This is a genomic window from Streptomyces sp. NPDC005070, assembly GCF_053600395.1.
The window spans coordinates 1-56323 of sequence record NZ_JBSFZS010000005.1 but is presented as its reverse complement, the minus strand read 5'-3'; the positions used below and the strand labels follow the sequence as shown (position 1 = coordinate 56323).

General features: G+C 69.9%; 51 protein-coding genes (1 of these 51 cut by a window edge). 29 read left to right on the top strand and 22 right to left on the bottom strand.

From position 1 onward, the window contains the following. Window positions 1-1230, top strand: partial view of a transposase gene (locus tag ACWEBX_RS03280; RefSeq protein ID WP_451883263.1) — the 3' portion only. It extends 165 nt beyond the left edge of the window; the window shows 1230 of its 1395 coding nt (coding positions 166-1395); its start codon lies beyond the left edge, outside the window; its stop codon occupies window positions 1228-1230. Then, window positions 1227-1391 (top strand): hypothetical protein, encoded by a 165-nt coding sequence (locus ACWEBX_RS03275; protein ID WP_451883191.1) that lies wholly within the window; start codon window positions 1227-1229, stop codon window positions 1389-1391. Before ACWEBX_RS03280 ends, ACWEBX_RS03275 begins: the two co-directional genes overlap by 4 nt. A gap of 33 nt (window positions 1392-1424) precedes the next feature. Here the strand turns inward: ACWEBX_RS03275 and ACWEBX_RS03270 are convergent, their stop codons facing one another. Continuing rightward, a complete protein-coding gene (locus ACWEBX_RS03270) occupies window positions 1425-1730 on the bottom strand; it encodes a hypothetical protein (RefSeq protein ID WP_451883190.1) in 306 nt (101 codons plus the stop codon). A 543-nt stretch (window positions 1731-2273) separates the two neighbouring features. Between ACWEBX_RS03270 and ACWEBX_RS03265 the strand changes: the two genes are divergently transcribed. Together ACWEBX_RS03265 and ACWEBX_RS03260 are read left to right on the top strand one after the other, a co-directional pair. After that, a complete protein-coding gene (locus tag ACWEBX_RS03265) occupies window positions 2274-3053 on the top strand; it encodes a hypothetical protein (protein ID WP_451883189.1) in 780 nt (259 codons plus the stop codon). Window positions 3054-3505: 452 nt separating this feature from the next. Beyond that, the gene (locus ACWEBX_RS03260; RefSeq protein ID WP_451883188.1) at window positions 3506-3697 is read left to right on the top strand and encodes a hypothetical protein; all 192 of its coding nucleotides are present in this window, start codon (window positions 3506-3508) and stop codon (window positions 3695-3697) included. A gap of 65 nt (window positions 3698-3762) precedes the next feature. On the opposite strand, the gene ACWEBX_RS03255 is transcribed toward ACWEBX_RS03260, so the two are convergent. Together ACWEBX_RS03255 and ACWEBX_RS03250 are read right to left on the bottom strand one after the other, a co-directional pair. Continuing rightward, a complete protein-coding gene (locus tag ACWEBX_RS03255) occupies window positions 3763-4899 on the bottom strand; it encodes a tyrosine-type recombinase/integrase (protein WP_451883187.1) in 1137 nt (378 codons plus the stop codon). Beyond that, window positions 4896-5780 (bottom strand): helix-turn-helix domain-containing protein, encoded by an 885-nt coding sequence (locus ACWEBX_RS03250; protein ID WP_451883186.1) that lies wholly within the window; start codon window positions 5778-5780, stop codon window positions 4896-4898. Before ACWEBX_RS03250 ends, ACWEBX_RS03255 begins: the two co-directional genes overlap by 4 nt. 114 nt (window positions 5781-5894) lie before the next feature. Here ACWEBX_RS03250 and ACWEBX_RS03245 point away from each other — a divergent pair, with 114 nt between their 5' ends. Together ACWEBX_RS03245 and ACWEBX_RS03240 are read left to right on the top strand one after the other, a co-directional pair. Then, window positions 5895-6275, top strand: a complete 381-nt coding sequence (locus ACWEBX_RS03245; RefSeq protein ID WP_451883185.1) for a hypothetical protein — start codon at window positions 5895-5897, stop codon at window positions 6273-6275. 410 nt (window positions 6276-6685) lie between these two features. Next, window positions 6686-7498, top strand: a complete 813-nt coding sequence (locus tag ACWEBX_RS03240) for a hypothetical protein (protein WP_451883184.1) — start codon at window positions 6686-6688, stop codon at window positions 7496-7498. A 1516-nt stretch (window positions 7499-9014) separates the two neighbouring features. On the opposite strand, the gene ACWEBX_RS03235 is transcribed toward ACWEBX_RS03240, so the two are convergent. Then, a complete protein-coding gene (locus ACWEBX_RS03235) occupies window positions 9015-10046 on the bottom strand; it encodes a hypothetical protein (protein ID WP_451883183.1) in 1032 nt (343 codons plus the stop codon). A 286-nt stretch (window positions 10047-10332) separates the two neighbouring features. Between ACWEBX_RS03235 and ACWEBX_RS03230 the strand changes: the two genes are divergently transcribed. The 6 genes from ACWEBX_RS03230 (at window position 10333) to ACWEBX_RS03205 (ending at window position 14068) form a co-directional block, all read left to right on the top strand. Next, window positions 10333-11004, top strand: a complete 672-nt coding sequence (locus tag ACWEBX_RS03230; protein WP_451883182.1) for a GntR family transcriptional regulator — start codon at window positions 10333-10335, stop codon at window positions 11002-11004. Window positions 11005-11104: 100 nt separating this feature from the next. Beyond that, window positions 11105-11488 (top strand): hypothetical protein, encoded by a 384-nt coding sequence (locus tag ACWEBX_RS03225; RefSeq protein WP_451883181.1) that lies wholly within the window; start codon window positions 11105-11107, stop codon window positions 11486-11488. Window positions 11489-11534: 46 nt separating this feature from the next. Further along, window positions 11535-12083: a hypothetical protein gene (locus ACWEBX_RS03220; protein ID WP_451883180.1), complete on the top strand. Its 549-nt coding sequence runs from the start codon at window positions 11535-11537 to the stop codon at window positions 12081-12083. A 48-nt stretch (window positions 12084-12131) separates the two neighbouring features. Beyond that, window positions 12132-12437, top strand: a complete 306-nt coding sequence (locus ACWEBX_RS03215) for a hypothetical protein (RefSeq protein ID WP_451883179.1) — start codon at window positions 12132-12134, stop codon at window positions 12435-12437. Next, complete coding sequence (locus tag ACWEBX_RS03210; protein WP_451883178.1) at window positions 12434-13054, top strand: hypothetical protein; 621 nt, start codon at window positions 12434-12436, stop codon at window positions 13052-13054. The genes ACWEBX_RS03215 and ACWEBX_RS03210 overlap by 4 nt, the downstream gene beginning before the upstream one ends. A 735-nt stretch (window positions 13055-13789) precedes the next feature. Then, entirely contained in the window at window positions 13790-14068 is a 279-nt protein-coding gene (locus ACWEBX_RS03205) for a hypothetical protein (protein ID WP_451883177.1), read from the top strand. A 138-nt stretch (window positions 14069-14206) separates the two neighbouring features. Here the strand turns inward: ACWEBX_RS03205 and ACWEBX_RS03200 are convergent, their stop codons facing one another. The 4 genes from ACWEBX_RS03200 to ACWEBX_RS03185 form a co-directional block, all read right to left on the bottom strand. Further along, window positions 14207-15298 carry a pentapeptide repeat-containing protein gene (locus ACWEBX_RS03200; RefSeq protein WP_451883176.1) on the bottom strand — a complete coding sequence of 364 codons (1092 nt, stop codon included), beginning with the start codon at window positions 15296-15298 and terminating at the stop codon, window positions 14207-14209. Window positions 15299-15323: 25 nt separating this feature from the next. Further along, window positions 15324-15626, bottom strand: coding sequence for a hypothetical protein (locus ACWEBX_RS03195; RefSeq protein WP_451883175.1), 303 nt, complete (start codon window positions 15624-15626; stop codon window positions 15324-15326). After that, complete coding sequence (locus tag ACWEBX_RS03190) at window positions 15623-16054, bottom strand: DUF6313 family protein (protein WP_451883174.1); 432 nt, start codon at window positions 16052-16054, stop codon at window positions 15623-15625. The genes ACWEBX_RS03195 and ACWEBX_RS03190 overlap by 4 nt, the downstream gene beginning before the upstream one ends. Before the next feature lie 541 nt (window positions 16055-16595). Continuing rightward, entirely contained in the window at window positions 16596-17564 is a 969-nt protein-coding gene (locus ACWEBX_RS03185) for a hypothetical protein (RefSeq protein ID WP_451883173.1), read from the bottom strand. A 212-nt stretch (window positions 17565-17776) separates the two neighbouring features. On the opposite strand from ACWEBX_RS03185, the gene ACWEBX_RS03180 reads away from it, so the two are divergent. Continuing rightward, window positions 17777-18643: a GNAT family N-acetyltransferase gene (locus ACWEBX_RS03180; RefSeq protein ID WP_451883172.1), complete on the top strand. Its 867-nt coding sequence runs from the start codon at window positions 17777-17779 to the stop codon at window positions 18641-18643. A 43-nt stretch (window positions 18644-18686) separates the two neighbouring features. On the opposite strand, the gene ACWEBX_RS03175 is transcribed toward ACWEBX_RS03180, so the two are convergent. The 3 genes from ACWEBX_RS03175 to ACWEBX_RS03165 are packed head-to-tail and all read right to left on the bottom strand — an operon-like array spanning window position 18687 to window position 22292. Then, window positions 18687-20702: a DNA recombination protein RecN gene (locus tag ACWEBX_RS03175; protein ID WP_451883171.1), complete on the bottom strand. Its 2016-nt coding sequence runs from the start codon at window positions 20700-20702 to the stop codon at window positions 18687-18689. After that, complete coding sequence (locus ACWEBX_RS03170; protein WP_451883170.1) at window positions 20699-21277, bottom strand: ABC-three component system middle component 2; 579 nt, start codon at window positions 21275-21277, stop codon at window positions 20699-20701. The genes ACWEBX_RS03175 and ACWEBX_RS03170 overlap by 4 nt, the downstream gene beginning before the upstream one ends. Before the next feature lie 40 nt (window positions 21278-21317). Then, window positions 21318-22292, bottom strand: a complete 975-nt coding sequence (locus ACWEBX_RS03165) for a serine/threonine protein kinase (RefSeq protein WP_451883169.1) — start codon at window positions 22290-22292, stop codon at window positions 21318-21320. 358 nt (window positions 22293-22650) lie between these two features. On the opposite strand from ACWEBX_RS03165, the gene ACWEBX_RS03160 reads away from it, so the two are divergent. Both ACWEBX_RS03160 and ACWEBX_RS03155 read left to right on the top strand, forming a co-directional pair. After that, window positions 22651-22914, top strand: a complete 264-nt coding sequence (locus ACWEBX_RS03160; protein ID WP_451883168.1) for a hypothetical protein — start codon at window positions 22651-22653, stop codon at window positions 22912-22914. Between the two features lie 207 nt (window positions 22915-23121). Further along, window positions 23122-23988, top strand: coding sequence for a GNAT family N-acetyltransferase (locus ACWEBX_RS03155; RefSeq protein WP_451883167.1), 867 nt, complete (start codon window positions 23122-23124; stop codon window positions 23986-23988). 21 nt (window positions 23989-24009) lie between these two features. On the opposite strand, the gene ACWEBX_RS03150 is transcribed toward ACWEBX_RS03155, so the two are convergent. After that, window positions 24010-24987 (bottom strand): hypothetical protein, encoded by a 978-nt coding sequence (locus ACWEBX_RS03150; RefSeq protein ID WP_451883166.1) that lies wholly within the window; start codon window positions 24985-24987, stop codon window positions 24010-24012. A gap of 290 nt (window positions 24988-25277) precedes the next feature. Between ACWEBX_RS03150 and ACWEBX_RS03145 the strand changes: the two genes are divergently transcribed. After that, window positions 25278-26390 carry a tyrosine-type recombinase/integrase gene (locus ACWEBX_RS03145; RefSeq protein ID WP_451883165.1) on the top strand — a complete coding sequence of 371 codons (1113 nt, stop codon included), beginning with the start codon at window positions 25278-25280 and terminating at the stop codon, window positions 26388-26390. 489 nt (window positions 26391-26879) lie between these two features. Here ACWEBX_RS03145 and ACWEBX_RS03140 read toward each other — a convergent pair whose 3' ends face one another. From ACWEBX_RS03140 to ACWEBX_RS03130, 3 genes are all read right to left on the bottom strand, one after another. After that, window positions 26880-27293 (bottom strand): hypothetical protein, encoded by a 414-nt coding sequence (locus ACWEBX_RS03140; protein ID WP_451883164.1) that lies wholly within the window; start codon window positions 27291-27293, stop codon window positions 26880-26882. Beyond that, complete coding sequence (locus ACWEBX_RS03135) at window positions 27293-29257, bottom strand: hypothetical protein (RefSeq protein ID WP_451883163.1); 1965 nt, start codon at window positions 29255-29257, stop codon at window positions 27293-27295. The genes ACWEBX_RS03140 and ACWEBX_RS03135 overlap by 1 nt, the downstream gene beginning before the upstream one ends. An 820-nt stretch (window positions 29258-30077) precedes the next feature. Beyond that, window positions 30078-30593 carry a hypothetical protein gene (locus ACWEBX_RS03130; protein WP_451883162.1) on the bottom strand — a complete coding sequence of 172 codons (516 nt, stop codon included), beginning with the start codon at window positions 30591-30593 and terminating at the stop codon, window positions 30078-30080. Window positions 30594-30639: 46 nt separating this feature from the next. On the opposite strand from ACWEBX_RS03130, the gene ACWEBX_RS03125 reads away from it, so the two are divergent. Continuing rightward, window positions 30640-30915, top strand: coding sequence for a hypothetical protein (locus ACWEBX_RS03125; RefSeq protein WP_451883161.1), 276 nt, complete (start codon window positions 30640-30642; stop codon window positions 30913-30915). 95 nt (window positions 30916-31010) lie between these two features. Here ACWEBX_RS03125 and ACWEBX_RS03120 read toward each other — a convergent pair whose 3' ends face one another. Further along, entirely contained in the window at window positions 31011-31520 is a 510-nt protein-coding gene (locus tag ACWEBX_RS03120) for a hypothetical protein (RefSeq protein WP_451883160.1), read from the bottom strand. 615 nt (window positions 31521-32135) lie between these two features. Here ACWEBX_RS03120 and ACWEBX_RS03115 point away from each other — a divergent pair. From ACWEBX_RS03115 to ACWEBX_RS03105, 3 genes are all read left to right on the top strand, one after another. After that, window positions 32136-32993 carry a hypothetical protein gene (locus tag ACWEBX_RS03115; protein ID WP_451883159.1) on the top strand — a complete coding sequence of 286 codons (858 nt, stop codon included), beginning with the start codon at window positions 32136-32138 and terminating at the stop codon, window positions 32991-32993. Between the two features lie 96 nt (window positions 32994-33089). Beyond that, the gene (locus tag ACWEBX_RS03110) at window positions 33090-33254 is read left to right on the top strand and encodes a hypothetical protein (RefSeq protein WP_451883158.1); all 165 of its coding nucleotides are present in this window, start codon (window positions 33090-33092) and stop codon (window positions 33252-33254) included. A gap of 270 nt (window positions 33255-33524) precedes the next feature. Continuing rightward, window positions 33525-33659, top strand: a complete 135-nt coding sequence (locus tag ACWEBX_RS03105; protein ID WP_451883157.1) for a hypothetical protein — start codon at window positions 33525-33527, stop codon at window positions 33657-33659. A 163-nt stretch (window positions 33660-33822) separates the two neighbouring features. Here ACWEBX_RS03105 and ACWEBX_RS03100 read toward each other — a convergent pair whose 3' ends face one another. Then, window positions 33823-34773 (bottom strand): PIN domain-containing protein, encoded by a 951-nt coding sequence (locus tag ACWEBX_RS03100; RefSeq protein WP_451883156.1) that lies wholly within the window; start codon window positions 34771-34773, stop codon window positions 33823-33825. Between the two features lie 700 nt (window positions 34774-35473). Here ACWEBX_RS03100 and ACWEBX_RS03095 point away from each other — a divergent pair. Beyond that, on the top strand, window positions 35474-37570 hold the full coding sequence (locus ACWEBX_RS03095) for a hypothetical protein (RefSeq protein ID WP_451883155.1): 2097 nt from the start codon (window positions 35474-35476) through the stop codon (window positions 37568-37570). A 176-nt stretch (window positions 37571-37746) separates the two neighbouring features. Here ACWEBX_RS03095 and ACWEBX_RS03090 read toward each other — a convergent pair whose 3' ends face one another. Both ACWEBX_RS03090 and ACWEBX_RS03085 read right to left on the bottom strand, forming a co-directional pair. Then, the gene (locus ACWEBX_RS03090) at window positions 37747-38400 is read right to left on the bottom strand and encodes an MBL fold metallo-hydrolase (RefSeq protein WP_451883154.1); all 654 of its coding nucleotides are present in this window, start codon (window positions 38398-38400) and stop codon (window positions 37747-37749) included. 9 nt (window positions 38401-38409) lie between these two features. Next, window positions 38410-39099 carry a maleylpyruvate isomerase family mycothiol-dependent enzyme gene (locus ACWEBX_RS03085; RefSeq protein WP_451883153.1) on the bottom strand — a complete coding sequence of 230 codons (690 nt, stop codon included), beginning with the start codon at window positions 39097-39099 and terminating at the stop codon, window positions 38410-38412. Window positions 39100-39322: 223 nt separating this feature from the next. Here ACWEBX_RS03085 and uvrA point away from each other — a divergent pair, with 223 nt between their 5' ends. After that, window positions 39323-42370: an excinuclease ABC subunit UvrA gene (gene uvrA, locus ACWEBX_RS03080; protein ID WP_451883152.1), complete on the top strand. Its 3048-nt coding sequence runs from the start codon at window positions 39323-39325 to the stop codon at window positions 42368-42370. Between the two features lie 122 nt (window positions 42371-42492). Here the strand turns inward: uvrA and ACWEBX_RS03075 are convergent, their stop codons facing one another. Next, window positions 42493-43404, bottom strand: a complete 912-nt coding sequence (locus ACWEBX_RS03075; protein WP_451883151.1) for a carbohydrate kinase family protein — start codon at window positions 43402-43404, stop codon at window positions 42493-42495. Next, a complete protein-coding gene (locus tag ACWEBX_RS03070; RefSeq protein WP_451883150.1) occupies window positions 43401-44501 on the bottom strand; it encodes a LacI family DNA-binding transcriptional regulator in 1101 nt (366 codons plus the stop codon). The genes ACWEBX_RS03075 and ACWEBX_RS03070 overlap by 4 nt, the downstream gene beginning before the upstream one ends. A gap of 313 nt (window positions 44502-44814) precedes the next feature. Here ACWEBX_RS03070 and ACWEBX_RS03065 point away from each other — a divergent pair, with 313 nt between their 5' ends. Next, complete coding sequence (locus tag ACWEBX_RS03065; RefSeq protein ID WP_451883149.1) at window positions 44815-45240, top strand: Rieske (2Fe-2S) protein; 426 nt, start codon at window positions 44815-44817, stop codon at window positions 45238-45240. Between the two features lie 109 nt (window positions 45241-45349). On the opposite strand, the gene ACWEBX_RS03060 is transcribed toward ACWEBX_RS03065, so the two are convergent. Next, window positions 45350-46297, bottom strand: coding sequence for a hypothetical protein (locus ACWEBX_RS03060; RefSeq protein WP_451883148.1), 948 nt, complete (start codon window positions 46295-46297; stop codon window positions 45350-45352). A gap of 438 nt (window positions 46298-46735) precedes the next feature. Between ACWEBX_RS03060 and uvrC the strand changes: the two genes are divergently transcribed. From uvrC to gap, 6 genes are all read left to right on the top strand, one after another. Continuing rightward, window positions 46736-48835 carry an excinuclease ABC subunit UvrC gene (gene uvrC, locus ACWEBX_RS03055; RefSeq protein WP_451883147.1) on the top strand — a complete coding sequence of 700 codons (2100 nt, stop codon included), beginning with the start codon at window positions 46736-46738 and terminating at the stop codon, window positions 48833-48835. Continuing rightward, window positions 48832-49851 (top strand): RNase adapter RapZ, encoded by a 1020-nt coding sequence (gene rapZ, locus ACWEBX_RS03050; RefSeq protein ID WP_451883146.1) that lies wholly within the window; start codon window positions 48832-48834, stop codon window positions 49849-49851. The genes uvrC and rapZ overlap by 4 nt, the downstream gene beginning before the upstream one ends. Beyond that, a complete protein-coding gene (locus ACWEBX_RS03045; protein ID WP_451883145.1) occupies window positions 49848-50918 on the top strand; it encodes a gluconeogenesis factor YvcK family protein in 1071 nt (356 codons plus the stop codon). The genes rapZ and ACWEBX_RS03045 overlap by 4 nt, the downstream gene beginning before the upstream one ends. Beyond that, on the top strand, window positions 50909-51898 hold the full coding sequence (gene whiA, locus ACWEBX_RS03040) for a DNA-binding protein WhiA (RefSeq protein WP_328453718.1): 990 nt from the start codon (window positions 50909-50911) through the stop codon (window positions 51896-51898). The genes ACWEBX_RS03045 and whiA overlap by 10 nt, the downstream gene beginning before the upstream one ends. A gap of 228 nt (window positions 51899-52126) precedes the next feature. Beyond that, window positions 52127-55084 (top strand): M14 family zinc carboxypeptidase, encoded by a 2958-nt coding sequence (locus ACWEBX_RS03035; RefSeq protein ID WP_451883144.1) that lies wholly within the window; start codon window positions 52127-52129, stop codon window positions 55082-55084. A 192-nt stretch (window positions 55085-55276) separates the two neighbouring features. Continuing rightward, entirely contained in the window at window positions 55277-56287 is a 1011-nt protein-coding gene (gene gap, locus ACWEBX_RS03030; RefSeq protein WP_355774184.1) for a type I glyceraldehyde-3-phosphate dehydrogenase, read from the top strand. Window positions 56288-56323: the final 36 nt, after the last annotated feature.

Genomic DNA, 56323 nt, shown 5'->3' with positions numbered 1-56323 from the left:
ACACGATTGGTCGAGCACGGGATGGAGAAGAAGGTGCTCGACCTGCTGCTGACCGTCCTCAAAAACCGGGGCCTGGTCAAGGCCGGAGGCAAGCAGCGCACCGACTCCACCCGCGTGCTGGCGGCGGTACGCGACCTGAACAGGCTGGAGCTGGCCGGGGAGACGTTGCGGGCCGCGCTGGAGGCGCTGGCCTGCGCGGCCCCGGACTGGCTGACCCAGGCGGTGCCCGTTCGGGAATGGGCCGAACGCTACGGCCCACGGATCCACTCCTGGCATCCGCCGGCTTCCACGAGCAAGCGCGAGGAGATGGCCCTGGTCTACGGCCGGGACGGGTTCACGCTGCTGGAGGCGGTGCATGCCCCTGATGCCCCGGCATGGCTGCGCGAACTCCCGGCAGTGCAGGTCATGCGCATGATGTGGGTGCAGAACTACCACCGCACCTTGACCGAGGCCGGGGCGGGGGTGAAGCGGCGGGAGAGCAAAGACCTCCCGCCCGGCAGACAGCGGCTGGCCTCCCCGTACGACACCGACGCCTGCTACGGCCTCAAACAGGGCTCCTGGTGGACCGGCTACAAGATCCACATCAGCGAGTCCTGCGACGATCCCGACGACCAGGACCCGGCTGCCGACGGCCAGGCGCTGATCCCCGGAGCCGACGGACCGCCGCCGCGCTTGATCACCGGCATCGCGACCACCGACGCCACGGTGACGGATGCGGAAATGACCGAACCGGTCCATCACATGCTCGCCGCCCGTGATCTCCTGCCCGCCGAGCACTTTCTCGATTCCGGTTATGCATCCGCCGAGTTGATCACGGGGATGAAGAAGAACTTCGGGGTCACCCTGGTCACCCCGGTCTTGATGAACAGCTCACCCCAGGCGCGTGCAGGCGCCGGGTTCGACCGCACCGCGTTCACCATCGACTGGGACAAGCGGCAGGCCACCTGCCCACGCGGGGACACCAGCACCTGGTGGAGCCCTGCCACCCTGCGCGGCACCAAGGCCATCGTCATCAAATTCGACAAGGAGACATGCCGTCCCTGCCCGGTGCGCGACCAGTGCACCCGCTCGAAGACCGGCGGCCGGACTCTCTCCCTGCAACCCCGCGAGCTGCAAGAAGTCCTCGATCATGCCCGCCTCCAGCAGGGCGACGAGCTGTGGCGGGCCAAGTACGGAACCCGCGCGGGCATCGAGGGAACCATCCACCAGCCGTCGCGGTCACCGGGATGAGACGTGCCCGCTACCTCGGTCTCCAGAAGACCCAACTGGAGCACGTCTTCTCCGCCGTGGCTCTCAACCTCATTCGCCTCGATGCCTGGTGGAACGGCCACCCGCTCGACCGCACCCGTGTCAGTCACCTTGCCCGCCTCGACCTCTCCCTCGCCGCGTGACCGAATAGCCGAGCAGGATCGAAACCGGGTGATCTACTGCGCCCAGTCCCAGGCGGTGGCGCGAGGCTGGGCGCCGATCTCGGACATGAACGAGTCGGTGCCGTCCGCCGGAACTGGGTTCTGCTTGGAGGCCAGCTCGGGCGCGCACACCCGCCAATACAGGGTCCGGGTCCCGTATGGGGCGATGCCCGCGTCCTGAGTGAGCATCTTGACTGGGCCGTCCACGTCGTCGGGGTACTCGCCGTCGGCGTGCTTGGGCGTGTACAAGGTCTGGAACTTCTGGGTGACGGAGATGACTGCGGTGTCGGAGCGGTTCTCGTAGACGGTCATGACGTTCACGCACTTGTTCGTCGCGTCGCCGTCGTGCCATTCGGTCAGGGCGACTGATCCCTGGGGAGTGCGGGCCGGGGCTGGCGCGGGAGCCGAGGAGACGGCCGGTGTGGGGGTGGCCGAAGTACGTCTGGCTACAGGCGTGGATGTCGGTGTGGGGGTGGGGGCGGGGGTGGGCGCGATGGTCTGGGTGACCGTGACCGTGGGGGCTGCCGCAGCAGGCTGCGGGGCTCGGCCGCTACAGCCGGCGGCGAGGAGTGCTGCCGCGCAGGCGGCTATGACAGGAAGGAACCGGCGGGTCATGTCTGCCTTTCACGTTCAGCAAGGTGACTGCGGCAGGCGCTGCTCGGCCGGTTTCTGTGGGGGACGAAAGCGGGGGTCGCCACCTGACATTCGATACGACGCGGATCATAGCGACGGGTACGGCTGCTCGACGCCGCAGACGGTAGTCTCCGGGGCCTCCGTCTTGAGCTGGGATTTGGTCCCGGCTTCTCCGAGCCCGGCTGTGTCGTCGGCTCCGGCGTCTCCCGCGGCACAGGAGAAGATCAGTGCGTGATTGATTTCCTCAAGGAACACCAGGCGTTCATAGTCTGGCTCCTCCCCATCGTTTTCACCTTCGCCGGCGTCTGGCTCGGCGCCAAAGTGCAAGCCGGCGGGGGCGTCGCGCAGGCCAAGGCCGCGAAGGAAGCAGCGGAAACGGCTGCGACAGCTACCCTCCAGGCAGTCCGGGAACAGGCCGACCACGCCGCAGCCGCGGCCCACGCCGCTGCGCTGCGCGAGCAGCGGATCAGCGCAGCGACGAACCTGATCCGCACCGACAGGGCGTTCGGCCGAGTTCTGCACACGATGTTCCGGGAACCCGACACGGGAGCCTCCACGCCCGCCTACGACGAACTTATCCATGCCTGGGGGGTGCTCCAGCTTGTCGCTCCAGTCTCCCTCGCCACTGCGTCCACCCGCGTTCTGAATGCGGCGCAGAACCTCCAACGCCTCGCTCGCCAACGAGGTGAGGCGTACTGGCTCTACATGCGTTTGACCGGTGTCAGTGTCTGGAGGCCCGAATATGAGGATGCCCGCCGGGCCGTGGAGGCCCTGGATGCCTTCCGCGCCGCGCATGCAGCCGATGCCGAGAACATGATGGAGATGCACGATGCGGCGTCTGCGGCTCTCGACCAGCTCCCGGCCCTGGACGCAGAGCAAGCGTCGGCCCTGCTCAGCGACTGCATGGAGCCTGAGATAGGCCCCCGGCTCGACCAGTACTGGAGGGAGCATGAGGAGGCCATGAAGGAATTCGTCAGCTGCGCGCGCGCCGTCCTGAGCGTCAACGACTAATTAGCAGTACGTGCTGGACGGCCGCTTCAGCGCTGGATGTCGGCCACGAGGATGTTGATGCGGTTCTCGTTCAGCGCTGCGGCAATCTCCTCTGCTCCGACCAACGAGCCGCCAGCCCCGCCGGGCACGGAATAAGCCAGCAGGATCGGTGACAGGGTTCTTACCGGCGCCCCGTGAGGGGAGCGCAAGGGTGAAGATCGGACACACCGCGACATTCTTTGTGATCTAGGGGTTTCAGTCGACATCCCCCCAGGTAGGGTCTGGAAGCGTCCAGCTAGACCCCTTTTCGTGGGGCATGGGCAGGTCGGCAGTGAGGCGTTTCGCCCACTTGCAGGACCCGCCGAGGGGCGCGCATCGGTCGCCCTATCGGGCAAACAGGCGGTGGGTCGCTCCTGGTCGAGCGGCCCACCGCCTGCGTTCCCTTTGAACCTCTCGCGCAGAGGAGCTCTGCCATGCCCTGCGGCTTTTGCTCGAAGAAAACCTGTTTCAAGCGCTGTGCAGGCCGGTCCGGAGGAAGGCTGAAGCGGGCGTACGGCCGTCTTCTGGCCGTCGGCGCGATCGCACCGACGATCTATTACGGAATCAAGATCGCGGAGGAGATAGCCAAGCTGGTGAGCGTCGGCGGATTCGGAGGAATCACCTGATCATGGAGTGAAAAAAGAGGCCGAGCATGGCGGACTGTCCTCCGTCGCGCTCGGCCTTTTTTTGCTCAGCTCGTGGAACGATCAGCCGGAGCTGGCTCGGGTTGCCCGTGGTCCAGAGTGCTGACGAGGTCGGCGGCGAGTCCGTAGCCGGGGCTGTCGTCCAGCAGTTCCTTGCGGCGGTTGTACCGCTGGGTGGTACGGGAATCCTTGTGGTCGGCCCACCGCTGCACCTTGTCCGGGCGGGCGTCCGTCTTGGCCAGGGCGTGGGTGACAGCGTCGCCCTTTGTCCCGTGCGGGCCGCGCACGGGCAGTCCGGCGCGCTTGGCCAGTGATGCGCACAGCCGCCACACGGCCGGTTCGTCGAGCTGGCCGCCGCTCGCGGTCTGGAACAGCCACCCCTTCGTGCGCCCGTCGAGGTACTGGGTGAGCGCGTCCCAGGCCACCGGCGGGATGGGCTTCTTCCTGCGGCCGCCGCCCTTGACCTTCTCCAGGAGGAGCACGCGGTGACCCCGGTCTTCCCCCAGGTCCTCGTAGCGGGCGCTGAGCAGCGAGTCGATGCGCAGGCAGCAGGTGTACAGCAGGAGCAGCAGCGCGTAGGCGCGCTTGCGGTGGGCGGAGGAGCGGTGGTGGTCGCGGGCGGTGCGCAGCAGCCTGGCCCACTCCTCCTCGGTGTAGCCGGGGGTGGGGGAGTAGTCCGGGTCGATGACCGGGCGCTGGACCGCGTCGAAGGGGTTCTTCACGCCGTCGTCGCTGACCTTGTCCAGGTAGACGAAGAACGAGGAGGCCGCCGAGAGGGCGTTCGCCCGGGACGCCTCGCTGTAGGGCTTGCCGGTGCGGGTCATGTCGCCGCGTTCTCCGCCCTTGACCCGAACCCAGGTCGGCGCCGTCTCCAGGTGGAGGCGGAAGGTGTCGGCGAGGGCGAACTTCACCGCCATCGGGTGCGAGCCGTAGTCCCGGGCAAACTCCTCGAACACCTTGAAGCCGCGGGCGTACGCGCGCTGTGTGTTGACCGAGCGCTGGTGGGCGATCCAGGTCGCGGCGAGCGTGGGCAGTACGTCCTCAGCGCCGTACAGCTCCACCAGGTGGTCGTACAGCTTGCGGGCGTGCTCGGGCCACAGGTCGCGCGGATCGCGGTGCGTGGTGGCCGGCGCGGCCTCCACGGCCACCGTTGTGACCAGCGCGGAGTCGACCGGCGCGGTCATACGCCTTCCTCGGCTTCGGCCCTACGCGCAACCGGCGTTGTCTTGCCGCTGCCTGCGGAGGCGGAGGCGACAACGACGGTCGCGTCCGCCAGATCGAATGCGGCCTGGAGCAGGACCACCTGCGCGGAGATCTGCGGGCTGAGCTTGACGCCGCCGTGCGCGATCAGGTTGCGCAGTTCGCGGAGGGCTTTCTTGAAGTCGGCGACGGCCCGGTGCGCCTGCGAGGCCGCCTCGCCCTCGGCGACCTCGAACGGGGGCGCCACCGGCACGGGGGCGGCGGCGGGCGGCCCGAAGAGGACCTTGACCTCCGGTTCCCAGAAGACGCGGCGGCTCTCCGGAAGGTGGAGGACCAGGGCCTCGGCAATGTCCGCCGCGCCGGCCAGGGACTGCCCGGTGACGGCGCGATGGACGGTGGAGCGCGGGTGCCCTGACTCGCCCGCCAGTTGGCGCAGCGGGGGGGTGCCCGCTTCTTCGTACAGATCCCTCAGCGCGGCCGAGCGGGCGAAGTCCTGGTGATGGCCCAGCAGCGTCTGCGCCGAGGTCGAGACGCTCCCGGCCCCGGCGGTCTCCGGAACGGCTGTGCTCCTTGTCGCCCTCTCGGATCGTGCCCGCTCCCACAGTCGCTTCAGGGCCGCCACGTCACCCGGCTCCAACTGCGCAGCGTCGGCGAAGACCTTGACGATCTCCCAACTCGGCACGATCCGACCGGAGGAGGCCCGCGACAGCAGCGACATGTGCGTCGGGCCCAGTTCGGCCAGCTTGCTGAGAGTCAGGCCCGAGGCTTCCCTCAACTCCCGCAGACGCACGGCCAACTCCCGCACGGCGGGCGGGCTGTCCGGGGCGACGGGCCCCCTGGGGCGTCCCGTGTGGCGTACCGGCATGGGGTCTGACCTCCTTGTTTTGGAAGGGTTTGTTGCGCGTCCCTATTATTGCGGGACGCTTGTGTCATGGGGCTGATGGGCGCCCCCCACGGGTGCACCCGCCAAGGGGGACGGATGACGGTGTTCCAGATCGAGTACGCGGCCTTCGCGGTGGTCGCCGCGGCGATGGTGGCGTTCGCGGGCTTCCAGCTCGCACCGGCCGATCCGGGCGGCGTCGTGCCGCCCAAGCGAGCATGGAGCTGGGCCGGGGGAGGGCTGGCCGCCGCGATGGCCGACCTGGGCATGCTCCAGGACCTGCTGGGGCTGCACGGGGGCCCGCCGGATGCAGGCCGGGCCGGCGCGGTCGGCATCGGCGTGCTGTGCGCGGTGTTCTCCGCCATGGTCGCCTACGCCCTGGACCGCGGCGCCGAGCGCGGACCGCGCTGGCGCACCACGGCCGTCACCTTCACCGCGGCCATGGGGGTGCTCACCGTGCTGATGCATATGGTGACCTGACGGCCTCGCCGTCGATCGAGTCTCCCGTGCCGGGTGGAGAGGGTGCTCCGCCCGGCATGCGCGTTCTCCGGCTCCGCGCCGCCGCATCGCGGCGGCCAGGTGACTGCTCGCCTCCACCGCACTCCCCTCGTGGCGCCAGACGCTCGCGAGCCGGTACGGCAAGTCGCCATACCGCCATCTCTCCCAATTCACCCGAAAGCGCCATGTTCTGACGCGGCGACGGGCTACGCACAGGATAACTGTAATTATCCTGTGCGTTCAGAGGGATGCCGTGAACGTCAGCCGCAAACTGACAGATTGGGCTTGTCAGTTTCAGGATGACGAAGGAAGTCGGTCAGTTTTGATCTGACGGGAGTCGATCGTCAGCCTTTGACTGACAGTCGAGTGGAGTCAGTCCTAGGCTGACAGCCATGACCGAGACCGAGACGCCCGCCTCGGCGGAGCCGGACCCCGCGCACCCGTACACCGAGACCGCCCTCGCCCGCATCATGTTGGGCGAGGCCTACCGTGAAGCCGCCGGAACCGCTCTCGCCCGCATCCCCACCGACAGCGACGGGTCCGCCTTCACCGGACCGGGAGACGCCGTCCGGGCCGCCGTCGACCTGCTCGCCCTCGCCGAGGACGTGATGCGTCGCGCCGCCGTCTACGAGCGCGCGCGCGGCACCAGTTGGGACGAGATCGGGAACGCCCTCGGCATCACGAAGCAGTCCGCACACAAGCGGTTCGCCGACGCCGTCGAGACCTGGCGCGCCCCGCTCGACCAGCCCGCCCGGCTGCTGCCCGACGGCACCCCCGACGACGACCGCATCCCCTACGGCGCCCGCTACGCCCCCGGCCATCCCAAGCCGCACTACGGCACCGCCGAGGACCGGGCCCAGCAACTGGAGCGGTGGCTGCTCCAGCACACCGGCCCCACCGATGACTGGGACGGAGACGAGCACCCGGTGACCGGCGGCCTGCCCCGGCACAGCACCACCTCCATGCTGATGCTCACCGAGGGGATCAGTAACCGGCTGCTCCAGGACCAGTTGGTGCCCGACCCGCAGGCCCAGGCCGACGTCTGCGAGCGCCGGGCGGCACTGTACGAACGACTCGTCCGCGAAGGCGCCGCCCCGCCGGCAGCCCCGGAGTGGGCCAAGGCCGAACGTGCCCGTGCCGCCGCGCTGCGCGCGACGCCTGGCCGCGGGGTCACCTGGGAGGCCATGAGCGCACCGGGGTCGTAAGGCGTAGGGGATGCTCTGACTTTGTTTCGGGCGAAACAAGGTTGAACTTGCTGGGCCGGACGAGAGCGACTCGGCCTACTCGGAACGGTGCGAGCGCCAGCGGTTCCAACTCGCAAGAAGTACAACGAACCCGTACAGAGCCGCCGTGAAATGCAGCCTTCTGCACTCAGGAAGCCGTCCAGCCGGGGCCGGAGTTGCGGCACCATCCGGGCCACCCACGCCCGTCTCAACGGTCTGTGCTGCAATCGCAACTGCCGCGGCAGCGGGAATCATCACCAGAATGAGGGTCAGTAGGATAAGCCAGGTCGGCTCATTATGCGACGCACCTACAGAGCTGCGGCCCGCCAGCATTAGGGACATCGCCGTGGTCAACAGCAGGCTGAACCAGATGAGTATGTGAAGGCGTCTTGATGTTTCGGCATTGATGCTTTCAAAGACGGAGGGTGCCCGCGCGACGCATAGGGCACCCGCAATGATGAATGGCTCGGGACCGTGTAGATACTCCTGTGCGTCCGACTCGGGCCTCTGGGAATAGAGGTACGTCGATAGAGGGGCCACCAGCGCGAAGCCAGCCTCGCACGTCGCCCACAGAAAGAGAGCTTGCCCCGCTCTCCTCATGGCCACTGACATGGACGCCAAGCTATGCGGCCTGCTATCTGACAGTTTGGCCGCCATCCGTGTCTGGGAGCCGGACGTACCGACTCGGAGTAGTCAGCCGGGACTTACTATTCAGGCGTAGTTGTTCGACCTCCCCGGCTCATTCCCCTGCCCATCGCATGTCAAGCGCCGAGATTCAAGAGAAGTAGCAGGTCAGTAGGGGGTTGAATGCCTTGCCCCATCTATGAATATGGTCACCTCGTTCTCGAAGCCCCGCCGTGCCCCGGCGGGGCTTCGTCGTTGGGCCAGCGGCCCTTCTGTGGGACGACCGCCTGACACTCCAACTCGTGCGGCCGCCCTACCGACTGATGGGGGCTCTCGTAACCGGTGCCGGAGCCGTATCGGTGTGGCTCGCCCGCTGAGAGCGCCGCGCCCCGTGTCTGGGCGTCGGACAGCCGAGGTCCGGAGTCCAGACACGGTCAAGCTCCGCCGAAGCCGAGACGCCCACCCTGCGGAAGCGGACAGGCGAGGGCTCGAGAGCTGGGAGACTTGCCAGATGAGCACCACCCGTCGCCCGTTGGGCGAAGGCCCCCGTCCCACTGTCGCGCCGGATCAGCCGCAAAGCGCCGAGCACGAGCGGCGTACCGCTGCGGAACGAGCGATCACTGAGACGCCCGTGTCGGTGCCCGAGATCCCGGTGCAGGAGCATTTGCTGGGTCGGCGTCGGCTCGGCTCCGGGCCTGCTCGCGGCTGAACTGCCGGGCCAGCTAAGAGGTCTACACGGTGGGAGGGTTCCCGTGGCGGCTCCGCGCTCGTTGCCGCAATCACGTGCTCCAAGCCGTACGGGCGGCCCGGCAGCTTGATGAAGACCTGGCCAGGGCGGCACATGAGCAGCCCCGCAGCAGGCGTCGGCCCCTGATCAACGGATGAGCCGCGCGGCGCAACTGTCACACAGGGCCTCCGGCATGCCCGCGGTTCCGCCGCACGTCACGCACGGGCTGTCGTCCCGGCAGTCGGCAGCCGGGACGAGGAGGTTGCTCCTCAGCGACGGTACGAGGTGCCCGACGTTGCCGTGCCTGCCGGGCTCCAGTTCGCGGACGCGGTAGGCCAGGGGCGGGCCGCAGTCGCCCCACTCCGCCTCGTACACGAGGGCGGGGCGGCCGTCTGTGAGGCGGACCCGGGCGCCGGGGCCGTACCCGCCGTGCTCGTCGACCAGGCGGTCATCGAGCCATCCCTTTACGGCGATCCACATGACGCTCGGCGCGTCCGTGTACCCGTTGGACTTGAGGACCGGTGTCCAGGCGGTACGCCACCGGCTGACCAGGCTCTCCACCTGCTGCCGGGCCTTCACCTCCTCCCAGGTGCGAGGCTCGCGGTCGTCGGCGTCCACGGTGGCCGCGTACGAGTCGAGGCGGGGCTTCACCTCGCCCCACCAGGTGGCGGCCTGCTTCGTCATCAGTCGGGCGGCTGCGCGGTCCAGCGGTTCCATGGCCGTGTCGACGGCGGCGGGGTCGTCCGCCTCCACCGCAGCCCGCAGCCGTGCCCGGTCCGGGAGCAGCTCGGGGCGCTGATTGGTGAGCATCGCGTAGGCCAGGGCGAGGAGCCACGCGTCATCCGGTACGGGGTAGCTGTACGGCCGGTCGCCCTCGGATCGCCGGGCCAACTGGTCGGCCCGGCCCTGGTGGAGGGTTGCGGCGCGACATACCTCCCACCGGACGGTGCAGTAGGCGTCCTCGGGTCGCCACAGCCGGCACACTGCCCCGCGGTGGGTGGAGCCGTCACAGCCCTCGGGGCACGGCTGGTGGGCGATCAGGACGACGCGCGGCGGCTCCTCCTGGTCCTGGCCGGCACTCGCCCTGCCCCGGACGCGGTACACCGCGTCGGTGTACGAGATGCCCTCTCGCGCGGCCAGTTCACGGGCGGCCCGCTTGACGTGCTTGTCGACGGTCACGTCGTTCGCTCTCCCGGCGGCGGCCCCACGCGTCCCCGCCGTGGCATCGGTGACCAACGGACGGTGTTCAGGGCGGTGCTGACGTCACGTGAGGCTCGCGGCCCCTTCGGTCCTCGGTCACCGCGCCCTGCGTGGGCGGGAGCGGCTCGGAGTCGGGCCGACGTGAGGACGGCCGACGCCCACGGTAGGCCACCCTCCTGCCGGGCGCGGGCCGCCCCGCATGTTTCTGGCGGGTAGCTTCACCGAACCTGTCAAATTTTTTGACTGGCCTCGATGCGGTGGGTCCATGACCGTATCCACCGAGACATCACCCGAGCAGATCGCCGGGGACCTCGCCGTCGCCATCCACCGGGGCGCCATCCGGGAAGGGGAGCAACTCCCCGCGCAGAGCAAGCTGTCGGGGTCCTATGGGGTGTCCACGGGCACCGTGGCTTCCGCGCTCGCAAAGCTCCGGGAGGCCGGTCTCATCCGGACCGAGCCGGGCCGGGGCACCTACGCCGCGCCCCGCAGCGTGTTCACGCCGAACCCGGTCCTCGATGTCCTGGCCGCCGCGTCGATGTGCCGCACCCTCGCAGCCTCGGCCTTCCCCTCGGGTGAGCCGCCGACCCTGGCCCTCGGTGGCTCACCGGACTGGGGGACGGCGCACGAGACGGAGAAGAGCGCGCCGCCCCGGCAGGTCGACGTCTCCGCCCTCGCGGGCCTGGACCGGCACGTCGTGCGCTGGCTGTCCGAGTCGTTCCTGACGGCCGCGCGACGCCTGGTCGCGCACGGCGTGAGCGACGCCGACCAGCACCTGATCGAGTCCGCGCGGGCGATCCTCCGGGACGGCGGCCGTCGTCCCGAGGGACAGCCCACCATCGCGCACTCGGGCGGTCCGGTGCCGACGGACGAGGACGTCGTCCTCCGCATCTGGCCCGAGCGCGCCGACCCGGCCCACGCCGACTGGCCGCCGTTCTAGACCGCTGCCCCACCCCGCCCAGAACTCACCACCGACAGGAGCAGCACCGCTTGGAACCGTCCGCCCGCCTTCGCGCCCGCGCCTCGCTGTCGCGCACCGAGTGGCCCACCTCCACGCGTTCCTCGGATGCGGATGCACAGACCCCGACCCGGCCATCTGCACCGGCAGCCCCGACGACGACCGTCCCGGCGGGCAGTGCGGCCCGGCCCCAACACACCGTCAGTGCTCGTGCCACCACGTCCGCACGGAGACCGAGCACCAGGAGATCCGCGCGGCCGTCGCCGCGAAGACCTTCGACCCCGAGCAGGTCCTGCGCACCTACGCGAGCGTGCTCGTCGCCAGCACCGACCCGGACGCCGACGCGTGGGCCGCCGCCCTCCTGTGGGCCGCCTCCCGCATCCACGGCGGGCACCAATCCATCTACGCCGGCCGCGACTTCGTCGCCCGGTTCGGCATCAACCCGTACCCGGGGGAGCCCGCGTGACCGCCTTACACCCCGAACTCACCATGACGACGCGGAGGAACGCAACATGAGCACCGACGAGTACGCCCGCTGGAAGAGCCTGAAGATCCGACGCCCCGACGACGTCCGCACGAGCCCGGGAGGGCCCGTCCCCATCGGCTGGCAGGCGGAGAAGCGCCACGAGCACGCCGATCGTCTCGGCAACAACCTGCTGCCCGCCGACTTCCCGTACGACGTGGAGCGCGGGGACGCGGGCGACGCCCTCGCCGTCCTGACGCTGGGGGAATCCATGCGCCGCGACCTCGGGTACGAGCGCAGCGGCCGGATGCACACGGCGCTGACCCTGGGGGCGACCTGGCAACAGGTGGCCGAGGCCCTCGATCTCACCCCGGACGAGGCCCGCGCTGTCTTGAGGGAGTACGCCGACACGCAGCGGCGCAGCTGGCTCCAGTACGAGGCTGAGGGGACCAAGCCCTTCGGGTTCAGCGCCGAGCAGCACGCCGACGTTCTCGCACTGTGCGCCCTGGGAGACAACGGCGAGCCGGCCGGGGCGATGACCCCGGACCCGCCCATCAAATGCCTGGTCCTCGGCACGGACACGGCGGCGGGCGACTGATGACCTACCCGGCCGCCCCGAACGGGCGCTGCGCCGCGGCGCACGACGATGACCCCCACGCCGTGCGGCGGACCGCTCGACGCGGTGACCGTGATCGACCAGGCCGGTACCGAGGTGCCCGGCTGCGAGCACCACGGCGCGCGGCTGCTCGCCTCCCTGGACGGCGCCCGTGCCGTGGAGCGCAGCGTGCCCGCGGCCGGCGCCCGGGTCACCATGGCCGCCGACCGGCTGCGCCCGTTCTGCTGGTACGAGGACGCCCCGCGTACGGAGCCGTCCCAGCTGAGCCGCGACGAGAACGACACGCTCGCCTCCGGGATTCCCGGCTGGCCGACCGGGAGGACCGGGACGTCATGACGGACCAAAAGGAGCGCCGGCACCTCGCCGCCTCGCCGGGCGGACCGTGGGTGTCCTCGTGGGTGCCGTCCTCCGAGCACGACGTGAACCCGGCGTGCGGCTGCCACATGCGGGCCCTGTGCGGGGGCTGCGGAGTCTGCACGACGTGTCTGGGCTGCCACTGCCGGGAGGCGGGCGAGGCGGACCGGGTCGACGCCGAGGCCGCGGAGGACGCCCGGGTGCACGCCGGGCACGACGGGCACCGCGAGGGCTGCTCCCGGTGCGCGTACGAGCGGGAGTGCAGCAGCGGCTACACCCGGTGCCCGAAGTGCGCGGTGCCGTACGCGGACGGCGCGAGGGATCACCAGCGGCACAACCCGCCGTACTGCCTGCCGTTGCCCCGGTACAAGCTCGGGGTCGACTGGGGGTATCTGCGCGGCCAGGAGGTGACGCTCGTCGGGCGGGACCGGGTGCACGGCCTGGTCCTCGCCGAACAGGAGGCGCCCGACCCGGGCGACTACTCGCCGCGGCTGCTGATCCGGCGGACCGATCCCGGGTACGAGGACGGGCCGGACGAGACGTCGTCGGTCGACCCGCGCGGGTGGCTGGAGGTCCACCCGGCGCCGCCGGGCGGATGAGAGCCCCATGTCCGAGCGCAGGAGGGCCCGACGCCGAGCGTCGGGCCCTTCCCGTGTCCCGGACCCAGGACTTCGCGGACGGCACGGTCCGCGACCTGGTCGAGGTCGACCGGCGCGGGGACACTGCCGTCTCGACCGTCGCCCTACCAGTGGCCGCAGCCCGGGCTCCGGGTCGTGCACGGGAGCGCGGCGGAGCCGACGAGGGCCCTGGACCCGGCGCACCTGGGCGACATGCCGCACCACCCAACCGGCCGATGAAGCCGCTTCGCATCCAGCCCGGGCCGCGCTAGTCACTGTGGGGAGTCTCGACTACGCACAGTAAGGGGCACCCTTTTCACCCTTTCGAGTGACGTCGGTACACCCGAAACCGAGCCCCGGGGACACTTCGGGGCAAAAGTTGAAAGCTGCCTGTTGTGCCAGGTCAGTGGCTTACGGCAAGTGCCAGGGTAGACAAAACCGTGTGCCCGCCAGAAACGCCGCTCTTAACTGACGTTCCCGCAGATCAGCGCCCGCGCCGGGCAGTGACGAGGAGACCGCAACCGAGCGCACTATGTAGTGCGCTGGGTTGGCTGACCTGTGGTTATGCAGGTTCGGGAAGCCTTTGCGGTCCTGCTTTCATAGCCACTGCGGCTACGGCCGTCAGCACGAAAAGGGGTCGCCCCCTGCAAGGAGCGACCCCGTAGAACCCCGAAAAGTCGCAGCGTCCAAGCAACGAACCAAGCGGAGGTACCTCCCATGGATACACCACAGGGCAGCGGCAATGCTCCTCAGCAGCATTCCCCCGAGCAATCCGAGCAGCATTGCCAGCAGGGTGCACAGCAGCATTCCCGCCGCCGCCTCTTCGAGGTCCGGGGCCCGGCGCCGGCCGCCTGGGCGTTCGCTTCCAGCCTGCTCGTCCAGGCCGCGGGGACGATGCCGCGCGCCATCCCCCACGGGCCGGGAGGCGGACTCGCCCTCACCTGCCTCGCGGGGGGAGTCCTGCTCGTGAGCGGCGTACGCCGGTACCGGTACTAGGGGTGTTGGTAAGGACGCTGTCACCAGCCGCATATGAGGAGTGCCGCGCCCAGCGACGTGAGGCGGATGCGTGCTCGACGGCGGTGTGTCGGGCGACCGGTGTAGGTGGGTGAGTTCGTCCGACAAAGCAGCCACGAGTCAGACGCCCACTGAGCCTGACCGGTCGTTGGCCTGTCCTCCCCGCACCTGGTAGACGCCAGGACTCACTTCGTCGGATTGCTCGACGATGACTGGCGCCAGCTCCTCGGGCCAGTTCGTGTTCAAGTCCCACCTCGCGCCGACGGGCAGAGCCATGTGCTGAGCACGAGCAAGCTGCACGCTGGCCAGGTTCGCGTTGGCCAGGTTCGCGAGGAGCAGGTCCGCGCCGGTCAGGTAAGCGCCGGTCAGGATCGCCCCGGTCAGGTCCGCGCCGGTCAGGTTCGCGCCGGTCAGGTCTGCGGCGGTCAGGTTCGCGCTGGCCAGGTCTGCGTTGGTCAGGTCTGCGGCGGTCAGGTCTGCGTTGGTCAGGTCCGCGTTGGTCAGGTCCGCGCCAGACAGGTTCACGCTGGACAGGTCCGCGCGGCGCAGGTATGCGCGGTGCAGGTCCGCGCCGGGCAGGTGCCCGTTGGTCAGGTCCGCGCCGGGCAGGTGCACGCCGGGCAGGTGCACGTTGGTCAGGTCCGCGCCGGCCAGCTTCGCGTTGGTCAGGTGCACGCCGGTCAGGTCCGCGCCGGTCAGGTCCGCGCCGGCCAGCTTCGCGTTGGTCAGGTGCGCGCCGGTCAGGTTCGCGCCGGTCAGGTAAGCGCCGGTCAGGTCCGCGCCAGCCAGCTCCGCGTTGGTCAGGTTCGCGCTGGCCAGGTCCGCGCGGCGCAGGTCCGCGTCGGACAGGTTCGCGCTGGCCAGGTAAGCGCTGGCCAGGTAAGCGCCGGCCAGGTCCGCGCCGGTCAGGTCCGCGCGGCGCAGGTCCGCGTGGCGCAGGGTCGCGCCGGACAGGTTCGCGCGGCGCAGGTCCGCGTCGATCAGGTTCGCGCCGAGCAGGTCCGCATCGGTCAAAAACAGTGGGTGCCGATCGCGAGGCACCTCGCGGAGTCGTGCGGCCTCGGGAACTGCTTTGTGGGGTGAGGTCTCTGTGCCCTTGGCGACGGCTGCCGCGGTAGCAGTGATGGCGTCGGCGTCGGCGTTGGGGCAGGCGAGGTACAGCAGTCCGCGCAGGCGGGCCGCATGCTCGGTGCGTTCGGTGTCCGTCACCACGTCTCCAGGGTAGGCCGAGGGTTCACTACAGGAACTGGCACTGCTTGACACAGATGGGGCAGCGGTAGCTGGCATGGCCATCGACTGCGAGGAGAAAACCAACAGCCTCACGCTCGGCCCTGCGCACGATGTCCGCTGTGCCAGTGAAAGGGGAAGCTGAGGCTCCCATGATGACCTCGATCAGGTCGGTGAAGTGCTGTTCCGCTTTCTTCCAGTCGGGCTCGGAGTCAGGGTCGGCGTCCGCGACCGGGTGTCGGGCGCCGAAGGACCGGACTGCCGCCTTGACGGCATCGCTGCCCTGTCCGTACACCTCGTGCAACGTGATCACGAGCCTCCTCCAGCGGAGGGAGGCGTTTGTGCTTGTTCGGCCAGGCGGTGCAGTCCGTCGAGCACATCGCCGAGCTCCTGCGAGTGGTGGGCCTGGATCTGCTCGGTGATGACGTAGCCGGCGGCCGCGCCGACGATGGCGGGAATCACGGCCCAGCCGGTCAGGGAGAGCGGCCAAGCGCACCACTGGGGGTGGACTGCCGCAGGCGAGGTGATGCCGGTCATCACCTCGTAAGTAGGTGCCCAGCCGATCAGGAGGCCGTTGAGCAGGTACAGCACCAGGCACGCCGCCAGCACGGTGGTACCGCGGCTGATCAGCCAGAAACCGAACCGTGGCAGAGCATGCCGGTCGGCCCACCATGCCCGCAGCTGCTGCCGTCGGCTCGGAGGCGGGGGCCCACCAGGCGAGGGCGTGGATACTGAGGACACAACACTCACCGTAAGAGGGCGATCACTCGCGCGCGAGGCGAGCGATCAAGTTCCGAAGGCGTAATTGACGCACGCCCGGACAGGGCGCGGCGCGCCGGACATCACGAGGCTGCGTGCACGGTTGTCTAACACCTTGCTGAGCGCGCCTGTCGGCGGACGAGGCCCCTCGTTTGCGGCTGGTGACGATCCTGCTGGCTTATTCGGTCATGCGGGGGGAGAGAGGGGGACATCATCGGCCACGGCTTCGGCTGCATCGACATTCCCCACTCCACCCGCAGCCGGGAACGCCAAGACGGCCGCTGCTGTCCTGGCCAAGGAGCCGCCACACGCTGAGCCCGGAATAAGCCAGCAGGATCGGTGACACGGTTCTTACCGGCACCCCGACTGGCTGGCCGTCGGTGACGAGGACTGGGCGCTGTACCGGCCCGTCCGCGTCGACCAGGACCAGGGCGTGACCATCGCGGAGACGAGGACACGGGCGCCTCGCCGCAGGATCCAGCCGGGTGCCGGCGGGCCCGGCGACTGGCACTGACGCGACGGGCTACGCGCGGTCGTCCAACGGTCGGCAGTTGGCGGCCGCGTGCAACTCATCACTCGTCAGGGACGGCACCAGGCGGCCCACGTTGCCGTGTGTACCGGGGACCAGCTCCCGCACCCGGTAGGCGAGCGGTGGGCCGCCCTCGCCCCACTCGACGGCGTACACCACGGCGGGGCGGCCGTCGGCGAGACGGACCCGGGCACCCGGGGCGTACCCGCCGAGCTGCTCGACCAGGATGCGGTCGATCCATCCCTTCGGGGCGAGCCACAGTACGCCCGGCGGGTCCATGTAGCCGTTGTGGTTGCGCACGGACCCACGCCTTCCGCCACGTTCGACCAGGCGGCCGACGACGTGCCATTCGTCGATCTCCCGCCAGGTGCGCGGCTCCCAGGTGTCCGCCTTGACGTCGTCCGCGTACGCGTCCAGCCGCGGCTTCACCTCGCCCCACCACTGCGCTGGCACTTTCGTGAGCAGGCGGGCCGCTGCCCGGTCTAGTGGTTCCACGGCCGCGTCGACGGCCGCCAGGTCGTCCGCCTCGACGGCGGCCCGCAGCGCGGCCCTGTCCGGGCGCAGCTCGGGGCGCTGGTCGGCGAGCATCGCGTACGCCAGGGCGAGCAGCCACCGGTCCTCGCACGAGTGCGAGCGGGCCCACCGGCCGCTCTGCGTCTTCGGGTCGACGTCCTCGCCGCGCTGCGCGACCTGTTCCGCGCGGCCGCCGGACAGCTCTGCAGAGCGGCGCACCGACCAGCTCACCGAGCCCTTGAGGTCGGCCGGGCGCCAGAGCCAGCACACCGACCCCGGGTGCATCGAGCCGTCGCAGCCCTCCGGGCAGGGAGCGCCGACGGTCCGGTACGCGACCGGCGGCGGCTCCTGGCGGTCGTCGACGAGGCGGCGGCGCGCAGCGGTGTACGAGATGCCCTCACGGGCCGCGAGCTCGCGGGCGGCCCTCTTCGTGTGCTTGTCGTCGGTCATGACCGGTCGCTCTCTCGGCGGGCGGACCCCACGCGTCCCCGCCGTGGCGTCGGTGGCCAACGGAAGCTGTTCGGGGCAGTGCTGACGTCACGTGAGGCTCGCGGCCCCTTGTCCTCGGTCACCGCTGCGGCGTGGGCGCGTGCGGCTCGGAGTCCGGCCGACGTGGCGGCCACGACCACCGTAGCGACATCCGGGCCCGTAGCGTGCGGCTCATGCGCTTCCGCTGGGACTGGCTCGCCCCCGTCGCACCCGTGCCGTACGTGCCGACCCTGGGACCCGTCCACCCCGACGATCCACTGCCCGAACTGCTCGCGGCCGTCGTCGAGAACGCTGGGACCGGCCGCTTCCTGGCCCACGACAAAGACCGCCGATGGGCCGACCGCAAGCAGGAGCGCGTCCTGGTCGACGCCATCGAGCACGACCAGCGGCAGACCCTCGTACCGACGCTCCTGGAGCGCGGGCCGGGCACCGTCCGCGTCCACGTCTACGGGACCGCGCCGGACAGCCTGACCGCCGGTGCAGACCTCGCGCTCAAGCTCGCCGCCGACCACGGCACCGGCCGAGCCCGCATCCTCTCGTTCCTCGCCCCCGGACAGGCCGACGCCCACGCCCGGGGCGTCCGCGTCCAGCTCAAGGACTTCACCACCGGACCCGGCCCGGCGCCCGACGCCCGGGTGCAGGAGTACGAGCAGCTCCCCGACCCCTCGCGGTTCGCCGCCTTCGCCGAGCAGATGGCAGGCGACGGCTTCGCGTTCCTCTACGGCCGGATGCTGGCCGCGACCGTCGGCCCGGTCCTCACCGTCCTCGACGGGAACACCGTGGCCGGTGCCATCGGACCGATGGAGACGATGCCCGACGCCACCGGGCGCCTCCGGCTGCTCCCGCAGTACTTCGGCGTTCTCCCGGCACACCGCGGCCTCGGATACGGCCAGGCCCTGTGGCGCGCAGCGATGCACTGGGGTCACCGCCACGGTGCCGCGTACCAACTCCTCCAGACCACGACCGGCGGCGCGAGCGACCGGCTGTGCGCAAGCGAGGTACTGACCGCCCTCGGGATCGTCATCCCGCGGGACGCGTAGGTAGGCGAGACCCCGGGGCGCACAACTAGGCGGGGTGAGGAGGTTATTCGGGGCTGCCTTCGTCTGTAGTGGTCTCGTCGTCGATCAGCCCGTAGGGGGGCCGGTCCTCGTTGCGGCTGTACCGGACCACGACGTTCTCTTCCACGAGCACGGGCGGACTGTTGTCGACGATGATCACCTGGGCACCCGCCCCCTGTTCAGCCAGCCAGCTGGTCAGGTGGCGGTAGAAGTCGTCGATGGCGATCGCGTCTGCGATTACCGCGTCTCGGGTGGCGCCGTGGCCCAGGTTCTTCTGCGGGCTGTCGATCATGAGGAAGCCGGGGTGGGCGGCCGATGTTTCGACGGCCACCTCGAAGACGGCCAGCTGCCAGGCCAGGGTCAGGAGTGTTCGGGCGCCGGATGACGCCTCGCGGTAGGAGTCGCCGCGTACGTGAGGAACCAGATTCGTGTCGATCATCGGCTGGCTGAGTTTCGGGTAGCGCCACTGCCGCAGGAGTTCGCTGTACCGGCCGCTGATTCGGCCGACGACCAGGTCCCGGTCCTGGGCGGCATCTCCCAGCCGGTCGCGTTCCTCCCGCAGGCGTTCGATCTGTGCCTCCTGCCGCTCCACGAGCGCGGCGCGCTTCTCCAGGCCAGCCTGAAGCTTCGTCGCGTTCTCGGCGTGCTGGAGATGACGGAGGACTTCCTCACGCCGGCGCTGGAGGCTGTCGCGAGCGGCGAGGAACGGGGTGACGGTGGGCGAAGTGGCTTCGTCGACCGCGGCCGCGGCACGTTCTTCGTCGATGGCGGCGTCTTCTGCCTGGAGCTTCAACGTGGCGAGCGAGCTGTCCAGGCCCTCAACGTAGGCAGTGATCTCCTTCAAACGGGCCTTGGTGGCTCTGACCTCCGCCGCGACATCCAGCCGCCCTTCATCCGACGAGTGCTCGGCTGTGGCGGTGCCGAGCGTCAGGTGCCCATCGTCGTGGGGCAGCTCGTGGCTGCACAGACTGCACGAGCCGTTCTCCACCGACGGGGGAGCGGGCAGCCGATTCAGGCACGCCGGGCAGGTCGTGACGCTGAGGGGGTCGAACAGGCGCTGCGCTTCGGCCAGCATGTTGAGCTTGACGAGGTCGTCCGCGTACTGCGCCCGCAGCGGCATCATCCGGGTGAGTTGCGTCTCGCAGTCACGTACCACGCCAGCGGCTCGCCGGGCGCGCTGGGCAGCTTGCTGGTGCTCGCGGCGCAGACGCCCGGCGAAGGTGGTGCCGGCTTGCGCTGCCTCGTCGAGGGCCCGTAGCTGCTCGGTCAGCTCCCGCAGCTCGCCTTCGTATTGCTCAGCGATCAGTGCGCCGACCGTGGGAACGTCCTGCTCGTCGACGAACGCCCGTGCTGCGGCGAGTTCGGAGCGTGCCTGGGTGAGTCGGGCGCCCAGTTCCTTGATGCGTTGCCCAAGCTCGACGGCGCGGTCGTCGTGAACGCCGAAGACGACGTCGACCACCTGCTTCAGCTTGTGTTTCTTCATGTACTCGTTCTCGAACAGGAAGTTCTTGGAGGCGATGCGCTCGTTGGGCAGGAACGCGAGGTTCATGAGGTCGCGGATGCTCAGGGGGTCGGTCCGGGACTCACGGCTGGAGGGGGCCTCCCGCAGATGAACGCCTTCGAGCTTGCAGTGCCCCAGCAGCAGAGCGGAGAGGCTCTCGGGCGCTCCCGCCGGCTCGATGGTCCTGCTCTCAGGCTTGGAGAGCGGCGGGCTGTCCAGCGTCCCCCGGCGTACGTAGGCGACCTTCGACGGCTCCCCGACGGGCCGCTCGATGACGTGCGGTTCGCCGGACAGCTCGACTTCCAGAAGGCAGGAACGGACCTTCCGCAGCACCTCAGGATGCCGTGGATGGCGCTTCCCACCGAGGCCGTAGGCGATGAACTCCAACACCGCGGTTTTGCCCGAGCTGAATGCCCCGGCCACCACGGACAGGTCCCGCACCCGCTGGTCCTGCGTGAAATCGACGTCATAGCTCCGGCTGACGCCAGCAAGGCGCAGGCGCCGGATCCGGATGCCAGGCAGAGGCTGCATGGTGGTCATCCCTCCCAGGGCATGTCAGGTGCCTGCGGTCCCGGTCCCAGCACGCTGAGGAGCGCGGCACCGGGCCCGCCCTCTCCATCCGGCCGCAGCCACCGTGCGGTCTGTTCCCGCAGCGCCTTGTCGCTGAGCTTGCGGAGGCGACGCACGACGATGGACGCCGCAGTGGTGAACGACGCGGCGTAGGTGGCGGTGAAGCGAGCCCCGAGTTCCCGACCGCGGTTGTTGATCGAATAGGCGAAGGCGCCGTTGCGGTTGTGGACCTCGCAACACCCGTAAGCCACGAGCAGTCCGAGGTCGTGCTGGATGCGCTCGCGTCGACTGGTGAAGCGCTGCGAGGAGGACGCGTACGAGAGCACCTGCGGATCGAACCCGGCCAGCCTGAGCATATTGCCCTCCCGGCCGTCGGAATCGACGACGAGGAAGGGATTCGCCGACAGGAAATCGTAGTAGCCGATGCGCTCCAGGCTCGCCCCCTTCGCGTCCTGTCCGGCGACAGCGTCGAGAAGAAGCAGCAGCTGCGCCAGCCGGAAGGTCACCTCGTCCTCCGGCATCATCACCGGCCGGTGTGCTTCCACAGCGAACTCCTCGTAGGTCTGACAAGACAGGCGACGACGGTCAGCCGTCGGAGTGCTCGGCGGCGATCTGCCGCCAGTGTTTGACCCAGCCCGCCTTGCGGTTGTCCACGAGCCGGTGGACCAGCCCCCAGCTGTGCACCAGCTCCAGGCGGAGCGACTTCGGCAGTTTGTCGTGCTCGTTGCGTACATCTCGCCAGACACGGGTGTGGAGAACCCGAAGCGCGTCCTCGGCCGCGCATTCGTTGAACTGCATCTCCCATAGACCGTGGAGCGTCGCATCGGCGGAACTGAGCGCCGCCACCTCCGCCGGAACATCCTTGTGCGCGATCTCGCGAGCCACCAGATCGGCATTGAAGAACTGCCTCTTGGCCGAGTCCAGCTCCACGTGGCCAGCCTCGGTCATCTGCCGAATGAACAAGGCGGAGCCAAGGGCGGCTGCCTTGTCGTCCTCGACTTCGAGTACCAGCCGAAGCTGCTCCACGGGGGCGGGGGCGGCCTGAGCGTACGTCTCGTAGAAGCCGCGACGCACGTCGTCGCCCTCGGGGCTAAGTAGCTTCTTCCGGAGGGCGGTCTCGTCCCAGAGCTGGATGACGAGGCTGTGTTCCTTCTCCCTCGCCTTCGTCCACGTGTCCCACCATGCCGTCATGGGGCCGTCCATGCTGGAGGGGATGCACAGAATCCAGCTGGCGATGGTGTGGCCGTTCTTGACGGCTGCCTTCAGCACGTTGTCGAGCGAGTCTTTGACCTGCTGTACGTGCTTCTTGGTGGTGACCGGCATGAAGTACTTGGACTGCCACACTGTGATCGCTCCGCCGAGGTTTCCGGCGAAAGCGTCGATACCCCAGTCGCCCGGGTTGGCAGCGACGGATCGTACGTTTGGGGTCGTCGCGGCGGCAAGCTGAGCGATCATCGTTTCGAAGTCGTCGCGGGCTCCGCCGGGGCTTCCCCCGCGGACTGCGTGCACGTCGAAGCTGATTGGCTGGACACCCGTCGGCACGGCTATCGAGTCAGGCACAACCCACCTCCCTGCACCGGTGGCTGCACACAAGATGTTCCCCAAGCGTCACACACCGTATCGGTGGAGCCTATCCAACGGCCACTCTTCTGATCAAGAAGTGGAACGCACCGGCATCTCAATACGGTCCACCGCGCAGCACGGCAATCGCGCGAAACCTGCGGGCCATGGTCCAGGCGTGTGCAGGTCACCCTCCGCAGCGACATCCACGCGAGCGGCCATCTGTGCCCGGCCTGCTGGGCGCTCCAGCCGCGCGGCCGTAGTCCGTGGGTCCGGTCGTCCTCCGCCTTGTGTGCCGCCCTCGCCCTGCCCCACGGCTGGCTCACCAACGGGATGCGGACGGGGTGGATGGAGGACGTTGCCCAGCGCCACGGCATCACGGCGTGGAAGGAGCACCCCGGAGGACCGAGCCGCCGAGGTCTATTTCGGCTGGCTCGCCCCGGTGGTCCTGGAGGCAGCCGCGGCCGACCTCGCCGACCGTGACGCAGAGTTCGAGGAGTCCCGTATCCCGCCGGCCGCCCGCCCCCGGCCGACCAGGCCGACACCGCCCGTGCGGTCGACACGGCGACCAGTCACGTCGTTCCTCGACGCACCGCCCCGGCCGCCGGGCCGCACCTGGTGACGACGAGCGGCGTGACATCTCTTGCAACTCGGCATCGCTGCGTCCGGGGAGTTGTCCGTACGACGCTCCCCGGGGTCAAAAGTGCCAGAGGTGTGCGGCGCCGGGCCGACGGCCGACAGGACCCGCCGCGCCACGAGACGCGCCGCCCCCTCGCGAGGGCGAGCGTTCTCGAGTGCCGCCGCTACCGGCGTCGGTAGCGTGCCGGACATGCGCTTCCGCTGGGACTGGATCGAGCCGGTCATGCCGGTGCCGTACGTGCCAACCCTCGGGCCCGTCCACCCCGGCGATCCCCTGCCCGACCTGTTCGCGGCCGTCCTCGACACCGCAGGCACCGGCCGCTTCCTGCCGTACGACAAAGACCGCCGCTGGTCCGACACGAAGGGGGAGCGCGTCCTGGTCGACGCGATCGAGCACGACGAGCGCCGGACCCTGGTGCCGACGCTCCTGGAGCGCGGGCCGGGCACGGTCCGGGTCCACGTGTACGGGTCCGCGCCGGACGGCCTGTCTGCCGGCGCAGACCTCGCGCGGAAGCTCGCCACCGTCCGTGGCACCGGTCGGGCCCGGGTGGTGTGGCTCCTCGGGCCCGACCAGCCCGACGCGTACGCCTGGGGGGTCCGCGTCCAGCTCAAGGACTTCACCGCCGGGCCGGGCCCCGTGCCGGACGGCCGGGTGCTGGAGTACGGGCAGCTCCCCGACCCCTCCCGGTTCGCCGCCTTCGCCGAGGAGATGGCGGCCGACGGCTTCGCGTTCCTCCACGGCCGGATGCAGGCCGGGACGGTCGGCCCGGTCCTCACCGCCCTCGACGAGGACCGCGTGACCGGCGCCATCGGACCGCTGGAGACAATGCCCGACGCTGCGGGACGTGTCCGGCTGCTGCCCCAGTACTTCGGCGTCCTCCCGGCGCACCGGGGAGCCGGGCACGGCCGGGCCCTGTGGCGCGCAGCGATGCACTGGGGCCACAGGCAAGGCGCCGCGTACCAGCTCCTGCAAACCAGCGTGGGCGGCGCCTCCGACCACCTCTGTGCGGCCGAGGGGCTGACGTCCCTCGGCTTCGTCAACCAGCGAGACGTGTAGGTCAGGCCGGGGCTGTCGTGGTCAGCCGTCGCCCCACGGTCGGCAGTCCGCAGCCGTGACGAGGATGTCGCTCGTGATGGACGGCACGAGACGCCCCACGTTGCCGTGCATGCCGGGGAGCAGCTCCCGCACCCGGTACGCGACCGGCGGCCCGTCCTCGCCCCACTCAGCCGCGTACACCGTGGCGGGGCGGCCGTCGGCGAGACGGACCCGGTCCAGGGTCCCGCCGTGCTGCGCGACAAGCAGCTCGTCCACCCAACCCTTCGGGGAGCGCCACATCACGCCCGGCGCGTCCACGTAGCCGTTGTGGTTGCGCACCGGTACCCACGTCCGCCGCCACTGGTCGACGAGGCTGCCGACGACCTGCCGCTCCTCAACCTCCCGCCAGGTGCCCGGCTCTCGGGTGTCCGCCTCGACCTTGTCCGCGTACGCGTCCAACCGCGGCTTCACCTTGCCCCACCACTGCGCCGGCACTTTCGTGAGCACGCGGGCCGCCGCCCGGTCCAGCGGCTCCATGACGGCGTCGACGGCCGCCAGGTCGTCCGACTCGACGGCCGCCCGCAGCGCGGCCCGGTCCGGACGCAGTTCGGGGGACTGGTCGGTGAGCATCGCGTACACGAGGGCGAGCAGCCAACGGGACTCCCAGGCATGGAACCGCGACCACCGGGACGACGTGCCCTCGCGCAGCTCCTCTGCTCGCCGCATCACCTGGTCCGCCCGACCGCCTGGGAGTTCTGCCGCGCGCCGCACCTCCCAGCTCGCGGCACCCGTCGCGTCCTTGGGCCGCCAAGCCCAGCACGCTGTGCCCGGGTGCCCGAACCCGGCACAGCCCTCCGGGCACGGGTTGCCGACCATCGGGACAGCCACGGGCGGCAGTAGCTCCCGCTGCTCCTGGTCGACCGGCCCGGCTGTGAGACGGCGGCGCGCGGCGGTGTACGAGATGCCCTCACGGGCCGCGAGGGCGCGGGCGGCCCTCTTGGTGTGCTTGTCGTCGGTCACGACCGGTCGCTCTCCCGGCGGCGGACCCCACGCATCGGCCGCCGTGGCGTCGGTACGGACCACGGGAAGCGTGACGGGGCGGTGCTGACGTCGCGTGAGGCTCACGGCCCCTTGTCCTCGGTCGCCGCCCCCGGCGTGGGCGGGAGCGGCTCGGAGTCAGGCCGACGCGAGGGCGGCCGTCGACCACCGTAGCGGGGTCCGGCAGGTACCGCGGTCCGCTTTCGCCTGTTGCGATGCGTTGCGGCCTGTTGCGGTCCCGAGCGCTACAACTCGCGATAAGCTCACATGTCATGAGTATAGATCAGGCACCTGGGCAGGCAGTTGAGTTGGCACTCTTCGCCCCGCCCGCCCCGCCCGCCCTGCCCGCCCCTCTCGCCCCGACCACCGATCGCGTCCTGATGCCCGACGAGTACGACCCCGAACTGACCGCCCGGCTCGACGCCCTCGACGTCGTCTCCGACACCTACGCCGAGACGCTGCGCCCGAAGAACACCCGCCGCGGCTACGCCTCCGACTGGAAGACCTGGGAAACGTTCACCGAGCAGCGCGACGTGCCGCTGACGTCCGCCGTCCGCCTCGGGGTGCTCCGTGCGTACGTCGACTGGATGTGGCGCGAGGGCGGCGAGGACGGCGGACCGCTCGCCGGGACCACCATCGACCGGAAGTTGGCCGGCCTGGCGGTGACCCTGCGCAAGGACTACCGGGTCGTCATCAGCCCCGACCACACCAAGGCCGCCCGGGAACTGCTGAAGGACCTGGAGCGCAAGGCGGCGGAGGACCAGGAGGCGCAGCGCGGACGGGGGAAGGCGCCAGCCGTCACCGTGCCCATGCTGCGCGCCATGGTCGACGCGTGCCCCGACAACCTCACCGGCCTCCGCGACCGCACGGCGCTGCTTCTGGCCTTCGCCATCGCCGGACGCCGGCACGAGGTCGCCGGGCTGACCGTACGGAGCATGGAACTGCACGGCGGCCTCGGCATGTACGTCAACGTCCGGGTGTCCAAGACTGACCCCCGCCGGGTCCGCATCCGCTACGCCAACGACGAGCGGCTGTGCCCCGTACGCACCTGGCAGGCGTGGAAAGAGGCTGCGCTCCTGGACGACCCGGACACCCCGGCCCTGCGCCGGATGCACCGCACCGGCAGCGTCACCCGGGCCGGGCTCTCGCCGCAATCCGTCGGCAGCATCATCACGGAGGCCGGAGTACGCGCGGCCCTCCCCGTCCGCCTGACCGGGCACTCCATGCGCGCCGGGCTCATCACAGAGGCCCGCCGTCACGGCAAGGACCGGAAGGTGATCGGCTCCACCAGCGGCCACGTGGACGGCAGCCCCGTCCTCGACGGGTACATCCGCGACGTCGACGGCTGGGAGCCCGAGAACAACGCCTTGGCGGGCCTGTTGTGACCCGCGCCCCGGGTTCGCCCCAGGTTCGGGGGACCGCGCTGAAAGCCTGACCGAACCGAACCGAACTGAATCACCGGAGGACCGACGCATGACGACCGACGAGCACTTCTGCTGGAAGGGCCTGGAGATCCGCCGTCCCGACGACGTCCGTACAGCCCCGGCGGGCCCGTGCCGTTGCGGTGGCAGGCGGAGAAGCACGGCGAGCACGCCGACCAGCTCGCCAACCTCGATATGCCGGCCGACTTCCCGTACGAGATCGAGCGCGGCGACGCGGGCGACGCCCTGGCCGCCCTCGCCCCGGGGGAGTCGATGCGCCGGGACATCGAGGCGCAGCGCGGGCCGCGTCCGTACCGCGCTGGAGCTGGGCGCCACCTGGTCGCAGGTCGCGGGGCTATGCCCCTCGCAGCACGTGGGCCCCCGGCACCGTCCTCCCGGTGCGGGGGCCCACGTGTGTTTCCGGTGCCGGCCGTGGTTTTGACCGGCCGGGGGTCAGGTGCGCTGGCGCGGCATGCGTGTCCGGTGCACGAGTGGGATGCTGAGGCGGGCGGCCACGGTTTTCTCCAGGGCGGAGACAATGTGGCCGGGGGTGGCGTCACGCAGCGGGATCACCCAGTACTCGACCCACTCGTCCCGCTTCGACGTGCTGCCGTTGACGTGCTGGCTGAGCCTGGTCGCAGCGGCCCCCCGGTTCAGGGCCCGGGTGGGGGCGGTCCTTCCGCAGTAGCAGGCGTTGCCGTTGCGGTTGACCGCGATGTAGATGGCCTTGTCCTCGTACCCGGAGTTCTCGCCGATGGGGATCGGCTCGGGCTGCGGTTCGACGAGCCACTGGCCCGCGAGCCGGGTGAGCATGGCGTACCGGTCGTCGGTGATGACAACGACGCCGGCCCAGGTGGTGTCGGTCATCAGCGCGGCTCGCCCTCGGAGATGCGAGCGAAGTCGCTGCCCATGAAGCTGAGCTGCTTGAAGGACGGCTCCACGACGGTCCAGGAGAGTTCGGTGGTGGTGCCGTTCATCTTGCGCAGGGCGATCAGGTCGTCGAGGTCGGTGGCGGCCGCGGTGAGGGACACCTGGAAGGCCGTGAGGGCCTTGTCCTCCAGTTCGGTAGCGGTGGGATCGTTCTGGTAGCCCTCGCGGGCGAACCCATGGTTGGCGGCGAGGCGCAGGTGGGCGTTGAAGTCGCTGCCCTTCCAGCTGTCCTGCTCGACGAGGTGGCCGTCGGCCCACCACTGCGGGGGCAGGCCGGCCCGGATCCGCTTGATCGCGTCGGCGAGTACCTGCCGGCCCTCCTTCGTGTCGAGGACGGTCTTGATGACCGTGCCGACGCTGGCGCGCATGACCTTGATGTTGCCGACGATCTGCTCGGCGGAGCCGCCGGGCGCGAGGAGGTAGCCGCTGGTGACGAGGGTGACCATGGCGAGCACGCCGAGGAGCAGCCGGGCGGGGATATCGCCGTTTTCGGCGCGCTCCAGGAGGTCGTCCACGGCCTGGTCGTTGTCGATGTTCTCGACGGACCACTCGTGGTCGGCTAGCGCCTGCCACAGGCAGCCGGTGTCCAGCGCGGTGCGCACGGGCGCCAGCTTCTCTTTGGGGAGGCTGGAGTACGAGCGCAGGCCGAGTTCGACGATCGGGCCGCTGCGGTGGGTGACCTGGAGGCGGTGCTTGTCGAGCTTTGCGGCCATCACCGCGTTCAGCCGGGGTTCCTTGCGGGTGAGCTGCTGGACGACGAACGTGAACCGCAGGTCGCGGAAGGCGGGGTTGAGGCCGAGGGACTTCATGGCGTCGGTGACATCGGCGCGGCCGAGGAGGACGTCCCGCACAGCCTGGGCATTGTCACCGAGCTGGCCGGCGTCGAACAGGGCGGTGACGATCTCCTCGGCGGTGACACCGTTCTTCGAGGGCTCCTTGAACTCCGTCACTCCGATGTTCATACGCATCAGCAGCGAGCGGACCGCGACGGGGAAACGTCCCATGCCCATGGTCGGGTTGTCGTCGGTGTAGCCGACGATGACCTGCACGGGGACGGTCATCGCGTTGAGGAGCCTGGCGGCCTGGTCGCGCTTGGCACGGGCCGCCCTGCTCGTGCCGGTGTTGGCGCTGATGTCGCGGTGGGCGTTCTTGACGATCTCCCGGACGAGATCCCGCCGCTCGGAGAGGGGAAGCCGCATGAGGTGGGACGGAAGCAGACTGTCGGGGTCCTTGGCGTTGGTGGGGCGGATCGAGCTGGCCGGGACCTTGATGTCGGCGGTGCAGGACGCCCAGCGGCTGTTGCCGTCGACGAGGCTCAGGTCGTCGTCGGGGTGGCGTCCGGGGTTGAGGAAGGTGGCGGGGACGGCCGTCAGGGGCCGTTCCACGATGCGCCGGCCGACTTCCTGCGGGTTGTTCTTCCTCACGCCCTTGGACGCCCGGTCGATGGCGGCGAGGAGCTCGTCCATGGCGTCGGCGTAGACGAGGGTGGCGTAGGTGTCGTGCGCGGTGGGCATGGACAGGACCCGCTGGTTGGCGCTGGTGTCCGGGTCGGCCGCGTAGTGGGCCTCGTCGAGGAGCCGGTCGTTCTCGATCGCGGGGGACAGCAGCAGCGTGTACGCGCGGTAGGTGAGGACGCTCAGCCAGCCGGTCTCGACGCGGTGGCGCTCCAGGCGGGCTCCTTCGAGGAGTCCGGGCTCGACCGCTCCGAACGCGATCCGGCGGACGGCGGCGGGGGAGATCTGGACGTCGGGGTGGCTCTCGAGGAACTTGATCGCCTTGGTGGTCTTGCTGACCGGCTCGACGCGGTGCTCGAACGGCGTCGAGCGGTCGCCGGAGCGGATGTCGATGACCTCGATGCCGTCGATGTCGTCGTGCTCGTCAGGAATGTCGATGGTGCTCACAGGGCCTCAATCGAATGGGCCGGCGCGAGGCGGGCTCGCGGCCGGTGACCGGCGTACGCGAGCAGAGCGCCATCGAAGCGCAACGCACCCGTGCCCGCCCGGTGAGGACCGCGGTCCGTCGCTGAGCTGACCCGGCGTCGCTTCGGTGACCCGCAGGCGGATCCGGGTACCCGCCCCGTGACGTGCAGGCGGCGTACTCAGGTCTTGCCGGTGGATACCGCGGTGACCACCAGCTGCACAAACAGGCCGCCCTCGGCGGCAGCGATGGCAAGAGCGTACAGCCATCCAAGTAGGCGCAGCACGGGAGTTGACGGTCTTTCCGATCCGACCGGCTGTGACCTGCGCGATCTCGCCCGATGGCCCGTCAGGGGCTGGATGGGGGTGGCATACCGTGCGGCCCGACCACCTCGACGGCCGCTCCGCTGGGGCGCAGCGGCTTTGAACGCGAATGCCAACCGTTACGGTCGTAATGTTTTCCGTCGTATCAGCACATCAGCACCGTGACTCACTCGATGATCAAACTCTGAACTGCTGAAAGACCCCACTAGATAATGGTGCAGGCGACGCTCTGGTGAGGACACATAGCGCTGCGCCCCGGCGGTGTCGGTCCCGGGCGGCACACTGCGGGTGACTCCTCCCCTGGGGGTGAGGGTGTCCGGTGTTGGGCGGCGTGAGGGTCCGGTTCTGCTCTAGGAGCCGGGCCTTCGCCGTGTCCGGGGTCGGCATACTGACCGGGGATCACCAGTGGTGAAGGGTCTGGCCCGCCGGGAGGCGCTGCTGGTCGGGATCGGCCTGTGATCACGCCAACCGCAGGAGTTATTCACCCCTGCTCTCTGCTGTAGCCCACCCTCAGCGATGTGATGCCGGCGTCATCCAGCTTGCGCCGGATTGTCCGCCCGTCGCTGAGGACAGCGTCGATCTTTCCGGAGTCCACAGGGAAACTGAAAAGGTTCAGGTTCCGCTTGTCGAAGACGGCTTCGAACTTCACGCCATCCATCGGCCCAATGACCAACGGATCCTCCAGCTCGCGCCGTCCGAGGCTTCGATCGCCCTTCTTCAGACCACCCGGATAGGTGGCACCTCCGGTATCGAAGCGGAGCCAAAGGCGGAACACTTCTATGCGGGCTGCGCTGGCACTGCGGTTGATCAGCCTCATTTTTACGATCACCTGGGGCTTGCCGTCAGCCGTCAGAGCACCTTGGAGCACGTGGATATGCTCCAGCTTGATGACGACGCGCGGTCGCAATCGCCGGTACGTCAGGTAGGCGACAAGCATGCTGAGCGCTGCAGCACCAGCGGCTATCCCGGCGATGACCCGGGCCGTCATGTCGGTCATCCGCACAGTCTGATCAGAGCCCAGCACCCGGTGGGGGCTTCTCTGAATGTTCCTGTGCAGTAACCTCAGCGCGCTCTCCGTCGACCGGCTGTTCTGCTGGCCTGATACCCGGACCGCTATCGCAGAGGCGCGCGTCGCGCTGACCCCGAACCACGTGGCCGATCCCCTCGCCCCCGCCGCAGGTTCGCCACTGCGGCCCGGGCCGCCGGAAACGATCCGCTGGAGATCGCCCGCGGGGGGCGACGGCTCCCGCGTCCTGGCCCGGTACATGGACGACGTCGACCGCGTGAAGAACTCCCCGCTGATCGGCATCGGCCTGTGACCGCCATTCCGCCTCGACGCGCTACAGCTGTAGCGCACACCTTCTGACGGCCGGTGGGCCCGGCAGGGCGATCCCGCCACAGGCCCACCGTTTCGCTATGGCCGGGCCTCCCGCCAAGGGATCTCGTAGTCCTGAACGAGGTCCCGGTACCACCTGTCGGTGCGCACCATGTGCGGGTCGACGTAGTAGCAGGCCTCACAGCAGGTCTTCACCCACGGCATGATCTCGCTCGCCGTCACCACGCGCTTGCGACCCGGGGAAGGGCAGGTCTGGCAGGTGACGGAGGCTTCCCGGGCGGCCCGGCGGATCACCGCATGAACCTCGGGGGCCGCGTCATAGGGCACGGACTTCCAGCACAGGTCACCGAACTTCTCTTGCCAGTACGGCACGGGGTGGCCGGGCCAGACCTCGCGCAGCTCATGCTCCGCCTGCCTGATGATGGGCGCCCATCCCTCGCCGACCGCGCTGAAGATGGTGTGCGCGACGGCGGGCCGTCGGATGGCGGGACGGGTCTCAGCACGGAGGGCGGTCGTGTACTTCTCGCCGGTCGCGGCCTGCCGCTGACGGGCTCGCTGTGCGGCGGTCGACGGGTTCTTTTTCGGCATCTCTGAGGCTCGCTCCTGGCGGTCCCCACGCTCCCGCCGGACGAAGAACGCCGGAGGGGTGCGGGCTCCCACAGGAACCTTGGCCGGTCGATCACCTGCGGCGTGGGCGCGGGGTGTCGGCGGGCGGCGTACGCATCTAACCGGGCGAGAGCGTACCGCGACGGAGACGTGGCGCGAGACGACTTCCCGGGGTCCTCCGCATGTTCCTGGCGGGGTAGCTTCCTCGACCGAGCATCCCTGACCCTGGTCGTTTTCAGCGCCGCCGCCGTACCGGCGCTCCCCAAGATCGAGGTCGCGGGTTGCGTTACGGAGGCGGCCGGTTCGCCGCTGTCTCGCAGCGCACCCTTTTCCGCGGATCTATGACGACGATGGGTTCTCAGACCGCAACTGTCCAGTCTGGGAACCGACATTGAGGCGGCGTCACTGCGCGTTGACCTGCCGTTTGTGCCGGTCAGGGTCCTGCATGGTGGTCTTGGGAGTCTGGTTCTACCAGTGCCTCCGGCACCGGTGACGAGGGGGTGCGGGAGCGGCGCTCGCAGTTCGTCCGGAGCGAAGGGCTGGAGGCATTCTCTTCTCGGGGGCACCGCTGGGGTGCCGGTGGAGGGGAGCGAGTCCATGGTCCAGCGTGTGATGACCCGGGAAGAGTCGATCGAGTACCTGTTGGGGCGTTCCCGACGCAAGGACGAAGTGTTCCCGATACGCCGGGAGTTCGTCCAGAACAGCCGCATCAAGAGTCTGCCCGGAGATCCGAGCACCGGGCCTGGGCCCCTGTCCAAGCTGTTGCGGATCCCGCACGCCCTAGAGCTGCTGCTGCTGGTCTACGCCGTCACCACCGGCCGCGACTTCGGCGTCACCGAGCGCTCGCAGCTCTGGGCGCGGGCGGCCGGCATCTACATGCGTCCCGACAAGGGGGCGAGCGTGGCCGTCTCCCGGCAGTGGGAGCACCTGGAGAAGTTGGGCCTGATCGAGCGGAGACAGCACGGCCGCCTCAAGCGGATCGTCAAGCGCCACGAGATCGGACGGGTCGGGGACATGACGGTGGCCTACACCGTCCCCACCGGCACCAAGAGCGATGTCTACTTCCGGGTCCCTTTCGCGTACTGGCGCGAGGACTGGCACGTGAAGCTGAACATGCCCGGCAAGGCCGTCCTGCTGGCCGCGATGAGCAGACGGAAGGAAACCTTCACCCTGCCGCAGGACGCCCGCGGCGCCCGGGCCCTGGGCCTGGGCCGCCACACGATGGCGCGGGGCATCGAGGAGCTGCTGAACCACAAGCTGCTGGTGAAGATGGGGCCCGACGAGGTGATGGACGCACGCGCCATGCGCGGCTTCGAGTGGGTGCACACCTACCAGCTGGCCGAGCCGTTCAACATCAACCTGAGCAAGGCCGAGGTCGAACGCTTGGAGGCCGAGGAGCGCGGCCCGCTCACGCCGCAGGACGACGCCGACACTCAGGCCGGACAGCCGGGATGACCGCCGCCGACCCCCTGCGTCCGCGGAGCCGAGGACCACCGGACACGTCCGGCGTCCCGAACGCAACGACGAACGAGAAAGGAGGGATGAGGAGCAATGAGGATGACACCCCGCCGGCGCGAGCGGCAGCAGCCGAGGGCCAAGTACGGCCGGTTCGTGCGCTGGTCGATGACCGAACGCGGCAGATTCGCGTGGCACGCGATGGACACTGTGCTGGTGGCCGCGCCGGTCTTGCTCAGTCTGTGGGCCGGCCGTCGATGACGGACCGGCCCCTGGCTACCCGACCCGGGGGTCCGTGCTCGCTTTCGCAGGGCAAAGACACGGGCCTCCGGTCATGAAGGCAGCCGCGGTGAGGGTCTATCCGGCCCTCACCGTCCGGCCAGCGTAACCCCGGACAATCGGCGTGCAGCAGTAGCCGCATGTTCCGGCCGGGAGGTCCGCCGGACGTACGGCACGACCGGGGAGCAGCTCGCTGGAGACAACCTGCTGCCCCTGCCCCGGGACCTCCCGACCGACGACGACGCGCGCGTCGTGCTCTACACCGGACTCAGCCCGGTCAGCCACATCTTCACGACGACCGTGGAGGACGGCGCGACCGTCGTCGAGGACCTGGTCGACCGGGTTCGGAGTACGCGTCTGCCTCACCCGCACCCCATGGATTTCTGACGCTCGATGCGCACGGAGGGGCCCGCCGGCATCATGCCCAGCCATCTCCAGCGCTCACCGTGAAGGCCGCATCTCCGGGCGGACCGGTCGCTGTAGGCATTGTTCTCGTATAGCTACCGCCAGGCGGCGTGTAGCGCAGTGTTACTGCCGTGGTGCTCGATTCTCAACTGGCCGTCGGAGCCTGGGCTTCGGCCAGTCGGGCGCGCCGCTGCGCGCGTACGCCGGTGCCAGACCTGTCCGGGGCCGACCAGTCCGGCTCGTCCCCGGGGTCCTTCGTCGCCACCTTGGTCACCTGCAGCCCGGCGGCCCAGCCCCGGGTGTGCTGACTCGTATCGCACGTCAGCAACCGAACGTCGCGGCCAGCCAGGCCCTGGATGGCCACCGTCCGGTCAATGATCTCGACATCGGGGCGGTCCAGGCGCACGTGGCCGGGGGGATCGAGGACGATCTCAACGTTGACCCTGCCGCGGGTCTCGCCGTCCTGAACGGTGTGCTCCCCTTCGTGTAGGACCCCGTGCGTGCCGCCCTTGAGGACCCCGTCGAGGAGGCCGAGCGTGTGGGCGGCACGCCAGCGGGCTCGGTGCTTGCTGGCGTCCTTGAGGTCGTCCAGCTCGTCGACCACCACGATCGGAAACAACAGGCGCACGAACTGATAGCGCGGCACGTCGAGCACCTCGTGCAGGTCGACGTCGGCCAGCTTCACCTCGTTCTGGATGTAGAAGCTGGAGTCGGCCACGGCGAACACCTCCCGCTGGCTCCACCGGCCGATCCGCGTATCCAGCGCGGCCACGGCCGCCTCGAACGCCTCGATCCGTTCGGCGACCTCAAGTTGAACCAGGCCGTTCACGAGGCGCTGCTGGGCGGTCCCGGCGAGCGTGCCGCAGCTGCCCAGGAGCGCCCGGTAGCGGTCGGTGAACACGAGCTGGTCGAGGTCCCGGTCGCTGATCTGGGAGCGCAGCATCCGCGCGGACTCCGTGGCCCACTCCAGATACGTCAGCAGCCCCTCGAAGGCACTGCCGTACGGCCGCTGCAGGTTCATGGCCGTGGTGTGGACGCCGCTGAGGACCTGCCGGATGTTCTCCCGGTCTGCGCCGGGGCGCGGTGTGATGAGCATGCGGTGATCCTGCCAGCGAGGCCAGCTGGTGCGCCTTCGGTTTCCAACGTCGCGGCTCTCTCTTTGCAGACCTGCGCCATGCTCGTCGAACCGCTGGGACCGCATCGCCCCGCCGTGATCCGGCATGGCCGGATCATCGGGACCCGGCCGGGCGGATGACCACCGAGGCCGCCGCCGAGGACGTCGAGCGCCTGGCCGTCGTCGCCGGCTTCTCCGGCGACTGGTCCGGATACTCGCTGCGCAGTGGCTTCGACACCGCCGCCCCAGCCGCCAGCCGGAAACGACCCGCTGGAGATCGCGCGGGGAGGCAGCTCCTGCATGGGCGGGGATCTCGGGTTCCACTCCGGTACTGATGCGACAGCCAAGCGGACGAGTCCGGGGGCCACCTGGACAGGAGGCCCCCGGATGGGAAATTAGAAGGAGAGGTGGCCCAGCAGCCAGGCGACGAAAGTTCCGGCGGCACCGGAGACGACTCCGCCCAAGACGGCGTAGACCAGGGCCAGGCGCTCGGGGCGCGTCAGGCGCTTACGGGACATGGGACCTCCATGGGTCGCGATCAGCAGGTAGGCAGCTGGCCAGCTCGCTCTACACACTCGGCCCCGCACAAAGATCGACTCCCATTGGCGACGAGCGCCCCGCCTGTGGCGGTATCGGTGCTGTTCAGGCTGTACCCGGTACCGGAGCGGGGGATGATGGTGCGATGAGTCGCGACAAGGGGGGCGGGCCCACCAGGCGGCCGCGAAGGCTGGAGCGGGCACGGGTGAAATGGCCGCGTCCGTTAAGGGAGTTAAAAGATCTGCTGTATGAGGCGTACCTGGCGGCGAACGCCCCGAGCCTGGACGACATGACCGCGGACATCGAGGCCGACGACAACCTCTCAGGGGCGCCGAGCCGGGACACCATCAGCCGCATCATCAGCTCCCCGAACCTGCCGCCCAGCCAGGCCGACGCGGTCTCCGTCGCCATGGTGCTTGCCCGCCGCGCCGCGTGGAATGAGGGCGATCTGGCCGCGCGGGTGTGCAAGCTGTGGACCGAGGCCGGGATACACACCCCTGCGGGTCGGCCGATCAGCGAGTTCGACGACCTGCTAGTCCTGGACCATCTGGAGGTGCACCCGGCCCTGGACGTCGGCGCTGCCATCGACAGGCTCGGGACGCTGCCGGCCTACGTCACGCGGCAGTTCGACGCGCGGCTGCGTTCGGTGGTGTCCGCCGCCGAGGGAGGGCAGAGCGGCATCGCGGTCCTGGTCGGCGGATCCTCCACGGGCAAGACCCGGGCCTGCTGGGAGGCGGTGAAGCAACTGCCGGACGGATGGCGGCTGTGGCACCCGATCGAGCCGGACCGCCCCTCAGCGGTAGTCGGGCAGTTGGACCTGGTGGCACCGCAGACCGTGGTGTGGCTCAACGAAGCCCAGTACTACCTCCTCGACCAGGAGCACAGCGCGCAGGTCGCCTCCGGCCTCCGTGAGTTGCTGAACGCCCCCGAGCGCGGCCCGGTGCTGGTCTTGGGCACCATCTGGCCCGAGCAGTGGGACGCACTCACCTATGTCCCCGTTCCCGCGACGGGGCCGGACCCGCACTCGCAGGCCCGTCAACTGGTTATGAACAAGAGCATCACAATCCCCGAGGTCTTCACCGTCGACGAACTGAAGACCGCAGAGGCCACCGCCACCAGCGACCCCCGCCTCGCCGAAGCCCTTCGACACTCGGAGCAGGGGCAGGTCACCCAGTATCTGGCTGGCGTCCCCGCCCTGATCGAGCGGTACCGCACCGCACGCCCGGCGGCGAAAGCGCTGATCGAGGCCGCTATGGACGTCCGCCGCCTCGGTCACGGCCCTGCCCTGTCCCTGGCTCTGCTGGAAGCCGCCGCCGAGGGCTATCTCACCGACACCCAGTGGGACCTGCTGGACGACGACTGGCTCGAACAAGCCCTCGCTCATGTCGCTCGCCCGGTGCGCGGCACCCGCGGCCCGCTGACCCGCATCCGCCACCGACGCGGCCAAGCCGTCCCTGCCCAGCCCCACTACCGCCTCGCCGACTACCTCGAACAACACGGCCGACGTTCCATCGGCACCGTTCCGCTGGCTCCCGACGCCCGCGATGCTCCCGATGTCCCCGTTCCGGCTCACACGTGGGACGCTCTGATTGATCACGGTACCCCCGCAGCCCGCGCATCACTGGCCCGCGCAGCCCACGCCCGTGGTCTCCTCCGGATCGCCATGCACCTCTACCAAGGCGCCGCCGAGGCTGGCGACACCCGTGCGCTGAGACCGGCGGCCGACCTCCTGCGGGTGGCTGACCGGGTGGAGGAAGCGATCGCCTGGTACCAGCGCGGCGCCGAGTCCGGCAACGTTCTCGCCCTGGGATGGGCGGTCTTGTTGCTGACGAGGCGCGGCATGACGGACGAAGCCGTCGCGTGCCACCAGCGTGCTTCCGAGGCAAGTAATCCCGCCCCCTTGGGGATGGACACCCTGCTGGAGAAGATGGAACATATCGAGGCTGCGGATGCCTGGATCCAACGCAACGTCGTCGACGGCGCGAGGGTCACCACGGAGTGGGCCCCCCTGATGTTGAGGGACGACTATGCGTGGTTGGTGCAGAAGCCCACACAGGTAGCCGAAGCCTTGGAGCGGCTGCAGGTCCATGCTGAAGCCGGCAATACCGGCGCCATGACGCTGGCGGTCGATGTGCTGCACGCGGCCGGACGGGTGGAAGAGGGCAGAAGACTGAGGCGGTACGGCTGGGAGCCGAAGGGGTGGATTGCGGAGCGGTGGGAGGTTCCGCTGCCTGCCAGGTGAACCCTGCCCAGCAGACCACAGCCCATGGAACAGCCCCCGACTCTGGCGGTCACTGCTGCCGACGTCGGTGACGGTGCTCTGGAGGTCACCGTCCGTGGGGCGCGAGCGCGGAACGGGCCTGAACGCGCGACCGCCTCCGCTTCGGTTTCGAAACGGGGGCGGCCGTCGTTGGTCGGTTACCAGCCTCGTGCGCGCCACTCCGCGAGGTGGGGCCGCTCCGTGCCGAGGGTGGTGTCGTTGCCGTGGCCGGGGTAGACCCAGGTCTCGTCGGGCAGGACGTCGAATACCTTGGCCTCCAGGCCGTCCATCAGGGAGTTGAACTCCGCCGGCTGTGTTGTCCGTCCAGGGCCGCCCGGGAAGAGACAGTCGCCCGTGAACACGTGCGGGTGTCCGTGCGGGTCGTCGTAGACGAGGGCGATCGAGCCCGGTGTGTGCCCGACCAGGTGGCGCGCGGTGAGTTCCACGTTGCCCACCCTGACCGTGTCGCCGTCCTGCAGAGGGACGTCGGTCGGCACCGGGATGCCGTCGGCGTCGTCCCGGCCCGCGTAGGTACGCGCGCCGGTGGCGGCCACGACCTCGGCGAGGGCCTGCCAGTGGTCTCCGTGCTGATGGGTGGTCACGACGGACGTGATGCCGTCGTCACCGATCAGGGTGAGCAGGGTCGAGGCCTCGTTCGCCGCGTCGATCAGGAGCTGCTCGTCGGTGGCCCGGCAGCGCAGCAGATACGCGTTGTTGTCCATGGGTCCGACCGCGACCTTGGAGATCATCAGGTCTGGCAGCTCGTGCACGTCGGCCGGGCCGCCGACCGTCACCGCTCCGCTGTACGTCATGACGGCAGCCTATAGCGGAGGCAGCGCCGGAAGCCGGTCGCCGCGAACCGTCAGAGCGGAGCCGTCGCGGCGGCCGCAGAGCCAGCCGAGCAGGTCGGCCGCCGGGCCCTGGACCTCGACCGGTCCGCCCCCGGCGCCGCCGCCCGTGGTCCACGACCGGCCGTCGCCGGTGACGAGCGCGGTGGAGGGCACGTCCTCGTGGCCGGCGAACCGCTCCGCGAGGAAGTCGATCTCCCGGGCCACGAACTCCTCCGGCAGATCCTCCAGCTCGTAGCCGATGCCCAGATCCACGTGGTGCAGGTCGACCTCGACCCAGCGCCGGAAGGGCACCCGGGCCGCGGAGTCGGTGACGCCGTTGCGCAGTGCCACGGTGCGGGACCAGTCCGCGGGAGCGGCTCCCGTCCCGTCGAAGCGGGCCGCGCTCTCCCGCAGGTCGGCGAGCTGCGCCTCCAGCGGACGCGGGGCGTCCCGTTCGATGTCGGCGTCCCGGGTGCTCGCGGAGGCGTACATGGGCCGCCCCTCCAGAACGTTCACCAGGGCGTCCGCGTTGCGGGACAGGTGGGCGAGCACATACCCACGGCTCCAGCCGGGAAGCCGTGACGGCTCGGCCACGGCGGCGTTGTCCAGTTTGGTGACAGCGGTGAGCAGTCGTTCCGTCGCGTCACGTACAGACGCCAGGTCGCGCACATGATCCATCATGAGGTCGACCCTAGCCCCGCCACACATTCGGGTGAAGCTGGTCGGCCGCCCCCGTAAATCGAATGCGCGTGCTATAGGCTCGATGGTGGCGTCGGGCATGCTGGAGGGCCCGGGATTGTTGTGAACCAGCGAAAGCAACCGGCGCTGTCAGTGGCTCGCCCTAGTCTGAGAAGACGGGGGCCCGCGGCCCCTGTCACTTCTCTCAAGAAAGGTACGGACCGGCGTGGCCGACCGTCTCATCGTCCGTGGAGCGCGCGAGCACAACCTGAAGAATGTCTCGCTCGACCTCCCGCGCGACTCGCTCATCGTCTTCACGGGCCTGTCGGGGTCGGGCAAGTCCTCCCTCGCCTTCGACACGATCTTCGCCGAGGGCCAGCGGCGCTACGTGGAGTCCCTGTCCTCGTACGCCCGGCAGTTCCTCGGCCAGATGGACAAGCCGGACGTGGACTTCATCGAAGGTCTCTCCCCGGCCGTCTCCATCGACCAGAAGTCGACCTCGCGCAACCCGCGCTCGACGGTCGGCACCATCACCGAGGTCTACGACTACCTCCGGCTGCTCTTCGCGCGCATCGGCAAGCCGCACTGCCCCGAGTGCCGCCGTCCCATCTCCCGCCAGTCGCCGCAGGCCATCGTCGACAAGGTGCTGGAGCTCCCGGAGGGGAGCCGCTTCCAGGTCCTGTCGCCGCTGGTGCGCGAGCGCAAGGGAGAGTTCGTCGACCTCTTCGCCGACCTCCAGACCAAGGGGTACAGCCGGGCCCGGGTCGACGGCGAGACGATCCAGCTCAGCGAGCCGCCGACCCTGAAGAAGCAGGAGAAGCACACCATCGAGGTGGTCATCGACCGTCTCACCGTGAAGGACTCCGCCAAGCGCCGTCTCACCGACTCCGTGGAGACCGCCCTCGGACTGGCCGGCGGCATGGTCGTGCTCGACTTCGTCGACCTTCCCGAGGACGACCCCGACCGCGAGCGCATGTACTCGGAGCACCTGTACTGCCCCTACGACGACCTCTCCTTCGAGGAGCTGGAGCCCCGCTCCTTCTCCTTCAACTCGCCGTTCGGCGCCTGCCCCGAGTGCTCGGGCATCGGCACGCGCATGGAGGTCGACCCCGAGCTGATCGTCCCGGACGAGGACAAGTCCCTGGACGAGGGCGCCATCCACGCCTGGTCGCACGGACACACCAAGGACTACTTCGGCCGGCTGATCGGCGCCCTCGCGGACGCGCTGGGCTTCCGGACCGACATCCCGTTCGCCGGGCTGCCGCAGCGCGCCAAGAAGGCCCTGCTCTACGGTCACAAGACGCAGATCGAGGTCCGCTACCGCAACCGGTACGGCCGCGAGCGCGTGTACACCACGCCCTTCGAGGGGGCCGTCCCCTTCGTCAAGCGGCGCCACAGCGAGTCCGAGAGCGACGCCAGCCGCGAGCGCTTCGAGGGCTACATGCGCGAGGTGCCCTGTCCCACCTGTGAGGGCACGCGTCTGAAGCCGCTGGTCCTCGCGGTCACGGTCATGGAGAAGTCCATCGCCGAGGTCGCCGCCATGTCCATCAGCGACTGCGCCGACTTCCTCGGGAGGCTGAAGCTCAACGCCCGCGACAAGAAGATCGCCGAGCGCGTCCTGAAGGAGGTCAACGAACGGCTGCGCTTCCTGGTCGACGTGGGCCTCGACTATCTGTCGCTGAACCGCGCGGCCGGCACCCTCTCCGGCGGCGAGGCCCAGCGCATCCGCCTGGCCACCCAGATCGGTTCCGGACTCGTCGGCGTCCTGTACGTCCTCGACGAGCCCTCCATCGGTCTGCACCAGCGTGACAACCACCGGCTGATCGAGACCCTCGTCCGCCTCCGCGACATGGGCAACACGCTCATCGTCGTCGAGCACGACGAGGACACCATCAAGGTCGCCGACTGGGTCGTCGACATCGGTCCCGGCGCGGGTGAGCACGGCGGCAAGGTCGTGCACAGCGGCCCCTTGAAGGAGCTGCTCGCCAACACCGAGTCGATGACCGGTCAGTACCTCTCGCGCAAGCGACAGATCCCGACCCCGGACATCCGCCGCCCCGCCGACCCGGGCCGCAGGCTCACGGTGCACGGCGCCCGCGAGAACAACCTCCGGGACATCGACGTGTCCTTCCCGCTGGGCGTCCTCACCGCCGTCACCGGTGTATCGGGTTCCGGCAAGTCGACCCTGGTCAACGACATCCTGTACACGCACCTGGCCCGCGAGCTGAACGGCGCGAGGAACGTGCCGGGGCGCCACACACGCGTGGACGGCGACGACCTCGTCGACAAGGTCGTGCACGTCGACCAGTCGCCGATCGGCCGCACTCCCCGTTCCAACCCGGCGACGTACACCGGAGTCTTCGACCACGTCCGCAAGCTGTTCGCCGAGACCACCGAGGCGAAGGTGCGGGGCTATCTGCCCGGCCGCTTCTCCTTCAACGTCAAGGGCGGCCGCTGCGAGAACTGCTCCGGCGACGGCACCATCAAGATCGAGATGAACTTCCTGCCGGACGTGTACGTCCCCTGCGAGGTCTGCCACGGGGCGCGCTACAACCGGGAGACCCTGGAGGTCCACTACAAGGGCAAGTCCATCTCCGAGGTCCTGGACATGCCCATCGAGGAGGCGCTCGCCTTCTTCGAGGCGGTGCCCGCGATCGCCCGTCACCTCAGGACGCTCAACGACGTCGGCCTCGGCTACGTCAGGCTCGGCCAGTCCGCGCCGACGCTGTCCGGCGGTGAGGCGCAGCGCGTCAAGCTCGCCAGCGAGCTCCAGAAGCGCTCCACCGGCCGTACCGTGTACGTCCTCGACGAGCCGACCACCGGTCTGCACTTCGAGGACATCAGCAAGCTCATCACGGTGCTGTCCGGTCTGGTCGACAAGGGCAACACGGTCATCGTCATCGAGCACAACCTCGATGTCATCAAGACCGCGGACTGGGTCATCGACATGGGACCCGAGGGTGGCAACGGCGGTGGTCTCGTGATCGCCGAGGGCACGCCCGAGGAGGTCGCCGGCGTTCCGGCCAGCCACACGGGCAAGTTCCTGCGCGAGATTCTCGGCGCCGACCGGATCAGCGACGCCGCTCCCGTGAAGGCCCCGCGCAAGACGGTCGCCAAGAAGACGGTCGCCGCCGGGACGACGGCGAGGAAGACGGCCACCAAGACCGTCAACAACACGGCCACCAAGAAGGCGGCCGCGGCGAAGAAGACCGCCACGACGGCGGCCAAGAAGGCGGCTCCCGCGAAGAAGACCACGCGGGCCCGAAAGGCCTGACCCGGCCGGTCCGGCACACCGGTTCGGCACAACCGACCGGCACACCGGACCGGTTCGGCCCTGTCTCGACAGGCGGCGCCCCGCGGGAAACCCCGTGGGGCGCCGCCTGTTGAGAATCCGGCCTATAGATCGCCGAGTTCGCGGGCGTACGGCGGTTCCGCTCCGGCGCGGGAGCAGGTGACCGCCGCGGCGCGGGCCGCGAAGCGCAGAAGCTCGGTCCAGCCCTGGGGGCCCAGTTCCGTCAGTGCGGTCGGGGACAGGGCGTCCCGGGCGGCAAGGCCGTGCAGCAGCGCCGCGTTCACGGTGTCGCCGGCACCGATGGTGTCCACCACGTCCACCGGTTCGCCGGGCACGGAGTGGACCGCGCCGTCCCGGGTGAACGCGGTGAGACCGTCGCCGCCCCGGGTGATCACCACCGCCGCGGGACCGGCGGCCAGCCATGTGCGCGGGGTGCCGCCGAGCCACCGGGCGTCGTCCTCGGACAGCTTGAGCAGGGACACCGACGGGAGCCAGCTCCTGAACCGGGCACGGTAGGCGTCCGGGTCGGGGATCAGCCCGGCCCGGATGTTCGGGTCGAGCGCGGTGAAGACGTTCTGCGCCGCGGCGGTCCGCATCAGCTCCTCGTACGCGCTCGCGCCCGGCTCCAGGACGAGTGAACAGGTCCCGAAGGACACCGCCCTCGCCCCGTCGGGGAGTTGGTCCGGGGCGGCGAAGAGACGGTCCGCCGTGCCCTCGACGTAGAAGGAGTACGCGGCCGAGCCGTCCGTCCCGATCGTGGCGACGGCCAGCGTCGTCGGTTCACCGCCGCGCCGCACGGACGACACGTCGACGCCCGCGTTCACGAGTCCGTCCAGGAGGGCCTGGCCGAACGCGTCGTGGGAGACGCGGGAGCAGAACGCCGTGGGGGAGCCGAGGCGGCCGAGCGCCACCGCCGTGTTGTAGGGGCCGCCGCCCAGCCGGGGCAGCAGTCCCGCCAGGGCGCCGGAGTCCTGCGGCACCAGATCGATCAGGGCCTCACCGGCGACGACGATCACGACTCGGATCCTTTCCTCGGTATCTCGTTCTCGGAGCGTTCGGAGCGTTCGGAGCGTTCGGAGCGTTCGGTACGTACCGTGGTCGCGGGGCAGCCGCACGAGGTGCGGTGGACGAAGGCGCAGGGAAGCCGGACGGTGCGGCTCTCCAGATGCGGGGACGCCAGCCGTTCCAGGAGCAGCCGGACGGCCGTGGCCCCGATCTCCTTGCTCGGCTGGGCGATCACGGTGAGCCTCGGCGTGAACAGATCCGCCCAGGAGAAGTCGTCGAAACAGCACAGCGCCACGTCGCCCGGCACGGACAGACCCCGGTCGCGCAGGGCCCGCAGCGCGCCGACGGTCATGGCGTTGTTCGCGGTCACGAGCGCGCTCGGCGCCGCGCCGAGCGACAACAGCCGGTGGGTGGCCTCCTCGGCGGCTTCCGCGCGGGAGTCGCCGTGCGCCACGAGCCGTTCGTCGTCGGGGAGTCCGGCCCGCGCGAGGCCGTGCCGGTAGCCGGTGATCCGCTCCGCCGTCGTGCTGAGTCCGGGAAGGCCCGCGACCAGTCCGATACGCCGGTGGCCCCGCTCGGCGAGGTGGGTCACCAGGCTCGCCATGGGGGCGGTGTTCTCGGCGCACACCTGGTCGTGGCGGAAGCCGCTTCCGGCGGGAGCGTCCACGAGCCGGTCCAGGAAGACGGTGGGTACGTCGTGCTGCTCCAGGTAGCGCAGGAGCGCGTCAGGAGCAGCCGACGGCGCGATGATCATTCCGTCCACGCGCCGTTCGTGGAGCAGTTGGACGACCTTGCGCTCGTGCCCGGGGTCGTCGTGCGGATCCGCGATCAGCAGGCCGTAGCCGTGTTCGAGGGCTCCGGCCTCGACGCCCTGGAGGATCTCCGTGAAGAAGGGGTTGCTGATCGCCGACACCGCGAGCCCGATGGACCGCGTACGGGAGGTGACGAGTGAACGGGCGAGGGTGTTGTGCGTGTAGCCCAGCTCGTCGATCGCGTCGAGCACGGCCTGGCGGGTCCCGGGCAGCACCGGACGGGTGTCGTTGAGGACGTGTGAGACGGTCGCGATGGACACGCCCGCCCGCCGGGCCACATCGGCCATCGTCGCCATGGCGCTTCCTCCCTGAGTCCCGGTCGCTCGCCCGTGAAGCGGACCCGGTGCCGACCGGTGCTCGGAGCCCGGACGCCGGACCGCGAAAGGGACGGTACCCGCAGCTCGCCGGTGAACATATCCCATCCGACGGCTCGCGTAAACGCTTACGCATACGTTTGCGCAAGCGTTTACGTCCCCGAGCCGCACGGGCCGGCCCCCGCAACGGGCGGAATGATCTGTACCGGTATGGTCGGTGTACGCCGCCGCCGCCGTGTCAGCCCCGGCGTCGTCGGCGGAGTGTCCGCCGGCACCCTCGACCAGTGGAGATGCCATGTCCGGCCGTCCGTCCGCGAGCCGTCGTACCGTCCTGCGGGGAGCGGCGCTCACCCCGGTCGCCGGGCTCGGCCTCGCCGCGTGCTCCGGCGGCAGCGGCGGCGGGACCCCCGCCACGCCGACCGCTCCCGTCGTCCTCGGCGCGGCGAGCGACGTCTCCAAGGGCGGTGCCGAGCTGTACGAGGACCACAATGTCGTGGTCAGCCGTGCCGAGGACGGTTCGCTCAAGGCGTTCAGCTTGATCTGCACGCACGCCGGGTGCGCCATCAACAAGCTCCAGGGCACGACCCTCGTGTGCCCGTGTCACGGCAGCGAGTTCGACGCCGAGACCGGCAAGGTGCTGAGGGCACCGGCCACCGTGCCGCTCCACGCGTTGTCCGTCGAGGAGCAGAACGGGAACATCGTCGCGGGGCCGGGCGCCTGAGACCGGGGTACGGACCCGGCCCGGCCGGAGGCCGCACCCGGCGCGTGGCGGGGGACCGCACCGGACCGGAGGCCGCACCCGGCGCTCGGCAGGGGCTGCGGCCGGCCGGTCACTCCCAGTCCCAGCCGATCCCGACGATCCCCGACCGTACGCGCGGCTCGACCAGGTGCACCGAGCGGTGCCGGCCGCTCAGCGGCAGTTCCTGCCGGCCGCTGCGGGGCGCGGCGGCCGAGTGCTGGGTGAAGCGGTGACAGCGCACGGGCAGCGCGGCCTCGGCGAAGTGCACCTGGAGCGCGTACTGTCCGCCGGCGAAGCCGAACCCGCGGACGTACTCGCTGGACGCCCCGGCCGTGCCGTCCTCGACGGCGTAGCGGAAGAGGAACGTCTCGCCCGCCCGCAGCCGGGTGTCGAAGAGCAGTTCCGCGACGAGGACGCCGGTCTCGCGGTGCCAGCGCACCCGTCCCGTGCGGCAGTTCTCCAGCGCCCGGACCGTCGTCCGCTCCGGTGCGCATCCGGGGTCGCCGTGATGGATGGCGACATAGCGGTCCACACCGTCCTTGTGTGCGCGCACGATGTGGTGCGACTCGCGGCCCAGCAGTTCGCGACGTGCGCCTATGCGCACCCGTTCGTGATGGCCGAGGGTGTGCAGACCGCCGTCGAGGGGGGACTCCAGTTCGGCCAGCAGCCGTTCCAGGACACCGGAGGCCTCGACGAGTGAGCGGTAGGAACGCCCTGTGGGCCGTTCCGGATCGGAGCGCTCCTCGGCCTCGGCCAGAAGTCTGATCAGAGACTCGTCGGGCAGTTGGAGGATCTCCTCCAGGGCGCGGACGGCTCTCAGCGACTCGGGGCGCTGGGGGCGGCGGGCGCCCTGCTGCCAGTAACTCAGGCTCGTCACACCGACTCTGACGCCGTATCGCGAAAGATGGTGCTGCACGCGCTGCAGCGGCAGCCCGCGGGCGGTGATCGCTGCGCGCAGTGCGACATGGAAGGGGCCGCCCCGCAGGGCCGTTTCCAGTTCCGCCGTGGCGACGTCCGCGTGCTGTGTGCCGGTCCGCATGCAGGGGCCTTTCTGTGGATGTTCACTACGGCTGGTCAGGCCGTGAGAGCGGTTCATCGGCGCCGCCCGGTGGGCGCGCGGGGGCTGTACACGCGCGGGTTTCGCCGTTCACGCCCCGAGTTCCCCCGCATTGAAGCGTGTTGACCAAGCCCCGACAACACCTGATGCTCAACATGGCTCACCGCAGCCCCCCGGACGCGCTCCGTCCCTCCTGGGCCCCCACTCAGGCGCCCATCACCACGTCACGCGGGTGGCCGGAAACGGCGCATCCCGGGAGCCGCACGCGGAGCGCGGGGCCGGTCGCGGACGGGCCGGGGACGCCGGGACCGGGCGTGTCCCGCGGGCCCCGCTTCGACGTGGCGGCCGGCGCGGCGAGGTTTTCCACAGGCGTGCCGGGAGCCGGCCGCGCTGTCGGCCCGCGCCAGTAGGGTGTGTGACATGGCCGACCCCTCCAGCTACCGCCCCAAGCCGGGACAGATCCCGGACTCCCCAGGGGTGTACAAATTCCGCGACGAGCACCGCCGGGTGATCTACGTCGGAAAGGCGAAGAGCCTGCGGCAGCGCCTGGCGAGCTACTTCCAGGACCTGGCGAATCTCCACCCGCGCACCCGGACGATGGTCACCACGGCCGCGTCGGTGGAGTGGACGGTCGTGTCCACGGAGGTCGAGGCCCTTCAGCTCGAGTACTCCTGGATCAAGGAGTACGACCCCCGGTTCAACGTGAAGTACCGCGACGACAAGAGCTACCCCCACCTCGCGGTGACGATGAACGAGGAGTTCCCGCGCGTGCAGGTGATGCGCGGGGCCAAGAAGAAGGGCGTCCGCTACTTCGGTCCGTACGGGCACGCGTGGGCCATCCGCGACACCGTCGACCTGCTGCTGCGCGTCTTCCCGGTCCGCACCTGCTCCGCCGGAGTCTTCAAGAACGCCTCCCGCACCGGCCGGCCCTGCCTCCTGGGCTACATCGGCAAGTGCTCCGCCCCGTGCGTCGGCCGGGTCTCGCCCGAGGAGCACCGCGACCTGGCCGAGGAGTTCTGCGACTTCATGGCGGGCCGTACGGGGACGTACATCCGCCGGCTGGAACAGCAGATGACGGAAGCCGCCGAGGAGATGGAGTACGAGCGGGCGGCCCGGCTGCGCGACGACATCGAGGCGCTGCGGAAGGCCATGGAGAAGAACGCGGTCGTCCTCGCGGACGCGACCGACGCCGACCTCATGGCCCTCGCCGAGGACGAGCTGGAAGCCGCGGTACAGATCTTCCATGTGCGTGGCGGACGGGTGCGCGGCCAGCGCGGCTGGGTCACGGACAAGGTGGAGGCGGTCACCACGGGTGACCTCGTCGAGCACGCGCTCCAGCAGCTCTACGGCGAGGAGACGGGCGACTCCGTCCCCAAGGAGGTGCTCGTCCCGGCGCTGCCCGAACCCGTGGAACCGGTCCAGGAATGGCTCACCGCCCGCCGCGGATCGAACGTGTCGCTCCGCATACCGCAGCGCGGCGACAAGAAGGCGCTCATGGAGACCGTGCAGCGCAACGCCCTCCAGGCGCTCGCCCTGCACAAGACCCGGCGTGCCTCCGACCTGACCACGCGCTCGCGCGCCCTGGAGGAGATCGCCGAGGCGCTCGACCTGGACAGCGCGCCGCTGCGGATCGAGTGTTACGACATCTCGCACCTCCAGGGCGACGACGTGGTGGCCTCGATGGTCGTCTTCGAGGACGGGCTCCAGCGCAAGGGCGAGTACCGGCGCTTCCAGATCAAGGGCTTCGCCGGCCAGGACGACGTCCGCTCCATGCACGAGGTGATCACCCGCCGCTTCAGGCGCTACCTCGTCGAGAAGGAGAAGACGGGGGAGTGGGCGGACGGCGAGGACACCGTGCCGGGAGCCGCGGAGATCCTGGCCGACGGGACCCCGCACACCGGGAGCGCCCTCGCGGAGGACGACGGCCGGCCCAAGCGCTTCGCCTACCCGCCGCAGCTCGTCGTCGTCGACGGCGGCCGGCCGCAGGTAGCCGCCGCCCGGCGGGCCCTCGACGAGCTCGGCATCGACGACATCGCCGTCTGCGGGCTCGCCAAGCGCCTGGAGGAGGTGTGGCTGCCCGGCGAGGACGACCCCGTGGTCCTGCCGCGCAGCAGTGAGGGCCTGTATCTGCTCCAGCGGGTACGGGACGAGGCCCACCGCTTCGCGATCACCTACCAGCGCGCCAAGCGGGCCAAACGCTTCAGGTCGGGCCCGCTGGACGACGTGCCGGGCCTGGGTGAGTCCCGCAAGCAGGCACTGATCAAACACTTCGGCTCCGTGAAGAAGCTCCGGTCCGCGACGATCGACCAGATCTGCGAGGTCCCCGGCGTGGGGCGGAAGACGGCGGAGACCATCGCCGTGGCCCTCGCCCAGGCGGCTCCCGCGGCGCCCGCCGTGAACACGGCCACCGGAGAGATCATGGAAGACGACGAACACGTGGCGCCCGAGACGACGGCGGGCCCCGCGGAGGAGCCCGTGACCGCGGGCGCCTCGGACGAGCGACGGGGGCAGGAGACATGACCGAGAACGACGCGCGCGAAGAGGAACGTCCGGCGCAGGGCCGGGAAACACACAGCGAAGCAGGCGAAGATCACGCGGAGCGTGAAGCGCCGAAGGAAGACGGAGCACAGGTGGGTACGGGCATCGAGACGGCCGCGGCGGGAGCCGCGGACGCCGTCATCCCCGAGTTGGTGATCATCTCCGGCATGTCCGGAGCCGGCCGGTCCACGGCCGCCAAGTGTCTGGAGGACCTCGGCTGGTTCGTCGTCGACAACCTGCCGCCCGCCCTGATCCCCACCATGGTGGAGCTCGGCGCCCGCTCCCAGGGCAACGTGGCACGGATCGCCGTCGTCGTCGACGTACGCGGCCGGCGGTTCTTCGACAACCTTCGCGAATCCCTCGCCGACCTGGAGTCCAGGAACGTCACCCGGCGGATCGTCTTCCTGGAGTCCTCCGACGAGGCACTGGTGCGCCGCTTCGAGTCGGTGCGCCGGCCGCACCCCCTCCAGGGCGACGGCCGCATCGTGGACGGGATCGCCGCCGAGCGCGAGCTGCTGCGCGAGCTGCGCGGTGACGCCGACCTGGTCATCGACACCTCCAGCCTGAACGTGCACGAGCTGCGCGCCAAGATGGACGCCCAGTTCGCGGGCGAGGAGGAGCCCGAGCTGCGGGCCACCGTCATGTCCTTCGGCTTCAAGTACGGCCTCCCGGTCGACGCCGACCTGGTCGTGGACATGCGCTTCCTGCCGAACCCGCACTGGGTCCCCGAGCTGCGCCCCTTCACCGGCCTGAACGAAGAGGTCTCGGCCTACGTCTTCAACCAGCCCGGCGCCAAGGAGTTCCTCGACCGTTACGCCGAGCTGCTCCAGCTCATCGCCGCCGGATACCGGCGCGAGGGCAAGCGTTATGTGACCATCGCCGTCGGCTGCACCGGCGGCAAGCACCGCTCGGTGGCGACCGCCGAGAAGCTCGCCGCCCGCCTCGCCTCCCAGGGCGTGGAGACCGTGCTCGTCCACCGGGACATGGGGCGCGAGTGACCGGACGTACTGCCCTGCGGCTGAGCCGGCTGCGCCGGGAGACCCCCGGGGACCGAGCCGGCCGGCCGGCTGTGGCGCGCGGCGCCAAGCCGCGCCGCCGCGGCGCACAGCCCAAGGTCGTCGCCCTCGGCGGCGGCATGGGGCTGTCCGCCTCGCTCGCCGCGCTGCGCCGGATCACCGGCGACCTCACCGCCGTCGTCACCGTGGCCGACGACGGCGGCTCCAGCGGACGCCTGCGCGACGAGCTGGGCGTCCTGCCGCCCGGTGATCTGCGCAAGGCGCTGGCGGCGCTGTGCGGCGACGACGACTGGGGCCAGACCTGGGCCCGCGTCATCCAGCACCGCTTCCAGTCCAAGGGCGACCTGCACGAACACGCGGTCGGCAATCTGCTGATCGTCGCTCTGTGGGAGCAGCTCGGGGATCATGTCCAGGCCCTCGACCTGGTCGGCAAGCTGCTCGGCGCGCACGGCCGGGTGCTGCCCATGTCCGCCGTGCCGCTGGAGCTCCAGGCCCGGGTCAAGGGGCACGACCCCGACCGGCCGGACGAGATCGGCACCGTCCGGGGCCAGGCGAACGTGGCGCTCACCCCGGGCGAAGTCCAGTCCGTGCTCGTCGTACCGCACGATCCGCCGGCCGTGCCCGAGGCCGTGGCCGCGGTCCTCGACGCGGACTGGGTGGTTCTCGGCCCCGGCTCCTGGTTCTCGTCGGTCATCCCGCATCTTCTGGTGCCCGAACTCCTGGACGCCCTGAGCCAGACCAGAGCCCGCCGGGTACTCTCCCTGAACCTCGCACCGCAGCCCGGAGAAACCGAAGGCTTCTCCCCGCAGCGTCATTTGGAGGTTTTGGGACGACACGCCCCTAAACTCGCCCTGGACGTGGTGCTGGCCGACGAGGCTGCCGTGCCCGACCGCGAGTCACTCGCCGATGCCGCCAAGCGGTTCGGCGCCGCGGTCGAGCTGGCGCCGGTGGCCAGGCCCGATGGATCTCCGCGGCACGATCCGGAGCTGTTGGCCGCCGCGTACGACCGTATTTTTCGGATGCATGGAAGGATCGGCCCATGGCGATGACGGCAGCGGTGAAGGACGAGATCTCCCGGCTCCCCGTCACCCGGACCTGCTGCAGGAAGGCGGAGGTCTCCGCCGTCCTGCGGTTCGCCGGCGGCCTCCACCTGGTGAGCGGCCGGATCGTGATCGAGGCGGAGCTGGACACCGCGATGGCGGCGCGCCGCCTGAAGCGGGACATTCTCGAGATCTTCGGCCACAGTTCCGAACTGATCGTGATGGCGCCCGGCGGACTGCGCCGCGGTTCGCGTTACGTGGTGCGGGTCGTCGCGGGCGGTGACCAGCTCGCCCGGCAGACAGGGCTCGTGGACGGGCGGGGACGCCCGATCCGCGGACTGCCGCCGCAGGTGGTCTCGGGGGCCACCTGCGACGCCGAGGCCGCCTGGCGCGGGGCCTTCCTGGCCCACGGCTCGCTCACCGAGCCCGGCCGTTCCTCGTCCCTCGAGGTGACCTGCCCGGGACCGGAGGCCGCGCTCGCGCTCGTCGGTGCCGCCCGCCGGCTCTCGATCGCGGCGAAGGCCCGCGAGGTGCGCGGTGTCGACCGGGTCGTCGTCCGCGACGGTGACGCGATCGGCGCGCTGCTGACCCGCCTCGGCGCGCACGAGTCGGTGCTGGCCTGGGAGGAGCGGCGGATGCGCCGCGAGGTCCGCGCCACGGCGAACCGGCTCGCCAACTTCGACGACGCCAACCTGCGCCGCTCGGCGCGCGCCGCCGTCGCCGCCGGCGCCCGTGTCCAGCGCGCCCTGGAGATCCTCGCGGACGAGGTGCCGGAGCACCTGGCCGCCGCCGGACGGCTGCGCATGGAGCACAAGCAGGCCTCCCTGGAGGAGCTGGGCGCGCTCGCCGACCCGCCGCTGACGAAGGACGCCGTCGCGGGCCGTATCCGCCGGCTGCTGGCGATGGCCGACAAGCGGGCGCAGGACCTCGGGATCCCCGGGACGGAGTCGAGTCTGTCCGAGGAGATGGCGGACAACCTCGCGGGCTGACCCGGATCGCGGGGCGGCGTGAGAGACGTGCGCGAGTTCCGGACGTGCGCGGGTGATGTGAAATACCTGCCGGAAAATCTGACAGAAGCTCAATATGCCGGCGCCGATGCCCTCTTGGGAGATCGGCGCCGGCTTCTGTCGGCCCGTGAGGCGCCCTTGACTTGACCTTGAAGTGTCATGAGCCTGGCATCCGTTCGCTGCTGTGGCGGACCCGTGCAAGGGGGACTCATGAGACGAAGAGCGAGCGCGATCCTCGCTACCGGCGCGCTCCTGCTGGGCGGTGCGGCCGTGGCGCCGGTCGCCCGGGCGCAGGAGGGCAGTTCACCCAAGCCCGACGCGAACGCCGTGAAGGTGTTCCGCGCGGAGGTCACGAAACAGCAGGTACCCCTGCTGCTCGCGGCCGGCCAGGACAGTCACGAGCTCGGCGACACGACCTGGAAGAACGGCAAAAGCACGGTCGAGGTCTACGTCACCGACCAGCAGGCGAAGAAGCTGGAGAAGCAGGGCGTCGACCTCACCGAGCACACCCTGTCGGCCAAGGCCGAGGACCGGGTCGCCGACGCCGCCCAGGGGGTGTTCCGCCCCTACAGCGGGAAGGGCAACCTCCAGGAGGAGATCGTCGGGACGGGCCGGGCGAACCCCGGCCTGACCAAGGTCGTCTCCATCGGCAAGACCCTGAACGGCCAGGACATCCTCGCGCTGAAGCTGACCAAGGGCGCAAGGAAGACCAAGGACGGCTCCAAGCCGTCGGTGCTGTACATGTCCAACCAGCACGCGCGCGAGTGGATCACGCCCGAGATGACGCGGCGGCTGATGCACTATTACCTGGACAACTACTCCACGGACAAGCGCGTCAAGAAGATCGTCGACTCCACCGAGCTGTGGTTCGTCCTGTCGGCCAACCCCGACGGCTACGACTACACCTTCAAGGACGCCGACACCCGCCAGTGGCGCAAGAACCTGCGGGACGTGAACGGCGACGGTGTCATCTCCACCGGTGACGGCGTCGACCTCAACCGCAACTTCGCCTACAAGTGGGGCTACGACGACGAGGGTTCGTCCCCCAACCCCACCAGTGAGACCTACCGGGGCGCGAGCCCCGGGTCCGAGCCCGAGACCAGGGCGCTCGACGCCTTCGAGAAGCGCGTCGGCTTCACGTACGGGATCAACTACCACTCCGCCGCCGAACTGCTGCTCTACGGAGTGGGCTGGCAGGTGGCGACGCCGACACCGGACGACGTGCTCTACAAGTCGCTCGCCGGAACGCCCGAGAAGTCCGCGATCCCGGGCTATCACCCGCAGGTCTCCTCGGAGCTCTACACCACCAACGGCGAGGCGGACGGCCACGCCGGCAACGTCAACGGCACGGCGATGTTCACCCCCGAGATGTCGACCTGTGAGACCGCCTCGGACCTCGACCCGAACGACGCCTGGAACGCCGCGGACTGCGCCTCGGTCTTCACCTTCCCGGACGACGAGAAGCTGATCGAGCAGGAATTCGAGAAGAACGTCCCGTTCGCGCTCTCCGTCGCCGAGAGCGCGGCCCACCCCGACCGGCCCTCCTCCTCGGTCGGCCTCGACGCACCCGACTTCACCCCGTCCGCCTTCACGACGTCGTACGCCCGTGGCGCGGACCAGAAAGTCTCCGTCGTCGTCCGCAGGTCCGTACGCGACAAGAAGCTCAAGTACCGCGTCAACGGCGGCCGTACGCACGACACGGCGCTCAGGGCCTGGCGGGGCGGCGAGACCTACGGCGGCACGGACAACCTCTACTTCGACGAGTACCGCGCCAAGGTCGAGGACGCCGGCCCCGGCGACACGGTCGAGGTCTGGTTCACCGGCGAGACCAGAAGCGGGAAGCCCACCTCCAGCACCCGCTTCACGTACACCGTGGCCCAGCGGCCGCGCGCCGACGTGCTCGTGGTCGCCGAGGAGGGCGCGGCCGCCACACAGGCGCAGACCTACGTCGACGCGCTGAAGGCCGACGGAAAGAAGGCCCTCGTCTGGGACGTCGCCACCCAGGGCGCGCCGGACGCGCTCGGCGTGCTCGGCCACTTCGGCACGGTCGTCCACTACACCGGCGCCCCGCGGCCCGGCAACGCCACCCAGCTCCAGCTCCGCGCCTACCTCAACGAGGGCGGCAAGCTGGTCGAGGCGGGCGAACTGGCCGGCGGCAGCGTCGACCTCGGCGGCGGCACCCTCTCGAACGACTTCAGCCAGTACTACCTGGGCGCCTACTCCCGTACGTCCACACCCGGAGCCAAGGGCTTCACCGGCTCCGGCGGGCTCGAGGGCACCACCGGAACCCTCGGTGACGCGCCCGGCAACCCGCTGAACGCCGCGGGCACCTACGGCGTCACCTCGGACTCGCTCTCCCCGGCGCAGTACCCGCAGTTCGCCTCCGGTGCGGGAGCGGGGCAGTTCAGCGGGACCGTGAACCCGTACGGGCCGTACGAGGGCTCGTACATGGCCGCCGCCGTGCACACCGACGACGCCTACAAGCGGCTGACCCGCACCATCGACCTCACCGGCGTCACCGCCGCCGACAAGCCGACGCTGCGCTCCCAGATGCTGTGGGACACCGAGCCCGGCTACGACCACGCGGTCGTCGAGGTCCACACGACCGGGGCCGAGGACTGGACCACCCTCCCCGAGGCGGGCGGCGCCAGCTCGGCCACCGTCCCGACCGAGTGCGAGGCCGGCTTCCTCGCCCGGGAACACCCGTGGATCAAGCACTATCTGACCGTGAGCGCGGCGGGTTGCACCGCCACGGGTTCCAGCGGGCAGTGGAACAGCCTGACCGGCGCGTCCAGCGGCTGGCAGCCGGTCGCCTTCGACCTGAGCGCGTACGCAGGCCGGTCGATCGAGGTGTCGATCGGCTACATCACCGACCCGAGCACGGGCGGCCACGGCGTCCTCGTCGACAACACCGCGCTCGTGGTGGGCGGAACCAGCACCGGGACCGAGGGCTTCGAGACCTCCCTCGGCCCCTGGACCGTCGCCGGTCCGCCCGCGGGCAGCCCGGCGGTTCTGCGGGACTGGGCACGCACCGGCGAACTCTTCAGGACATATGGAGCGGTCACCACGGACGACACCGTGCTGCTGGGCTTCGGCCTGGAACACGTCGGCACGGCGGCCGACCGCGCGGCCCTCATCGGGAAGGCACTCTCGGCACTTGACGACTGACGGTCCGTGACAATCGCATGATCGACAAGGGTGATCCGTACCCCTACTGACGGGTACGGATCACCCTGCCGTGTATGGCCGTGGTCGATGTCACTCAGGGGCCTTGGGGGAGGTAGGGTCGGAGGCGGTCGGGGACATCCCATACAAACTCGCCGACACTTGAGTCGGCGTACCTAACGAGGAGATCGGTTCGTGACGATCCGCGTAGGCATCAACGGCTTTGGCCGCATCGGTCGTAACTACTTCCGCGCGCTGCTGGAGCAGGGTGCTGACATCGAGATCGTGGCTGTCAACGACCTGGGTGACACCGCGACCACCGCCCACCTGCTGAAGTACGACACCATTCTGGGCCGCCTCAAGGCCGAGGTCTCGCACACCGCCGACACCATCACCGTCGACGGACACACCATCAAGGTCCTGTCCGAGCGCAACCCCGCCGACATCCCGTGGGGCGAGCTGGGCGTCGACATCGTCATCGAGTCGACCGGCATCTTCACGAAGAAGGCCGACGCCGAGAAGCACATCGCCGGCGGCGCCAAGAAGGTCCTCATCTCGGCTCCGGCCAAGGACGAGGACATCACCATCGTGATGGGTGTCAACCAGGACCAGTACGACCCGGCGAACCACAACATCATCTCCAACGCCTCCTGCACCACCAACTGTGTGGCGCCGATGGCCAAGGTTCTCGACGAGAACTTCGGCATCGTCAAGGGCCTGATGACGACGGTTCACGCGTACACGAACGACCAGCGCATCCTGGACTTCCCGCACTCGGACCTGCGCCGCGCCCGCGCCGCCGCCGAGAACATCATCCCGACCACGACGGGTGCCGCGAAGGCCACCGCCCTGGTCCTCCCGCAGCTCAAGGGCAAGCTGGACGGCATCGCCATGCGCGTCCCGGTCCCGACCGGCTCGGCCACCGACCTGGTCGTGACGCTCCAGCGCGAGGTCACCAAGGACGAGGTCAACGCCGCGTTCAAGAAGGCCTCCGAGGACGGCGCCCTCAAGGGCTTCCTGGCGTACACCGAGGACCCGATCGTCTCCTCGGACATCGTCAGCGACCCGGCGTCCTGCACCTTCGACTCCTCCCTGACCATGGTCCAGGAGGGCAACACGGTGAAAATCCTCGGCTGGTACGACAACGAGTGGGGCTACTCCAACCGCCTCGTCGACCTCACGGTCTTCGTCGGCGGCCAGCTCTAGTTTCCAGAGCAGGCCAGGCTCGCCCGGTACCTGGCG

What these genes read in the sequence shown, in the direction of transcription:
- ACWEBX_RS03100 (WP_451883156.1), bottom strand. Translation starts at nt 34,773, where the DNA reads ATGCTCATCACACCGCGCCCCGGCGCAGACCGGGAGAACATCCGGCAG.
- ACWEBX_RS03250 (WP_451883186.1), bottom strand. Translation starts at nt 5,780, where the DNA reads ATGCCGGTACGCCACACGGGACGCCCCAGGGGGCCCGTCGCCCCGGAC.
- ACWEBX_RS03110 (WP_451883158.1), top strand. Translation starts at nt 33,090, where the DNA reads ATGAGGATGACACCCCGCCGGCGCGAGCGGCAGCAGCCGAGGGCCAAG.
- ACWEBX_RS03230 (WP_451883182.1), top strand. Translation starts at nt 10,333, where the DNA reads ATGACCGTATCCACCGAGACATCACCCGAGCAGATCGCCGGGGACCTC.
- ACWEBX_RS03255 (WP_451883187.1), bottom strand. Translation starts at nt 4,899, where the DNA reads ATGACCGCGCCGGTCGACTCCGCGCTGGTCACAACGGTGGCCGTGGAG.
- ACWEBX_RS03275 (WP_451883191.1), top strand. Translation starts at nt 1,227, where the DNA reads ATGAGACGTGCCCGCTACCTCGGTCTCCAGAAGACCCAACTGGAGCAC.
- ACWEBX_RS03180 (WP_451883172.1), top strand. Translation starts at nt 17,777, where the DNA reads ATGCGCTTCCGCTGGGACTGGCTCGCCCCCGTCGCACCCGTGCCGTAC.
- ACWEBX_RS03065 (WP_451883149.1), top strand. Translation starts at nt 44,815, where the DNA reads ATGTCCGGCCGTCCGTCCGCGAGCCGTCGTACCGTCCTGCGGGGAGCG.
- rapZ (WP_451883146.1), top strand. Translation starts at nt 48,832, where the DNA reads ATGACCGAGAACGACGCGCGCGAAGAGGAACGTCCGGCGCAGGGCCGG.
- ACWEBX_RS03035 (WP_451883144.1), top strand. Translation starts at nt 52,127, where the DNA reads ATGAGACGAAGAGCGAGCGCGATCCTCGCTACCGGCGCGCTCCTGCTG.
- ACWEBX_RS03155 (WP_451883167.1), top strand. Translation starts at nt 23,122, where the DNA reads ATGCGCTTCCGCTGGGACTGGATCGAGCCGGTCATGCCGGTGCCGTAC.
- ACWEBX_RS03245 (WP_451883185.1), top strand. Translation starts at nt 5,895, where the DNA reads ATGACGGTGTTCCAGATCGAGTACGCGGCCTTCGCGGTGGTCGCCGCG.
- ACWEBX_RS03175 (WP_451883171.1), bottom strand. Translation starts at nt 20,702, where the DNA reads ATGACCACCATGCAGCCTCTGCCTGGCATCCGGATCCGGCGCCTGCGC.
- ACWEBX_RS03120 (WP_451883160.1), bottom strand. Translation starts at nt 31,520, where the DNA reads ATGCCGAAAAAGAACCCGTCGACCGCCGCACAGCGAGCCCGTCAGCGG.
- ACWEBX_RS03060 (WP_451883148.1), bottom strand. Translation starts at nt 46,297, where the DNA reads ATGCGGACCGGCACACAGCACGCGGACGTCGCCACGGCGGAACTGGAA.
- ACWEBX_RS03140 (WP_451883164.1), bottom strand. Translation starts at nt 27,293, where the DNA reads ATGACCGACACCACCTGGGCCGGCGTCGTTGTCATCACCGACGACCGG.
- ACWEBX_RS03070 (WP_451883150.1), bottom strand. Translation starts at nt 44,501, where the DNA reads ATGGCGACGATGGCCGATGTGGCCCGGCGGGCGGGCGTGTCCATCGCG.
- ACWEBX_RS03115 (WP_451883159.1), top strand. Translation starts at nt 32,136, where the DNA reads ATGGTCCAGCGTGTGATGACCCGGGAAGAGTCGATCGAGTACCTGTTG.
- ACWEBX_RS03220 (WP_451883180.1), top strand. Translation starts at nt 11,535, where the DNA reads ATGAGCACCGACGAGTACGCCCGCTGGAAGAGCCTGAAGATCCGACGC.
- ACWEBX_RS03215 (WP_451883179.1), top strand. Translation starts at nt 12,132, where the DNA reads ATGACCCCCACGCCGTGCGGCGGACCGCTCGACGCGGTGACCGTGATC.
- ACWEBX_RS03205 (WP_451883177.1), top strand. Translation starts at nt 13,790, where the DNA reads ATGGATACACCACAGGGCAGCGGCAATGCTCCTCAGCAGCATTCCCCC.
- ACWEBX_RS03125 (WP_451883161.1), top strand. Translation starts at nt 30,640, where the DNA reads ATGTTCCTGTGCAGTAACCTCAGCGCGCTCTCCGTCGACCGGCTGTTC.
- ACWEBX_RS03260 (WP_451883188.1), top strand. Translation starts at nt 3,506, where the DNA reads ATGCCCTGCGGCTTTTGCTCGAAGAAAACCTGTTTCAAGCGCTGTGCA.
- ACWEBX_RS03085 (WP_451883153.1), bottom strand. Translation starts at nt 39,099, where the DNA reads ATGATGGATCATGTGCGCGACCTGGCGTCTGTACGTGACGCGACGGAA.
- ACWEBX_RS03095 (WP_451883155.1), top strand. Translation starts at nt 35,474, where the DNA reads ATGAGTCGCGACAAGGGGGGCGGGCCCACCAGGCGGCCGCGAAGGCTG.
- ACWEBX_RS03130 (WP_451883162.1), bottom strand. Translation starts at nt 30,593, where the DNA reads ATGACCGACATGACGGCCCGGGTCATCGCCGGGATAGCCGCTGGTGCT.
- ACWEBX_RS03210 (WP_451883178.1), top strand. Translation starts at nt 12,434, where the DNA reads ATGACGGACCAAAAGGAGCGCCGGCACCTCGCCGCCTCGCCGGGCGGA.
- ACWEBX_RS03090 (WP_451883154.1), bottom strand. Translation starts at nt 38,400, where the DNA reads ATGACGTACAGCGGAGCGGTGACGGTCGGCGGCCCGGCCGACGTGCAC.
- ACWEBX_RS03240 (WP_451883184.1), top strand. Translation starts at nt 6,686, where the DNA reads ATGACCGAGACCGAGACGCCCGCCTCGGCGGAGCCGGACCCCGCGCAC.
- ACWEBX_RS03145 (WP_451883165.1), top strand. Translation starts at nt 25,278, where the DNA reads ATGAGTATAGATCAGGCACCTGGGCAGGCAGTTGAGTTGGCACTCTTC.
- uvrC (WP_451883147.1), top strand. Translation starts at nt 46,736, where the DNA reads ATGGCCGACCCCTCCAGCTACCGCCCCAAGCCGGGACAGATCCCGGAC.
- whiA (WP_328453718.1), top strand. Translation starts at nt 50,909, where the DNA reads ATGGCGATGACGGCAGCGGTGAAGGACGAGATCTCCCGGCTCCCCGTC.
- ACWEBX_RS03185 (WP_451883173.1), bottom strand. Translation starts at nt 17,564, where the DNA reads ATGACCGACGACAAGCACACGAAGAGGGCCGCCCGCGAGCTCGCGGCC.